Source organism: Embleya sp. NPDC059213 (assembly GCF_042754445.1).
Classification (GTDB): domain Bacteria; phylum Actinomycetota; class Actinomycetes; order Streptomycetales; family Streptomycetaceae; genus Embleya.
Genome location: NZ_JBHZAV010000004.1, coordinates 7,553 through 63,848 on the forward strand (window position 1 = coordinate 7,553; position 56,296 = coordinate 63,848).

The window sequence follows — 56,296 nt, forward strand, 5'->3', positions numbered from 1 at the left end:
CCGCCACGGTCCCGTGTTTTTGCCCCGGGCGGGCCCGGTTCGAGCTAAACCCCAACAACCCCGACGCCGCCTACCTCCTGGGGGCGGCTTGGTCCCGCCGCCCCACGTCGGTCCCCGCCGCTGCTCGCCGCCTGCCGGACGGGTCAGATCGTCCACGGCGGGAGCACGCGTTCGGCGTCCCTGGGGGCCAGGCCGCAGGCGTCCGGCGGGGTGATGTCGTCGGGGTTGTAGGCGCGGGCTCCGGCGGGGGCGGTGGCGATGGCGGTGAAGCCCGTTTCGGGGTCGGCGTGGACTTGGCGTGGGAGGTCGGCGGGGAAGACGACGGTGTCGCCCGTGGTGGCGGTGAGTTCGTCGCCGTCGATGACGGCGGTGAGGCCGCCGGTGATGACGGTCCAGATCTGTTCGGCTTCGAAGGAGTGGTAGGGGCCGGAGGCGGCCGGGGTCATGTCCACTCGCCACAGGGCCGTGCCGGTGGTGCGGCCCTGGGTGGGGGAGGCGAAGGTGGTCATGGTGCCGTTGGGGGTGGTGGTGATCCGAGCGTCGGTGCTGCGCACGACTGGCATGTGTGGTCTCCTGGTCTTGCGAGGAATTCGACAATGTTGTTGTCTAAATAGTGAACCAGGTTGTCTATTCATGTCAAGAAACCCGTCCGCAGTCGGATCGAACGCCGACGATGCCGACCCGGAGCCGCCGGGCTTCGAGCTGCCGCTGCGCCTGTTGATGGCCTTTCGGATCGTCATCGACGAGGTCCATGCGGAGCTGGCTCGGCAGGGCCACCCGGACGTGCGCCCCATGCATGGCTTCGTCTTCCAGGCCATCGGGCCGTCCGGTACCACCGCCGTGGAACTCGGGCGCCTGTTGGGGGTGTCGAAGCAGGCGGCGGGCAAGACGATCGACGGCCTGGAGCGACTGGGCTACGTCGAGCGCGGAGTGGATCCGAACGACGCGCGGCGCAGGGTGGTTCGGCTCACCGCACACGGGGTGGATTCGCTGGTGAAGTCGGCGGCGATCTTCGAGCAGGTGCGCGCGAAGTGGGCCGGGACGTTGGGCGCGGAACGGCTGCGCGCGCTGGAGGAGGACCTGCGGACGATGACGCCGGGGGACTCGTTCCACTTCGACATGCCGGCCTGGTTCGGCGGCGGCTGATCGCCGGGCCGATCCCGGCCGGACCGGGCCGGGCCGGACTGTGGGCCTTGAGGCGTCCGTTCCGGCCGCTCGACTCGCCACCCGTACTCCCGGGCGTTACTCCCGCAGGATCAGTCCGCGTCCTCGGACTTCGTGCGGAGTAACCCGGACATCGGTCTTCGGCCCGACGATCGCGGGTCGGTCGGCCGAAAGCCTTGGGGGCATGGAGACACTCGCGAAGGAAGAGGCCCCACCGGTGCCGCGGCGGGGACGGTGGTGGGCGGTGCCGTGGGCTGTCGTCGGTGGTTGGCTGCTGGTCGTGCTGGTGGCCGGGATGTTCGCCGCCAAGCTCGGCGACGTGCAGCGCAACGAGGCCGTCGACTATCTGCCGGCGAACGCCGAGTCGACCCAAGTGGCCAAGGTGCAGGCCGGGTTGCCCGGTGGCGACGCGATGGACGTGCAGCTCGTGTACCACCGCGACGGCGGCTTGACCGCCGCCGACCGGGAACTGGCGGCGGGGCAGGTGGCCGAGGTGGCCGGGCGGCATGCGCTGGTGGCCGGGCCGGCGCCGGTGGCGCAGGAGTCCGTCGACCACGCGACGTTGCGCTACGCGTTGTCCATCGATCGGCGTGGCGCGGAGCCGGACGAGATCGTGCCCGACATCCGCAAGGTGCTGGATCGCCATCCGGACGGACTCACCGTCCGGTTGGGCGGGCCCGGGGGCATCACCGCGGACATGCAGGAGGTGTTCGCGTCGATCGACGGGACGCTGCTGCTGGCCAGCGTTCTCGTGGTCGCGGTGTTGTTGATGCTGACCTACCGCAGTCCGTACCTGTGGGTCGTGCCGCTCGTGTGTGCCGGGGTCGCGGTGGCGGTTGCCTCGGCGACGGTGTACGGGCTGGTGAAGGTGTTCGGGATCACCGTCACCGGACAGAGTTCGGGCGTGCTGACGGTGCTGGTGTTCGGTGCCGGGACCGACTACGCGCTGCTTTTGGTGGCTCGGTATAGGGAGGAACTGCGGGTCCACGAGCGACCGTTGTCCGCGATGGTGGCGGCCTTGCGCGGGTGCGGGCCGGCCGTCGTGGCGTCGTGCGGGACGGTCGTGGTCGGGCTGTTGTGCCTGACCGCCGCGGATCTGAACAGCAGTCGGGGGATGGGGCCGGTCGGGGCGGTCGGCGTGGTGTGTGCGCTCGCGGTGATGACGACGTTGTTGCCGGCGGTGCTGGTGTTGCTCGGGCGGCGGGTGTTCTGGCCGTTCGTGCCCGCGTTCGGCAGTGTCCCCAAGCGGGGCCGCGGGGCGTACGCCCGGATCGGGGCCGGCGTGTCCCGGCGGCCGATCGCGGTGCTCGTGGCGGGCGTCGTGCTGCTCGGGGCGGGCGCGTTGACCGCGTTCGCGCTGCCGGGTCCGCTGCGGCAGAGCGACGGCTTCACCGCGAAGCCCGAGTCGATCGCCGCGCAGGAGACGCTGAGCGCGGCCTTTCCGGAGCAGTCGGGTGCGCCGATCTCGGTGCTCGCGCGCACCGAGCGGGCCTCGGCCGTGCTCGGGGCGGTCTCCGCGACGGCGGGTATCGAGCACGCCCGGCAGGCTCGAACCGGGGGCGGCTGGACGGAAATCCTGGCCTTCGCGAAGGATCGACCGGAGTCGACCGGTGAACATGCCACGATCGAGCGGTTGCGGGCCGTGCCGGACGCGCGGGTCGGCGGCCCCACCGCCCAGCAGATGGACACCTCGCACACTACGGCCCGCGATCGCCGGGTGGTCGTTCCGCTGGTCCTGCTGGCCGTACTGCTCGTGCTGATCGTGTTGTTGCGCAGCCTGGTCGCGCCGCTGATCCTGGTCCTGGCGGTCGGGTTGGTGTGGGCCGCCTCGCTCGGAGTCGGTGGGCTGATCTTCGAGCACGGCTTCGGATACGCGGGCGTGGACGCACAAACGCCGTTGCTGACCTTCGTGTTCCTGGTCGCGCTGGGGGTGGACTACGGCATCTTCCTGATGCACCGGGTGCGGGAGATGGCGCTGCGTGGCGAGTCGGTCAGGGTGGCCGCGCCGGCCGCGCTGGAGACCACCGGCGGGGTGATCGCGTCGGCCGGGTTCGTGCTGGCCGCGACCTTCTCGGTGCTGATGTTGCTGCCGCTGGTCTCCCTGGTGGAGCTCGGATTCGTGGTCGCGATGGGGGTGTTGATCGATACCTTCCTGGTCCGGACCTTCCTGGTCACCGCCGCGAGCGTGGCGCTGGATCGGCGGATCTGGTGGCCGGGCCCGCTGTCCCGACGGCCCGCGGTGGGCGCGGTGGGGACCCAGCCGGTGGAACCGCCCGTGCCGTCCCGGAAGATGGCGGTGTGACGAAGCGATCGACGTGGGGTGGGGCGTCCGTTGCGGACGCCCTGCTCGCTCTCGTCCTGGCCGCGGGTGCGATCTGGTTCGCGTGGATGTTGCCGGGGCAGCGGGCGTTGGACCCGCTCGGGGTCGCGCTGCTGGTCGGCGGGGCGATCCCGTTGGCCTGGCGGCGGGCCAGGCCGGGAACCGTGCTGGTGGCGACGTTCGTGCTGACCGTGCCGTATCACAGCCGGGAGTATCTGCACGAGAGCGCGGCCGTGTTGGCACTGGTGGCACTCGGGACGGTCGCGGCCTACATCCGCCGCGAGGAGGCGATCGCGCTGACCTTCGCCGTGTTGTTCGTGGTGATCGTGGCGATGAGCCATGGCGGACGGGACGAGCCGACCTGGCGGGACCGTTGCGGGATGGTCGGCTGGGTGATCGCGGCGGTGGTCGCGGGGCAGGCGTGGCGCAGCCACCGGGCGTACGTGTGCGCCATCATCGATCGGGCCGAGCGCGCCGAGCGCACCCGGGACGAGGTGGCCCGGCGGCGGGTGGCCGAGGAGCGCTTGCGGATCGCGCGCGACCTGCACGATCTGCTGGCGCACAGCATCACGCTGATCGGCGTGCAGGCGGGCGTGGCCGCGCACCTCGCCGCCCAGGAGCCGCCGGCCGAACGTGCGGTCATGGTGGGCGCGTTGGACACGATCGCCGAGACCTGTCGGGACGCCCGGCACGAACTGCGGGCCACCTTGTCGGTGTTGCGCGACGCTGAGGAGGCCGCGTCGTACGAGGCGGTGCCGGGCCTGGCCGGGTTCGACGGCCTGGTACCGCTCGCGGGCGCGGCCCGCTCCGCGGGCATCGAGGTTGTCCTGACCGGGCATCAGGGACCGCCGCCGGCGCCCGAGGTGGGCGTGGCGGTGTACCGGATCGTGCAGGAGGCGCTGACGAACGCGGTGAAGCACGCACAGGCCCGATCGGTGTGGATCGAACTGTCGGTCGTCGACGCGGAACTGCGGTTGACCGTGCGCGACGACGGACGGGGGATCGCGTCGGAGCCGGACGTCGGGCACGGGACCGGGCCGGAGGTCGGCCGGGGGACCGAGGTCGCGGCGGGGCACGAGGCCCGGAAGGAGGCCGGGTTCGGCATCGTCGGGATGGCCGAACGGGCGCGCAGTGTGGGCGGGACGCTGGTCGCCGGGCCCGGCCCGGAGGGCGGATTCCGGGTCGAGGCGGTGTTGCCGATGAGTCAGCGAGCCGGCGCCGGGTGACACTGGGTGGGCACGGCGGGGACGGCGAGGTACGTGGCGACGGGGAGTGGTTGCGGATGACGCGTGGCGAGCGGGGGAGCACGTGACGGTCGGCAGGCTGCGGGTGTTGCTGGCCGACGATCAGCACCTGGTGCGGTCGGCCTTCGCGATGCTGGTGGGTTCGGCGCCCGACATGGAGGTGGTCGGTGAGGCCGCCGACGGGCAGGCCGCCCTCGAACTCACCCGCGCCACCCGGCCGGACGTCGTGCTGATGGACATTCGCATGCCGATCCTGGACGGGATCGAGGCCACTCGGTCGATCGCGGCCGATCCGGACCTGCCGGGAGTTCGGGTGCTGGTCCTGACCACCTACGAGGACGACGAGAACGTGGTGGCCGCGTTGCGCGCGGGCGCCGGCGGATTCCTGGTCAAGGACACACGCCCGGCCGAACTCCTGGCCGCGATCCGCACGATCGGCGCGGGCGAGGCGTTGTTGTCGCCGGGTCCGACGGCGCGGTTGATCTCGCGCGTCCTGCGGATGCCGGCCGCGCGCACGGCGGGCGGGCCGGAATCGGTGCTGGTGGCCGACCTGTCCGGGCGCGAACGCGAGGTACTCACGCTGGTCGGACGGGGATTGACCAACGCGGAGATCGGCACGCTGCTCGGGTTGAGCCCGCTCACCGCCAAGACGCACGTGAGTCGCATCATGGCCAAGCTCGGTGCGCGCGATCGACCGCAACTGGTGGTGACGGCCTACGAGTCGGGGCTGGTCGTGCCGGGAGACGACCTGTCCTCGGCGTAGGCGGACCGAGTCCGGACCGGTGTCGGCGCGCTCAATCGCGATACACCGCGACCGGGGCCGTCACCGGTCCGGATTCCGGGATGTAGCGGGCCACATACGTCTCGTACAGCCGCGACCACGTCCCGTCCTGGCGGATGCGCTCCAGCGAGGCGTTGACGAAGCGGACCAGGTCGGGACGGGTCTTGGCGATTTCCAGGCCGTACGGTTCACGGGTGAGCTTGGGGCCGACCAACTGCACGAATCGGTCCTGGGCCTGGAGGCCGGCCATGATGGTGTCGTCGCCGACCGCCGCGTCCGCCTGGCCCTGTTGGATCCGGACCAGGCAGTCCGCCCAGGTCTCACCGGTGACCGGGGCCAGGCCCCGGGTCGCCCGCACCGCCTCGGCGGAGGTGGTGCCGGCCACCGTGCAGACACGGGTTCCGGAGGGCAGGCCGATCAGGCCCTTGGCATGGTCGGCGGCCGCGGCCGGGCTGTCGCGCACGACGAGTGTGCGCTGTCCCGACTCGTAGTAGACCGAGCTGAAGTCGACCAGCGCCCGGCGGTCGCAGTTCACCGTGACCGACTTCGCGACGATGTCCACGTCGCCGTTCGCGACGGACTGTTCGCGGATGTTGTTGGGCAGGACGCGAAAGTGCAGCCGGCCGGGGTCCGTACTGCCGAACAGGTCGGCGGCGATCTCCCGGACGAGGTCGATGTCGAAGCCCTTGAGCCGATTGTGGTCGGCGACGTCGGCATAGCTGAACGGGTAGCTGCTCTGGTCGATTCCGACGGTCAGGAAGCCCTGTCGCAGGATGTGTGCGAGCGAGCCGTCGCTCGCGTAGTCGGTGGCGCGCGGTGGCCCCGACCGGGGACGCAGGCTCGCGAGCGGGTCGCTGCACGAAGCGGCCGGCACACTCGCCGTTCCCGGTCCGGTCGGGCCGCCCGGAGCGACGGTGGTCGGCACGGCGCCGGTGGGCGCGGCTGCGGGGCGGGAGGCGGAGGTCGCGGAGGTACAGGACACCAGGAGCACCAGCACGGCCAGCAACGACAGGGGTGGCCCGACCACGACCCGGCGGCGCGCCGGAGGGCCGGCGGCGGGCCGGTTCGGCGGGTATCGGCCGGGCGCGGTTCGCAGGGACGTGCATCGGGACGAGTCGCGGAGCGGGCGGTGGACCGGGTGGTTCGGTCGGGCAACGTGCGCGGGCATGACGCGTCACCTCCGGTGGCGGCTCGCGGGACACCGCTCGGCTCGGCCGGTTCGGATCTGCTCGGGACGCTACCCGATCGCACCGGGCGACCACTGGGGGTAGTCCCCCGATTTCCGGGGGGACGGGCGACGGGCGACGGGCGGCAGCGCCGGGTCGACGGGCCGGCTGCGGTCGGCCTCCCGGCCCTCAGCCCTCGGCCCCGGACGGCCGACGACCCGGAACCCCCCGTCACCCGACCGGGTTTGCCCCGCCCCCGAGATCCCCGGTCAGGCAGCGCTGTAGCTGAGGCCCGAGCCAGGCGACGATCTCCGGCCGGGTCATGCCCACGATCGGCGGGAGGCGGAGGACATAGCGGCACAGGGCCAGACCGAGCACCTGGGTGGCGACCAGGCCGGCTCGGCGAGGGGCCTCGGTCGGGGTGGGGCAGACGCGGGCCACGAGCGGGCCGACTTGTTCCGCGAACACCGCGCGCATGCGTTCGGCGGCATCCTCGTTGGTGACGCCGGTGCGCAGCAGGATCATCATCGCCTCGTCGTCCTCCCAGCGGTCCAGGCTCCTGGACGAGCGCGGTCCCTCGACCGGTCGGGTGCTGGTCGAGGAGGTCGTGTGGGGCTCGCGCTTCCGGGTCCACCACCGCATCGCCGACACCTACCGCGCCGGGCGCATCCTGCCGGCCGGCGACGCCGCGCACGTGCACAGCCCGGCCGGGGGCCAGGGCATGAACGCCGGCATCCTCGACGCCGTGGCGCTGGCCCACGCGCTCGGCGCGGTCCTCGACGGCGGTTCCACCTCGGCGCTCGACGCGTACGGCGCCACGCGTCGCCCGATCGCCGAGCAGATCGTGAAGCTCGCCGACCGGATGACCCGGATCGCCACCGTCACCCCGGCGCTGCGCCCGCTGCGCAACACGGTCCTGCGCACGATCACCCGAATCCCCGCCGTGCGCCGCGACGTTGCCCGACGCCTCTCCGGCCTGCTCTACCGCTGACGATGGATCCTCTGCTGATCGGCCCGTCCGAATTGCCTCGGCAGGCCGTGGCGGCGAACACCCGAATCGCACGGGCGGCCCCGCGCAGCGAGATCGGGGCCGGGTGGTGGGCCGGCCTCGCGGCACACATCGAGGCCGTACCGGAGCGCGAGTACGAACGGCCGCGCCGGGTACGCGCGTTGCCCGGCCACTGCGTGGACGGCGCGCACCCGCCGCCCCGTTTCCGCCGGCGACGCGTGGTGAGCGACGAACAGTATCCGGGGTCCGTCGACCTCGATGCCGCCGGCAACGCCGCCATCGAGGCCGAACCGGCCGACGCACGGGCCCGCTTGGCCGGCGAGGTCATCCGCGACCACTTTCGCCGACCGACTCCGCGCGACCCGGCCGGGTGCCTTCCGCACCGCCCGGCCGGGCGTCGTCCGGCAAGCGTCGGCACGTCCGGCAGGGGCCGCACCGACGCACTCACGTCACACGTGTGCCCCCTGACGAAGCGTCACCATCGAAGGCGCCGCCTTGCCGTTCGTGGCCTCCCCCGACCCCGATGCCGACGTCCCGGGCCGCCCCGAAGCCTGCTCCAAGGCCGTCGACAGGTCGTGCCACAGGTCGTCCTCGTGCTCCAGCCCCACCGACAGGCGCAACAACTTCGGCCCGATGGCGCCCTCGTCGCGCGCCGCGTCGTCGATCACCCGGTGGGTCAACGAGGCCGGATGCTGGATCAGCGTGTCGGTACCGCCGAGGCTGACCGCGGGCGTGATCAGCCGCAGTGCGCCGACCAGCGCCATCGGGTCGCCCGTCGGCTCGAAGGCCACCAGCGCGCCACCGATGCTCGGGTAGTGCACCCGCTCGATCGCCGGGTGGGCGGCCAGCCGCCGGGCCAGGGCCGACGCCGACGCCGACGCCTTCGCGACCCGGATCGGCAGCGTCGCGAGGCCGCGCAGCAGCAGGTAGCCCGCGAGCGGGTGCAACAACGCCCCCGTCGCGAAGCGGATCTGCCGGAGCACCGCGGCCGTCTCCGGATCGCAGGCCACCACGCCGCCCATCACGTCGCCGTGTCCGCCGAGGAACTTGGTCGCGCTGTGCAGGACCATCCGCGCGCCGGACCGCGCGGGTTGTTGCAACACCGGGGTGGCGAACGTGTTGTCCACCAGCAGCGGTACGTCCCCGGCCTGCGCCGCCAGATCGGCCAGGTCCAGTTCGGCCAGCGTCGGATTGGCCGGTGTCTCGACCATGACCAGCCCGGTCTCCGGCCGCAACGCCCCGGCCACCCCGTCCGGGTCGACCCAGGTGACCTCGGTGCCGAGCAGCCCGCTGGTGAGCAGGTGGTCCGTGGTGCCGTACAACGGCCGTACCGCCACCACATGCCGTCGGCCGCGTGCGGCGGCGGCGAGCAGACACGCGGTGACCGCCGCCATGCCGGTGGCGAACGCGACCGCGTCGGCGCACCCCTCCAACTCCGCGAGCGCCGTCTCGAAGCGGCGCACCGTCGGATTGGTCAAGCGGCCGTAGATCGGCGAGCCGTCCGGGAGTTCACCCTCCGCGTAGGCGTCGAGCGCGAGCGCCGCGGCCGGCAGGTCCGGCAGCGGATAGGTGGTGGACAAATCGATCGGTACGGCGTGCGTACCCAGGGCGGCGAGGTCGTCCCGACCGGCGTGCACCGCCCGGGTCTCGAACATGTGCCGCACCCCCGCCGAGCCGTCCGCGGCCCCGGAAGCGCTCGCCCCGGCCACACCGCCCGGCACACCGGCCACGCCGCCCACGGCGGTCGTCCCCGCCCGCCCGTCAAGATCCACTCGGAGGTCATCCATGCCCGCCATGGTCCGCCAACCCCCGGAGAATGTGCCCGATCACCGAACTATCATCGCCCGATGAGCCAATCCATCGCCCTCGATCCGATCGATCTCGGAATTCTCCGAGCCCTCCAGAACGATGCCCGGATCAGCAACAAGGCGCTCGCCGCCGAGGTCGGCATCGCCCCCTCGACCTGCCTGGATCGAGTCGCCCGGCTGCGTTCGGCCGGGGTGGTCAAGGGCGCCACGGTGGAGGTGGACGCGGCGGCGCTGGGCCGCCCGCTGCAGGCGATGCTCGCGGTTCGGGTACGGCCGCACCACCGCGTGGTGCTCAACCCGTTCGTGGGGCACGTGCTCAAGCTGCCGGAGACCCGTGCGCTCTACCACCTGGCCGGACCCGACGACTTCCTCGTGCATGTCGCGGTCGCCGACGCGACCGGCCTGCAGCGGCTCGTGGTGGACGGCTTCACCTCGCGCACGGAGGTGACCCAGGTGCACACCATGCTGATATTCCAGCAATGGCAGGGCGGCCCGCTGCTCCCACCCGAGCCGCAGAGCCCGGCCCGCCGCCTGACGGCCGGGTAGCGCGGCCAGGCCCCACCAGGATCCACCGGACAGGGCCTAGCGCGGCCCGGCGGCCTCCACGTCCGTCGCCGCCCGCTCCTCCTGCCGCGCGGACAACACGGTGCCCACCGCGACCGCCAGCGCCGCCACCGCACCCGCGGTCGGCACCGCCGCCGCGCCCAGGAACGTGCACAGCAGGACCGCCACGCCGGCGGTCGGCAGCACCGCCTTCTGGGCGAGGCCGACCTTGTGGTGCCGTGCGTGCAGCACGAACGTGCTCAGCAGGAACAGCGCCGCCGGGATCGTCACACTCGCCGACGCGGCCGTCCGGGAGATGTGCGCCTCGCCCACGGCCTGCTCGATGGTGACCTCCAGACCCGCGCCGATCGCCGCCGCCGAGCCGAAGACCAGATAGTGGCCGTATCCCCACAGGAACGCCTGCCGACTGGACGCGAGGTAGTCGTGGATCGGTACCGCGAAGTAGATCCAGTACGCCGCGAACACGATCAACAGGCCGCCCCCGGCGATCGGCAACAGCTCGTCCAGCGCGGCCTCGTCGTCGAGCGCGGTCTGGATCGCGATGGTCGCGGCGGAGACGCTCTCGCCCAGCATGATGATGGTGAACAGCCCGTACCGCTCGGCGATGTGACGCGGGTGCCAGGTCGTGGCGTGGTCGCGCTCGGCGATCGCGGGCACTGCGAGTTCGGCGATCACCAGGAGTGCGAACCCCCACTTCCACGCGGCGTCCGGCAGGAGCAGCAGCACCACCCAGCCGATCTGCACCAGCACCAGCCCGGCCGCGTAGCGCAGCGCCGTGCGCCGGGCCGCGGCGTCGGTCTCGTCGTGCGCCGCCCGCAGCCACTGGAAGGTCAGCGCGAGCCGCATGATCAGGTAGCCCACGATGGCGACCGCGTAGTCGCTGTTCTCGAACGCGCGGGGCACCCCGGCGGCCAGGACCAACACGCCGGTGATCTGGACGAGGGTGGCGATCCGGTACAGCGGGTCGTCACAGTCGTACGCGGACGCGAACCAGGTGAAGTTGACCCACGCCCACCAGATCGCGAAGAACACCAACAGGTAGCCCGCGAGCCCGTGCCCGGGGTGTCCCTCCGCCAGCGAGTGCACCAGTCGGCTGCCGGCCTGGGCCACCGCGACCACGAAGGTCAGGTCGAAGAACAACTCCAGTGGGGTGGACGCGCGATGCTCCTCGGTGGTGTCGCGCGAGGTCATCCGGCGCAGAATGGCGTGCGAGGTGGCGGGGCGCGCGCGATCGCTCACGAGGCGGGACCTCTCGTTCCGGGCGTGATCATGCGCGGACAGTATCGGAATCGGCGCGGCAAATCGGGCCATTTTGAGCGGACATTCGGGCCTTCGCGCGGCCCGGTCAATCCGAGGTCAACACCGAGGCGTGCAACTCGTCCGGGCGGGTGTGCCCGGACAGGGCCATGGACAGGTCGAACTCGGCCAGCAGGCACCGCAGTACGTGCCGCACGCCGGCCTCGCCGCCCAACGCCAGTCCGTAGACGTACGGCCGGCCCAGCAACACCGCCCGGGCGCCCAGGGCCAGCGCCTTGAGCAGATCCGTTCCGGTGCGTACGCCGCTGTCGAAGAGCACCGTCAAGTCCTCGCCGACCGCCGCCACCACCGCCGGCAGCGCGTCCAACGCGGCCACCGCCCCGTCGAGTTGGCGCCCGCCGTGGTTGCTGACCACGACCCCGTCCAGACCGGCGTCGCGGGCCCGGCAGGCGTCGTCCGGATGCAGGACACCCTTGAGCACGATCGGCCCGATCCAGTTCTCGCGCAGGAACGCCAGGTCGGCCCACGTCTTGGTCGGATCGGAGAACATTCCCGCCCAGTGCACGATCGCCGCGGTCGGGTCCTCCGCGATCGGCTTGCTCAGCCCGGCCAGGAAGGCCGGATCGCTCAGATAGTTCGCGATGCCGACCTGGTGCAGGAAGGGCAGATAGGCGCGATCCAGGTCGTTCGGCCGCCAGCCCAGGAACCAGGTGTCCAGGGTGACCACGAGCGCGGTGTACCCGGCCGCCCGAGCCCGGGCGAGCAGGCTGATCGTCACGTCGTCGTCGCGCGGCCAGTAGAGCTGGAACCAGCGCGGACCCGACCCGGACGCGGCGGCGACCTCCTCCAACGTATGGGACGACGCCGTGCTCAACACCATCGGCAGCCCCAGTGCGGCCGCGGCGCGCGCGGTCGCCAACTCGCCCTCGGGATGCACGATGGACTGCACCCCGACCGGCCCGAGCAACACCGGCGCCGGTGTCGCGGTGCCCAGCACGGAGCAGGACAGGTCGCGCGTCCCCACGTCGCGCAACATGCGCGGGACGATCCGGCGCCGCTCGAACGCCGCCCGATTGGCCCGCATCGTCGCCCCGCCGCCCGCCCCGCCCAGCACGTAGCCGCGCGGACCCGGATCGAGCCGTTCGCCGGCGGCCACCTCCAGGGCGCCGGCGTCCGTGGGATACGCGGGCGTCTGCCCGGTCAGCAGGCCATCGAGGTAGATCGAGTCCTGGAACGCGGAATAGGGACCGGCAGCGTCGGCGCCATCGACCACGACTGCACACCTTTCGCCGAGTGGAATCGGAACCCCCGACCCTTGCGCACCCGTCGACGGCGCGGAAGGGCCGAACGAGTCGGCGCCGGTATATCGGGGCAGATTCGTTCGTGTGCCGTCCGCACCATCCGCACGCGAGACCCGAATACGGATACGGACACGGACACGGACACGAGCTTGGGGGGAAAGACGCATGACCCGCATCACCCGGATACCGGGGATGGCCCTGACCGATCACACCTTCACCGTTCCGCTCGACCACTCCCGTCCGGACGGGCCGACCATCGAGGTCTTCGCACGCGAGGTGGTCGATCCGCTCGCCGCGGACCGGAAGCGGCCGTGGTTGTGCTTCCTGCAGGGCGGCCCGGGCGGCAAGGCCGGGCGACCCAATCGCGCCACCGGCTGGCTTCAGCGCGCGCTGCGCACCCACCGCGTACTGCTCCTGGACCAACGCGGCACCGGTCGCAGCACGCCGATCACACCGAGCCTGGCGGCCCGTACCGCACCCGAGGAACTCGCCGCGCTGCTGCGGCACATGCGCGAGGACGCGATCGTCGCAGACGCCGAGTTCATCCGTCGACGGCTGTGCGGCGACGAGCCGTGGGAGACGCTCGGGCAGAGCTATGGCGGTTTCATCACGCTCGCCTACCTCTCCCAAGCGCCCGAGGGCCTGAAGTCCTGTTATGTCACCGGGGGCTTGATCGGCCTGGACTGCACGGCCGAGGACGTCTACCACCGCACGTATCCCCGGGTGCGGGCGAAGAACGCCGAGTACTACGCCCGCTATCCGGACGACGTGGCGGCGGTGCGGCGACTGGCCGACCATCTGGCCGCGCACGACGTGCGGTTGCCCGACGGCGACCGACTCACCCCGCGCCGGCTGCAGTTCCTGGGCCAGGTGTTCGGGATGGGCGACGGCTTCGAGCAGGTGCACTGGATGCTGGACGAGGCGTGGGACGGCGACCGGGTCTCGGACACCTTCCGGGCCGCCGCGATGCACGCCACCGCCCTCACCGACCAGCCGCTGTGGGCCGTGCTCCAGGAGCCGATCTACGCGCAGGGCAAGGTCGCCACCGGATGGGCCGCGGCGAAGGTGCACGCGGAGCTGCCGGAGTTCGCCGAGACCGCCGATCCGCTGCTGTTCACCGGCGAGATGATGTACCCCTGGATGTTCGAGGAGATCGCCGCCCTGCGCCCCTTCCGCGAAGCGGCCGACCAGCTCGCCCGGCACGACGACTGGCCCGTCCTGTACGACGTCGAGCGACTGCGGAACAACCGGGTCCCGGTCGCGGCGGCGGTCTTCTTCGACGACATGTACGTGGACGCGGACCTGTCCCTGGACACCGCGCGCCGGGTGGCCAACGTTCGGGCGTGGGTCACCAACGAATGGGAGCACAACGGCTCCAACGCCTCCGGCGGCGCGGTCCTGGACCGCCTGATGGACATGGTCGCCGGCCGACTGTGACCGGGAACGACACGCCGACCGAACCGGCCGCCCGAGTGCCTCGCGCTCGGGCCGCCGGTGTCGGCTTCAGCTCGGTTGCTCGGGACCCGCCCACAGGTGGCGGACGTGGCCGATGTGCCGGGCCATCACGTCCTCGGCCCGGGCGGGATCGCCGGTGGCGAGCGCGTCCAGGAGTTCGAGGTGCTCGGCGGCGGACGCGGCGAGGCGGCCGTTCTGCGCGAGCCGGGACAGGCCGTACAGGCGCGAGCGTTTGCGCAGATCGCCGACCACCCGAACCAGGTGTTCGTTGCCCGCCAACGCGAGCAACGACAGATGGAAGCGGCGATCCGCCTCCACGTACCTGATCAGGTCGCCCTCCTCCGCCGCCGCCACGATCTCCTCGGCGACCGGTCGCAGCGCGGCCAGTTGGGCCGGGGTGACCACGCCCGCGAGGCGGGCCACCACCGGAACCTCGATCAGCGCGCGGACCTCGGTGAACTCGTCCAACTCGCGGTCGGAGAGCTCGGTGACCCGAAAGCCCTTGTTGCGAACGGCCTCGACCAGTCCCTCGTTGGCGAGGTCGAGCATCGCCTCGCGGACCGGGGTCGGTGACACGCCGAACTGCGCGGCCAACGCGGGCGCGGAATAGACCACACCCGGCCGCATCTCGCCCGCGATCAACGCCGCGCGCAACTCCCGTGCCACCCGATCCCGCAGGATCGGCCGATCATCGAAGGACGGCAGCGCGAGCGCTCCGTGTCCCGTTTCCATGGTGCCTCCTCCCGCCATGCTACTGACGGTCAGTCACCCTGTGGGCGGGATCGGAGCTGTGCGTACGGGCGATCACCGAGCGTGAGCATATTTCGGCTGGTCGCGCCCCCGGTCGTGCCCCCGGTTCGGCCGCCCTCACAGGCGGAACCCGGCCGGGAAGGGATCCTCGGGATCGAGCAGATACTGCGCGGTGGCGGTGATCCAGGCCCGTCCGGTGACCAGCGGAACCACGGCCGGATGGCCGCCCACCTCGGTGCGTTCCACCAGCCGCCCGTGGAAGCGGGTCCCGATGAACGACTCGTTGACGAACGGTTGTCCGATCGCCAATTCGCCGCGTGCGGCCAACTGGGCCATCCGAGCGCTGGTTCCGGTGCCGCACGGCGAGCGGTCGAACCAACCCGGGTGGATCGCCATCGCGTTGCGCGACAGCGTGGCGTCCGAGCCGGGCGCCAGGAACTGCACGTGGTGGCAGCCCGCGATCTTCGGATCCTCCGGATGCACCGGCCGGGCCTGCTCGTTGATCGCCGTCATGATCGCCAGCCCGGCCTCCAGGATGCGTCCGCCCTCGGCCCGGTCGAACGGCAGGCCGATCTTGTCGATCGGCAGGATCGCGTAGAAGTTGCCGCCGTAGGCCAGGTCGTAGCCGACCGAACCCAGACCCGGCACGTCCACGGTCGCGTCCAGGGTGTGGGCGTACGAGGGGACGTTGCGCAGGGTCACCGAGCGGGCCGCGCCGTCGCGGACCTCGACCTCGGCGATCACCAGCCCGGCGGGCGTGTCCAGGCGGACCGTGGTGACCGGTTCGACCACCTCGACCATGCCGGTCTCCACCAGCACGGTGGCCACCCCGATCGTGCCGTGTCCGCACATCGGCAGGCAACCCGACACCTCGATGAACAACACGCCGTAGTCCGCGTCCGGGCGGGTCGGCGGTTGCAGGATCGCGCCGCTCATCGCGGCGTGTCCGCGCGGCTCGTGCATCAACAGCGTGCGCAGGTCGTCCCGGTGGGCCATGAAGTGCACCCGCCGCTCGGCCATGGTGGCACCGGGCAGCACGCCGACGCCGCCGGTGATCACCCGGGTCGGCATGCCCTCGGTGTGCGAGTCGACCGCGTGGAAAACGTGTCGTGAGCGCATCAGGCCAGTCCCTCCGCGAGCGCCTTCTCGGTGAACTCGCGCACCGACGCCTCCTGTTCGGGCAACAACGGGAGCCGCGGCGCGCGACACGGGCCGCCGCGGCGCCCGGCCAGGTCCATCGACAGCTTGATCGACTGTACGAACTCGGTGCGCGAATCCAGCCGGAGCAGTGGATGCAACAGGCGGTACAGCGGCAACACGGCGCGCACATCGCCGCCGATCGCGGCGCGGTACAACTCGACGGTGGCCCGCGGGAAGACGTTCGCGTAGCCGGCGATCCAGCCGACCGCACCGGCCAGCCCGAACTCCAGCGCGACGTCGTCGCTGCCGATCAACACGTCCAGTCCGGGCGCGAGTTCGGCGATCTCGTAGGCCCGGCGCACGTCCCCGGTGAACTCCTTGACGCCGACCACGAGACCTTCCTCGTACAGGTCCGCGAGCAGTCGGGGGGTCAGGTCGACCTTCGTGTCGAACGGGTTGTTGTACGCGACGATCGGCAGGCCCGCGCGGGCCGCGGTGCGGTAGTGGTCGAGCACCGTGCGGGTGTCCGCGCGGTAGCTGTTGGGCGGCAGCAGCATCACCGCGCGGGCGCCCGCCTCGGCGGCCTGCTCGGCCCAACGCAGCGACTCCGCCGCGCCGTAGGCCGCGATGCCGGGCAACACCCGGTCGCCGCCCACCGCTTCGACCGCGACGTCGACCACCCGGGCCCGCTCGTCGGGCGTGAGCGACTGGTACTCGCCGAGCGAGCCGTTCGGGCAGACGCCGTCACAGCCGGAATCCACCAGCCAGCGCACATGTTCGGCGTAGGCGTCGAAGTCCACGGACAGGTCCTCGCGCAGCGGCAGCGCGGTGGCCACCACGACTCCGTGCCACGGCTGCCGGGTGTCGGGTCGGTCCGGACCGGCAGGGGAGGAGGCGGGATGCGGGCTCATGAGGCTCCTTGGGCTAGGTCTCCGAGACGGATGGGCACACCGATCGGACGAGTGGGTGCCGGCGCGGCGATCGGTCTGTCCAGCACGTCGGACAACACGCACGCGGTGGCCTCGGCGCACATCCGGCCCTGGCACCAGCCCATGCCGGCGCGGGTGAGCAGCTTGATCGAGCGCACGTCGTCGGCGCCGAGCCGGGCCGCCTCCTCGATGCGATCGCGCGGCACCTCCTCGCAGCGGCAGATCAGGGTGTCGGCGTGCGGCCAGGACGACCACCCGGGGCGGACCGGGTAGAGCGCGCGCAACCCGGCGGCGAACCGGGTGAGCGCGGCCCGGCGGCGCAACAGCGCGCGCGGCGGCGTCCGGCCGGCGATCGCGTACCCGGCCAACTCGCCCTCGACCTCCGCCAGATGCACTCCGCCGATGCCGGTGCTCTCGCCGGCGGCGGACAGCCCGGGAAGATCGGTCGCCTGTCGGGCATCGACCGCGACGAAGCCGTCCGGGGTGGTCGCGCACCCGAGTTGGCCCGCCAGTTCGAGTTGCGGGGTGAATCCGAAGCCGACCGCGAGGGTGTCGCAGGCCACTTCGGTGGACGTCCCGGGACGAGGTCGCCAGTCGGCGTCCAGACGGGCCACGGTGACCGAGGTCAGGCCGGTGTCGTCGCCGTGCGCGGCGATCACGGCCCGGCCGGTTCGGTACGGGATGCGCCGACGGGCCAGGGCGAGCGCGTAGCGGCCCGCCTCGACCACGCGCGCGGGGCTGTGCGGCGCGAGCGCGGCGGCCCGCGGCGTGGGTCGGGACGCCTCCAGCACGGCGCTCACCTTGACGCCCGCGTCGGCCAGCGCCACCGCGACCGGCAGCAGGAACGGACCGGTGCCGGCCACCACCGCGCGTCGGCCCGGCGCCACGCCGTTGCCCTTGATCAGGGCCTGGGCACCGCCGGCGGTGAGCACTCCGGGCAGATCCCAGCCGGGGAAGGGCAGTTGCCGGTCGTAGGCGCCGGTGGCCAGCAGCAGGTTGCGGCCGGTCACGGTCACCGGGCCGCCGTCCCGCTCGCCGGCCACGGCGTGCACGGCGAAGCCGTCGGCCGTGCGTTCGACCGCCCAGACGCGGTGTTCGGCGAGGTGTTCGACGGTGTGCAGGCGGGCGAGCGGCGGCCAGGCGGGCGGCCGACCGGCGCGGTGCCGGTGGTACTGGCCGCCCGCGCGGGAGCCGGCGTCCAGGACGGCGACCCGCAGGCCGAAGCGGGCGGCGGTGACGGCGGCGGTGAGGCCGGCGGGGCCGGCGCCGACGACGACCAGGTCGTGGGTCATGTGGTGCTCACCTCGTCGTCGGGGCGGGCGGTGACCAGGCAGGCCCGCAGGGAGGGGGTGCCGTTCACCGTGACCAGACAGTCGAAGCACACCCCGATGCCGCAGAACAACCCCCGCGGCTTGCCGGCGAACCGGGTGGTGCGCCAGGACCGGATCCCGGCGGCGAGCATCGCGGCGCCGACGGTCTGCCCGGCCTCCACCGGGACGGGCCGACCGTCCACGCCGATCCGGAAGTGGTCCGCGCCGGGCGGGTGGACCGGAGTGGGTTCGGATGCGCCGGTCACGAGGACACCTCCGCGAAGCGGGTCGGGGCGAATGGGGTGGAGTCGAACTCGGGGTCCTTGCCGGTCAGTCCCCGGGCGACGAGGTGCCCGGTGGCGGGCGCCAGTCCGACGCCGGCGCCCTCGTGACCGCACGCGTGCCACAGGCCGGGCACGCGCGGATCCGGGCCGATCACCGGCAGGTGGTCCGGGGAGTACGGCCGGAACCCCCGATAGGCGCGCAACACCGAGACGCCGGCCAGGAACGGGAACAGCTCGATCGCCTGCGCCGCCAGCCGGCGCAGCACCGGGACCGGGAACGAACGGTCGAAACCGACCCGTTCGCGGCTCGCGCCGATCAGGATGGTGCCGGACGGGGTGCCCTCGACCACGGCCGACGAGGCCAGGTCCGCGTCGTCGCCGGCGACGTCGCCCGCGTAGCTCGCGGCATACACCTTGTGTCGCACCATCGCCGGCAGCGGCTCGGTGACCAGTACGAAGCCGCGGCGGGGGAGAATCGGCAGCGACGCCCCGGCGAGCGCGGCCACCGCACCGGACCAGGTGCCCGCCGCGTTGACCACCGCGCCGGTGGCGAGTTCGCCGTGCGAGGTGCGTACGCCGAGCACCCGCCCGTCCCGCCCGAGCCGGAAGCCGGTGACGCTGACCCCGGTGTGCAACCGCACCCCCGAGCTCAGCAGCGCGGCGGCGGCCAGCGCGGGCTGCACCTGCGCGTCCTGCGGATAGTGCGTCCCGCCGGCCAGCCCCGGGGCCAGGTGCGGTTCGTAGGAGGCCAGGTCCGCAGCGTCCACGGCGTGCGCGGTGACCCCGCAGGGGCGCTGCGTGGCGGCGGTGGCGGCCATCGCGCCCGCCTCGGCCCCGGTCCGGGCGACGATCAGGCCGCCCTTGCGCTGGTACTCGAAATCGGGCCCGTCCTCGGCGAGTTCGGCCCACAGGCGGAGCGAGAGCAGGGCCAGGGCCAGCTCGGGTCCGGGCTCCTTGTCGGAGACCAGCAGGTTTCCCTCGCCGGCACCGGTGGTCCCGCCCGCGACCGGACCACGATCGAGCACGGTGACGGACAGGCCGGCACGGGCGGCGTAGTGGGCGCACGCGGCGCCGACGACGCCCGCGCCGATGACGACGACATCACTGGGACGGAGTTCGCTCACATCTGTAAAATGTCACATTGCCCTCACGAGGTAAAGGGTTTGCCGACGCCGGTCCGTGGACAGTCGGCCCGGCCGGCCGGGCCGAACCTCCGAGAAGAAGGCCCGCGGCCGGTTCCGGGAGGGTTACCCGGAATCGGCCGCGGGCCTCATGGTGCGTCGATTCAGGGTTTGCCGGTGCCCTTCGCGTGGTGCGTGGTGAGCCACGAGACCAGGTCGGCGGTCCGGTTCGTGATGATGCCGTCCACCCCCGCCTCGTCGAGCGCCGCCCACTCCTTGGGGTCGTCCGGCGTCCAGGCCAGTACCGCGATGCCGGCGGCGTGCAACTGCTGCACCAGTTGCGGGCGTTGCCGCAGGGCCTGGTAGGACGGGTTGTACGAGGCGAGGCGCAACTCCTTGGCCAGCGCCACCGGATCGGGGTCCAGCCGATCCCGGAGCAGTCCGAGCGGCAACTCGGGGGCGACGTCACGGGTGATCCGCAGCGAATCCACGTCGAAACTCTGCACGAACACCCGGCCGGACATGCCGGCGGTCCGTACCTCCTGGACGATCCGGGAGATCTCCTCCCGGGTGTGCGGGGTCTTGATCTCCAGGAGCAGCCGGCCGCCGTGCGTGCGCAGGTCGGCGAGTTGCTCGCGCAGGGTCAGTACATGGGTGCCGGCGAAGGACGGCTTGAACCACTTGCCGGCGTCCAGCGTGGCCAGGTGAGCAGCCGTCAGTTCGCGCAGGCGGCCCTTGCCGTTGGTGGTTCGATTCACGGTGGCGTCGTGCATGATGTGCGGGACGCCGTCGACGCTGGGCTGCACGTCGTTCTCGATCCAGTCCGCGCCCGAGCGCCGGGCCGCCTCGTCCGAGGGCAGCGTGTTCTCCGGGGCCAGGGTCGGCGCACCCCGATGTCCGAACACCATCGGCCGGGCGCCGGGTACGCGGATGTAGCTGCGGCCCTCGATCGCGGAGCCGCCCCGAGGGGTGTCCGGAATCCCCGCGGGCGGATGCGCGGCGGCGGCCGGCGGCGGCTTGGAGGGCGTGAGAGTGGCACCGGCCAAGGACGATTTCGCACCGTCGTGCAGGTAGGCGGGCACCAGGCATTGCACGCAACCGAATGCGAGGCCCAGGCCGGTCAGGGAGCCGACGATCCCTCGTTTGCTGCGGTGGAATCGCGTCCGGGGCCGGGGAGCGCGCCCGGGTGGGTCAAGGAGCATCCAGGCATCGTAGAAGCAATTTCGGGCTGCCATTCGCATTCGATCAACACGTTCGGTAGCTCTCGACATGCACCGCGTGACGATCGATGTGAGAGTGGATGACGACCGACCATCGGTTCTCCGTAGGAGGAAAACGGCCATGGCCAAGCAGAAGTCGAAACCTCACCTGCAGAACAAGAATTCGCTGTTCGTCGAAGCCGAGCGTGCCGACTCCGCACCGGCACCGGCAGCGGAGGCGACGGACACCCTCGAATCCCACAAGGCGGCCAGGCGCGGCAAGAGCGACCGGCCCAAGGGTCGCCCGAAGCGCTGACGGCCCGGCGTCCGCGGCCGGCGCCCCCGGGCACCGGCCCCGGACGATCCCCCCGAACCTCGCGGATGCCCGGGGGAGGGGCGTGAAGTCCCCACCGCCCCGCCCGGTACGCGCCCGCAGGCCCCGCCGACTTCGCGTCGGCGGGGCCTGTGGCGTGCCCGGGCCGGTGGCCGGATGTGCGCTACGGGCGGGTCGGTCCGTAGACCCGACCGGTCCTGGTGGATACGCTGCCGAACAGGCCGCGGGGGGTGAGTTTGGCCAACCCGACCACCGCCTTGTAGCGCAGGTCCGGCACGCTGACCGTGCGGCCCACCGCGAGGTCGCGGATCGCGGCGGCGACCACCCGATCGGCGTCCAACCACATCCAGTTGGGGATGTTGGAGGTGCCCATCCCGGCCCGCAGGTGGAACTCGGTGCGCACGAAGCCCGGACACAGCGCCATCAACCGCACACCGCTGCCCGCGAGTTCGCGGGCCGCGCCCTCGGTGAAGCTGACCACCCACGCCTTGCTCGCGCCGTAGGTGCCGCGCGGCAGGAAGGCCGCGACGGAGGCCACGTTGATCACCCAGCCGCGACCACGCTCGCGCATCGCGGCACTCGCGGCGGTGGTCAGCCGCAGCACCGCCTCGCAGTGCACCTTGAGCATGCGCACCTCGTCGGCCGTGGACGCGTCCAGGAAACCGCCCTTGTTGCCGAAGCCGGCGTTGTTGACCAACACGTCCACCGGTGCGACGCGATCGGCGAGCCGGGCCTCGACCGCCGCGATTCCCTCGTCCGTGGCCAGGTCCGCGGCCAGCACCTCCACCGGCACCCCGTGCTCCTCGCTCAGGTCGCGGGCGGATTCGGCCAGGCGTTCCCGGTCGCGCGCGACCAGGACGAGGGCGTGCCCCTCGTGGGCGAGTCGTCGGGCGAACGCGGCGCCGAGGCCCGAGGTGGCACCGGTGATCAGTGAGGTCGTCATGTCGCCCAGGGTAGTAACCGAACGCCCGAGGGCCCGATTCGCGCGTCGGCGGCGGGCGCGGCCGGCTGAAACAATGGCGCCGGGGCGGATCCCGGAAGGAAGTACGCGATGGCGGCTGCGGTGCGCAAGGTCGGTGGACACGTGCCACCGGCCCGGGGGACCCGACCACGCAATCGGCGCGCGCTGATCCTGGCCGCGGCAGCCGAACTGTTCCACCGCCGCGGGTACGCGGACGTGGGTATGAGCGACATCGCCGAGGCGGTGGGCATGGGACCGTCGGCGCTGTACCGGCACTTCCGGAGCAAGCAGCACCTGCTCATGCAGGTCGTGCTCGACGGGGTCGCGCCGGTGCGCGACGCACTGGCGCGCAGCGCGGTCGAGGATCCGGACACCGTGCTGCGTGCGGTGGTCGCGGTCACCCTCGACCATCGCGAGGTCGGCGTGTTGTGGCAGCGCGAGGGCCGGTTGTTGCCGGCGGCGGAGCGGGCCGAGGTCCGGCGCGAGATCCGCGCGGTGACCGCCGTGGTCGCCGGGCTGATCCGGACCGCCCGGCCGGAGTTGTCGCCCGAACAGGCCGAGTTGCTCGCGTGGTGCGGCCTGGGCGTGCTGCTCAGCCCGTCCTTCCATCACATCGAACTCCCGCGTCCGGAATATCTGCGGCTGCTGGTGGAGTTGGGCCGGGCGGCGGTGGCCGCGCCGCCCGCCGAACTGGTGCCGATGGCCCGTCCGCCGGCCGGGCTGGTGCTGCGCTCGCGCCGCGAGGCGTTGCTGACCGCGGCCGTACGGATGTTCGCCGAGCAGGGGTACGCGGGCGTGGCCATCGAGGACATCGGCGCGGCGGCCGGAATCGCGGGCCCGAGTGTGTACAACCACTTCGAGAGCAAGGGGGACCTGCTCTCGGCGGCGGTGACCCGGGGCATCGAGTGGTTGGCGATGGACATGACGCGCGCGCTCGCCGGCGCCGCGGATCCCGAGACGGCGCTGCGCGTCCTGCTGGCGGCCTACATCCGATTCGCGGCCGAACACAGCGACCTGGTCACGTTGTTGCTCACGGAGGTCTCGCACCTGCCGACGCCGGCTCGGCATCGGGCCCGGCAGGCGCAGTCCGACTACCTGATGGAGTGGGTGCACCTGTTGTGCGCGGTGCGCCCGGAGTACGCGACGGCGCCCGCCCGGATCCGGGTGTACGCCGCGCTGACCGCGATCAACGACGTGGCGCGCACCCGCCATCTGCGGGACACCGCGGGGGTGGCCGCGACGCTTGCCACGGTGGCCGGTGCGGTGCTCGGGCTGGATCCGGTCGGGCCGCCGGCGCTCAGTGCTCGCAGTTGACCCGGCCCCGGGCGCCGTCGAGGTAGGTCTGCCGCTTCCAGATCGGCACCTCGTGCTTGATCCGGTCGACCGGTTCGTGGCAGGCCGTGAAGGCCGCCGCGCGATGTGCGGTGGCGACCGCCACGACGATCGCGCTGTCGCCGACGAGCAGGTCGCCCACTCGGTCGGGTCGAGGCGATCTCGTCGTCGTCCGCGCCCGAGCGCAGCAGGCCGCGCAGGTCGGACTCCTCGCGGGCGAACAGGCAGGTGCGCAACTGTCCGTCGGAGGTGAGGCGGACCCGGTCGCACGCACCGCAGAACGGCCGGGTCACACTCGCGATCACGCCGACCGCGGCGTCGGTGCCGGCCAGGTGCCACTCCTCGGCGGGTGACGAGTCGTCCCGGGGCACGGCGGAGAGGGTGAAGCGTGCGGCCAGTCGGTCCAGTACCTCGGCCGCGGTGATCGTCAGGTCGCGATCCCACGCGCCGTGCGGATCCAGCGGCATCTGTTCGATGAAGCGCAGTCGGTAGCCGTGCTCGATCGCCCCTTCGACCATCGGCACGATGTCGTCGTCGTTGAGCCCGCGTACCGGCACCGTGTTGACCTTGACCGGTGCGAGGCCGACCGCGCGTGCCGCGCGCAGCCCGGCGAACACGTCCTCGATCCGGTCCCGGCGGGTGAGCCGGGCGAACCGCTCGGGCCGCAGCGTGTCCAGGCTGACGTTGACCCGCCGCAGACCCGCCGCGTGCGCAGTGCGGGGGCCAGGGCCGCCGGCCGGACTCCGTTGGTGGTCAGCGACGGTTCGGGAGCCCGGGGCAGGCCGGCCAGATCCGCGATCAGCGCGGGCAGATCCGGCCGCAACAGCGGTTCGCCGCCGGTGAGTCGCACCGTGCGGATGCCCGAGGTGGTCCACCGCGATCCGGACCAGGCGGGTGGTCTCCGCACGGGTGAGCAGGTCGTCGGCGGGCAACCAGGGCAGGCCCTCGGCGGGCATGCAGTACGTACAGCGCAGATTGCACCGGCCGGTCAGGGACACGCGCAGGTCGGTGTGCACACGAGCGAACCGGTCGAGCAGCGGAGCGGGTGGCGCGAAGGGGTGGGACATGCCCGCCAGTAGAGCCGCCGGGCCGGCGAGGGTCCACGGGCGGAACGTACGAGAGCCGGTCGGCGCGGGTGCGGGCGGTGTGGTGGATTCATCCGAAGGCGCGGACCGGGCGCGGGTGTCAGTTCGTGGGCATCGACTCCGGGGCCGGTTCGGTGCCGCCCAGGCGCGCGCCCAGCCGGACCGCGATCTCCTGCATCCTGGTGGTCATCCAGCGCTCCTCCATCGCCCGGATCCGGCCCTCGGGGCCGGACACGGACAGCGCGGTCGCGGTGGGCGCTCCCGGCACCACGACCGCGACGCAGCGCACGCCGAGTTCCTGTTCCTGGTCGTCGATCGCATAGCCCTGGGCCCTGATCCGCGGGAACTGGGCGAGCAGCTCGGCCGGATCGGTGACGGTGTGTTCGGTGTGCGAGGTCAGTGGTCGACCGCCGAGCACGCGGGCGGCGTCCGCCTCCGGGAGTTGGGCGAGCAGGATCTTGCCCACCGCGGTGCAGTGCGGCTGTACGCGCCGGCCGACCTCGGTGAACATCCGCATCGAATGCCTGCTGGGCACCTGGCCGACATAGACCACCTCGCCGGCCTCCAGCACCGCGAGATTGGCGGTCTCGCCGGTGGCCTCCATCAGTTCGGCCAGGTACGGCCGGGCCCAGCCGCCGAGCAGGCGACCTGCGGTCTCGCCCAACCGGATCAGCCGCGGGCCCAGGGTGTAGCGGCGAGAGGCGTCCTGGCGCAGATATCCCAGCGACACGAGCGTGCGTACCAGGCGGTGGATGGTGGGCATGGGCAATCCTGAACGCGCGGCGAGTTCGCTGAGCGTCAGCACTCCGCCCGCGTCGGCGAGCAGTTCGAGGAGGTCGAACGCGCGTTCCAGGGACTGGACGCCACCGCTCGTGCCGTTGCTACGTGAGTCGAGTGCGGCCACGGCATGATCCTTCGTCGAGAATATTTCAACAAGTTGTTGAACTTCCGTTTCCCGGAAACTAATGTCCACTCTACAAAAGAGCGTCGACGGCGAGGGAGAGCCACCCATGAGTGCACCGGCCATCGTGGTCAAGCACGGCACGGCGACCGGCGGCTCCGTGCCGCGAGCGGACGAGGTGCTCACCACCGAGGCGCTGCGTTTCGTGGCGAGCCTGCAACGCAGGTTCGGCGGCCGTCGCGACGCGTTGCTCGACCTGCGCCGGGCCCGACGCGAGGAGATCGCCCGCACCGGCCGGCTCGACTTCCTGCCGGAGACCGCCGAGGTGCGGGCCGCCGACTGGCGTGTCGCCGAGGCGCCGCCCGCGCTGCGGGACCGACGGGTGGAGATCACCGGCCCGGCGGATCGCAAGATGACCATCAACGCGCTCAACTCCGGCGCCCGGATCTGGCTCGCCGACTTCGAGGACGCGTCGGCGCCGACCTGGCACAACGTCGTCGCGCATCAGCTCAACCTGATCGACGCCTACGACCGGCGGATCGACTTCTCCACCGCCGAGGGCAAGAGCTACCGGCTGCGCCCGGACGACGAGTTGGCCACCGTGGTGATGCGCCCGCGCGGCTGGCATCTGGACGAGCGGCACGTCCTGGTCGACGGAGTGCCGGCCGCCGGCGCGCTGGTCGACTTCGGGCTGTACTTCTTCCACAACGCGGCCCGCCTGCTCGACCGGGGCCTGGGCCCGTACTTCTACCTGCCCAAGATCGAGAGCCACCTCGAAGCCCGGTTGTGGAACGACGTGTTCCGGCACGCACAGGACCTGCTGGACATCCCGCGCGGTACGATCCGCGCCACCGTGCTGATCGAGACGGTCACGGCCGCGTTCGAGATGGACGAGATCCTGTACGAACTGCGCGAGCACGCGTCGGGTCTGAACGCGGGCCGCTGGGACTACCTGTTCAGCATCGTCAAGAACTTCCGCGACGCGGGCGACGCGTTCGTCCTGCCGGACCGCAACGCGGTCACCATGACCGCGCCGTTCATGCGGGCGTACACCGAACTGCTCGTGCGCACCTGCCACCGGCGCGGGGCGCACGCGATCGGCGGGATGGCGGCGGTGATCCCCTCCCGACGCGACGCGGCGGCCAACGCGGCGGCGCTGACCAAGGTGCGCGACGACAAGGACCGCGAGGCCGGCGACGGCTTCGACGGCTCGTGGGTGGCGCACCCCGACCTGGTGCCGGTCTGCCGCGAGGCGTTCGACGCGGTGCTCGGCGATCGACCCAACCAGATCGAACGCACCCGGGACGACGTCGAGGTGACGGCGGATCAGCTCCTGGATGTGGCGTCGGCCGAGGGGTCGCCGACCGGGGCCGGGCTGCACGCGGCGGTCGGGGTCGGGCTGCGCTACCTGGAGGCGTGGCTGCGCGGATACGGGGCGGTCGGCGTCTTCGGCCTGATGGAGGACGTGGCGACCGCGGAGATCTCCCGGTCCCAGGTCTGGCAGTGGATCAACAACGGCGTGGTGCTCGCGGACACCGGCGAGAAGGTGACCGCGGACCTGGTCCGGCGCCTGGTCGTCGAGGAACTGGGCGCACTGCGCGAGGACATCGGTGACGACCGGTTCGAGGCGGGCCGCTGGACGGCCGCCCGGGACCTGTTCCTCAAGGTGGCCCTGGCTGCGGACTTCGTCGACTTCCTCACCCTGCCGGGATACGAACTGCTCGACTGAGGCGGGCTGTTCGCCGATCCCCCCAATGCCGGGACGGCCGGGTCCACCCCGGCGGTCGTGGGGCGCGTCCAATCGGGCGGGCCCGGTCGTTCCGCAGCTTGGCACCGTGTTTTCGGGCGCGGGCGACGTCGCGCCGGTACCGCCGGTGCCGAGATCGCTCGCGTCGACACCGCTCGCGCCGACGCTGTTCGTGCGGGCATCGCTCATGCCGACACTGCTCGCGCCGACGTTGTCCGTGCGGGCATCGAACAGGAGGCAGCACAATGGCACGGATGTTCCTCAACGGCCAGGCGATGGAGGGTGGTCCGTTCCACCATCACCTGGCGGGTGCGCCGCTGGTGGCCAAGACCCGTACCGCGCCCGGCTATCGCTTCTTCTCCATCGGCGACCGTTGTCCTGGTCTGTTGCCCGATCCGGCGAGCGAGGTGCAGATCGCGGGCGAGGTGTACGAGGTTCCGGACGAGGTGCTGCGCGACAACCTCCTGCCGACCGAGCCGGCCGAGCTGGAGTTCGGGATCATCAAGCTGGAGGACGGCTCGGCCTGCTTCTCGATGATCCTGCGGCGCGGCGAATTGCAGTCGGGCCGGCACAAGGAGATCACCGAGTTCGGTGGCTGGCGCGCCTATTTGCGGACGCTGGGGCGTGAGGCGTAGTCCGGCTTCGAGCACGCGGGGCGGGTCCGACCCGGGTCGGCGTGGGTTGCGCCGGGTCGGTGCTGCCCAATCCCGACAATCGGGGCCCATATGATCTTGGCATGACTGCCGCGAACCCGGCCCTGGCCGCCATCCTCGACCGCGCCGACGACTCCGAGATCGACCCTGCCGACCTGCTCGCGGAGATCGTGGCCGGCGGGGTGGTCGTCGCGATCGACGACACCGAGTCGGTGGTCTTCATTCGCGGCCGGGACGGGCAGCCGTGGTTGCCGGCGTTCGTAGACGCGGATACGTGTGCCCGGGACGTGCCGCATGGCCGGCCGTACTCGTGCGACGCGGCGCGACTGGTCGACATCGCCGGGCGGACCGGGGTGCGGACGATGACGGTGGCGTCCGCGACGCAGTGTGCGACGGTGCCGCTGGCGCTGGTGGCCAAGGCGGTTGCGGCGCGGGACTGAGGTGCCGGCGCGGGCCGACGCGCGGCCGAAGTCCCGGGGGCCTCGGCCGCGTGACGGCAGGTCAGGGGATGACGGTGGTGTGTCGGGGCGCCGGCGCTCGGGCCTGCCGGTCCGCCGGTCCGCCGGCTCGGCGGTTCGGCCGTTTACGCGGCGCGCAGCCGGGCCGCCGCGTGGGCGACGTTGCGGGCGATCTCCTCCTCGTCGACCCGGGAGAGGTGCCCCTGTTCGACCACCTCGCGGCCGTTCACCAGCAGCAGGGTCAGCGGTGCCGCCGCACCCAGGACCAGGGCCGCGACCGGGTCGACGATCCCCGAGTGCAGTACGCCGTCCACCCGCCACATGGCCAGGTCGGCGAGCTTGCCGGGCTCCAACGAGCCGATCTCGCGCTCGCGACCGAGCACCTTCGCGCCGCCCATCGTGCCCAGTCGCAGTGACTGACGGACCGTCATCGCCGCCGGGCCGCCCCGCAGCCGGGCGATCAGCAGGGCGTTGCGCAGTTCCGTACCCAGCTCGCCCGACTCGTTGGAGGCGGTGCCGTCGACGCCCAGGCCGACCGGCACGCCGGCGGCCACCATCTCCGGCACCCGGGCGATGCCCGCGGCGATTCGGGCGTTGGAGGACGGGCAGTGCGCCACGCCGGTGCCGGTGGCGGCGAACTTGGTGATGTCCGAGTCGTTCATGTGCACGCAGTGCGCCATCCACACGTCCTCGCCCAGCCAGCCCACGCTCTCCAGGTAGTCGGTGGGACCCATGCCGAACCTCTCCCGGCAAAACGCCTCCTCCTCCACCGTCTCCGACCCGTGGGTGTGCAGTCGCACGCCCTTGGCTCGGGCCAACTCGGCTGCTCCGCGCAGGAGTTCCGGAGTGACGGAGAACGGAGAGCAGGGCGCGGCGGTGACTCGCACCATCGAGTCGAAGGACGCGTCGTGCCATCTGTCGATCGCCCCGGCGGTCGCGGCGAGTGCCGCGTCGGTGTCCTCGACGCACGCGTCCGGGGGCAGCCCGCCCTGCGACCGGCCCAGGTCCATCGAGCCGCGGGTGGGCTGGAAGCGCATGCCAAGTTCGGCCAGCGCGCGGATCTCCGCCCCCAGGATGTCGCCGCCGTCCTTGGGGAAGACGTACGCGTGATCCGTGGAGGTGGTGCAGCCCGAGCGCAACAGCGCGGCGGCCGAGCCCTGTGCGGCGGCGTAACACATCTCGTCGTCGATCTTCGCCCAGGTGGGGTACAGCGTCACCAGCCAGTCGAAGAGGTTGCACTCCTGGGCGAGGCCGCGGGTGATCCACTGGTAGAAGTGGTGGTGGGTGTTGACCAGGCCCGGGGTGACCAGGTGGCCGGTTCCGTCGACCCGGCGCACCACGTTCTCCAGGCCGGCCGGGGCGGCTCCGGCGCCGACCGACTCGATGCGGTTGCCGGCGGTCACGATGTGGCCGAAGGCGTATTCGGTGTCGCGTGCGTCGACGGTGGCGATCGCGCAGTTCTCGATGACGACGCGCCCGGTGGCGGCGGACGTCGCGGCGGAGTTCCCTGCGGCGTTCCCGGCGGAGGTCCCTACAGACATGGGCAGTCCCTTTGCGGCAGCGGTCCGATGTGCGAACGTACCGCCGTCTGGTCCTGCCTGCTGCGGGCCCCGGAGGCGGGACGGCGGATGAGAATCCTCCGGGGTAATGCCCGAGCAGTGTGTGTTCAGTCCACCGGAATCAGCGGAGTGACGCCCTCGCGGTGCACCGTGCCCTCGATCAGACCGTAGGGTCGGTCGGCGGCGTAGTACACCTCCTTGTCGTTCTTGACGCCGATCTGCTCCATGTCGACGAGGAAGTTGTGCTTGTTCGGCAGGGACAGCCGAACCTCGTCCACCTCGTGCCGCCCGGTCAGGACCCGGTTGGCCATCGCGTACAGGGTCTGCTGGAGCGAGTAGGAGTAGGTCTCGGCGAACGCCTCCAGCAGGTGTCGGCGCACCTGGGCGTACGAGCGCTCCCAGTTCGGCTCGACCGCGTCGTCGCCCGCGTCGAAGGAGAACCGCCAGCGGGCGGTGACCTGGGTCGCCAGGATCCGGTCGTACGCCTCCCGGAGCGTGGTGTATCGGTCCTTGATGTAGCCCCAGAACTCGGAGGACGTCGTGTTCATCACGATCAGGTCCTTGAGCCCGGATATCACCCGGACCCGCCCGTGTTCCCAGACGATCTCGGTGGTCCGGGTCTCGCCGCCGTCGCGGACGAACGAGTGTTGGATCTCGTCCGCGCCGATGAAGCGGTTGCGCGAGGGAGCGGCGGGGATCCGGTTCCACGGGTACTCCTCGATCCGTACCCGGGCCCGGGTGATCGAGGGCTGCGACTCGACGAAGTGCCGGGCCAGGCGCACGCCGTAGCCCTCGGCCGAGTCGATGCCGTGTTCCCGTGCGAAGGCGAACACGGTGTTCTTCATGGTGTCGGTCGGCAGCACGTTGTCGTTGCCGCCGGTGAAGTGGGTGTCGGACAACTCGCCCGACAGTGCGACGCTGACGTTGAGGTCCTTGACCTCGTGCCGTTCGGTGTCGCGGCGGACCCGCACCACGCGGGTCTCCGCCTTTCCGTACTGATTCTGGCCGAGCACCATCGGCATGCCTGTCAGCTCCCTCGATAAACGGAGTATCCGTACGGGTTGAGCAAGAGCGGTACGTGGTAGCGCGTGCCGGGGTCAGCGGTGAAGACCACCTGGACCTCCGGGAAGAACGGCGTCTCGCCGCGGGCACGGCGGTACGCGGCGACGTCGAAGACCAGCCGGACGTCGACCGGTCCGGCGTCGGGTCGAACACCCAGCGGAGGCAGGTCCGGGCAGCGGCCGTCGGCGTCGGTGGCGGACGTGCCGAGCACGGTCCACGTTCCGTCGGCCGCGCGCCGGGACAACTCGACCGGGACGTCGGTCGCCGGTCGGCCCTCGCTGGTGTCCAGGATGTGGGTGGAGATCACGTGGAGATCAGCCCTTCCAGACGCAGGCGGTTGATCTTCCGCAACTCCTCGCGGGTGACCTCCCACTCGAACGCCGGTTCGTTGTCGAGTCGGTGCCGCAGTTCGGCGAGCATCTCCGCGGCGCTGCGACCACTCGCGCAGATCAGGAAGACCCGGCCGAACCGGTTCTCGTACGCGATGTTCCCGGCCCGCAGTTCGGCCAACACCGCGTCACCCGCCCGGTGGACGCCCGACTGTTCGCGCGCCGACTGCGGATCGTCGTGGCGCGGGCGGCCGATCACGGCATGGCCGTCGATCGCCTCCTGGAGATCGGCGGCGGTCAGTGCGGCGACCGCCTCGTCGGAACTCGTGTACAGCTTGTCCGGCTCCCCGTACGGCCGGCCCGCGAGCACTGCGCCGATCCAGGCGCCGCTCGCACAGACCTCGCCGAGCAGCCGAATCGCCTCGTCGGTGGACGCCTCGTCGAGCCTGTCGAGTCCTGGCGCAGATGACATCTCGGGAACCTCCCCACTGGGCGGGCACCCCACCCGGAGTCGAACGCCGCACCGGAGCGGGCACCCCGATGCGACGATGGCCGGAACGCTAGGCGCTCCGAATCACCCCCGTCAACAGTTTGTTGAAGCCGATCACCCACCCGACCGAACGTCGGCCGCGCGCAAACGGATCAAACGGAATCACCGACTCCGTAAGCCGACGGACCGGGACACACTCGGAGTAATCCACGCTCATTCCTCACGCGCTGTGCTAGCTTCGTCGCGATTCATGCGACAGGCGTTCGAAGTGGGCGGGGGAGCTCATGCCTGATGGGCATTTCGGGGTCGATTTCGGCTGGCTCGATCGACTCGCGGGCGACTTGCGGCAGGGCACGAACGTGCTCGAACAGTCGCTGGACGCACTCAAGGAGACCGGCCCGATTCGCACCGGGCACAAGGATCTGGACCACGCGTGCGGCAAGTTCCACGACAACTGGAACCACGGCCTGAAGTTCATGCGAGAGGACCTCGGGCACGTCGCGGACGCGATCCGGATCGCACGGGCGAACTACACGCAGACCGAGGGCGCGGTGCAGTCGGTGTTCAGGTTGCCCGGCGCGCCCGGTGCGTCGCAGGTGGGCCCCGACGGGTCGAGTGCGGGTTCGGTGCCACAGGCCGCTACCGCAGCGCCTGCCGCTCCTGCGCGCAGCACGATTCGGTCAGTGCTCAATCCCGAGTCATGAGTTCGGACGAGGACTACCTCTGGGCGGTCCAGCGCGCCGGTGGCGGGCTGGGCGGTCTCGGTGGGGTCGTGGTCGCGGATCCGAACTTCCCTGGTCTGCTGGTGAATCCGACTCCGGGCATTCCTGCGGCGGTCAGCGCATTGGCGTCGAACGTGCAGCGTGCGGTGGATCAGTCCGCGACCATTCTGAACGCCATCGATCAGGCCGTGGGGGCCACCGCCGCATGGACCGGCCCGGCGGCCGACGGCATGCGGGCTCGACTGTCGGTGCTGCGGCCGAAGTTCGTCGGCATGGATGCCGCCTTCACGTCGACACGAGCCGTCCTGCAGGCATGGGCCGACCAGTTGAGCCACCTGCAACAGCGCGCCGCCGGCCTGGAGTCGGAGGCACGCGCCGCCAGGGCGCGGATCGCCCAGGCCAAGGACGCGGGGGACGTCCCGTTCTTTGTCTACGAGCGCATGTCCGACGCGGATCGACAACGGGTGGTGGCGGCCAAGGCCGAGAAGGACGCTGCGAAGGCGGCGCTGAACGAGGTCCTCGGTCGGGCGGCCCGACTGCACCGTGAGCACGAGATCGAGGCGAAGGCCGCCGCGGTGGTGATCAAGGCTGCCGCCGAGAAGGGGCCGAAGGCGCCGGAGCACAAGGGCGCCCTCGAACAGGTCGGGGATGTGCTCAACGATGTGGGTGACATCACCGGAGTGGCCGGAACCTCCCTCGGACTGTTGAGCCTTGGTCTCGAGTTCACGGCGGGTCCGGGTGCGGCGCTTCCCGTTGCCTTTGTGGCGGCGGGCTTTGCCGGGTTGTCCCTGGTACTGCACGGTTCCGCGGACCTGATGGGGGCATCGGTCCCCGGATACACCTACTTCACGGATGCATTCGGAGCCTTGCCGCTCATTGCGCTCAGCAGTGCAAGCCCGGTGTTGCTGGCGGGCGCCGTCATCTCGGTTCCCGTCGGCCTCGCCACAGGTGTCATCGACGTTTCCACTGCGGCCGGCTGGATCACCGGAGGCGATCCGATCGAGCAGGCGTGGAATCGCGTGTTCGGCGAAGGCGGAGGCGGGAAGAAGGCGGAGCCGGTGCCGGTGTTGACTCAACAGGATCGCGCCTTCGTCGAATCGCTCCAACGTGAACAACAGCGGCTTGCCCTGACTCCGAAATTCGCGAAGTGAGAGCGGAGCAACGTGACCGAACGGATGCATCCATCCGAGTACCGGCTCGAATTCGCATTGCCGGCGCCGTTCGGGGCGGTACCCGTGACCGCCGGACATTTTCTGGCTGCCCATGCTCTGGCTCGGGTCGAGGGGCGTGTCGGGATCACCGCTGCCTACCTGACCGGTCGGTTTCGGTCGGGTCCGGCTCCGGTTGCGGATGCGAACGATGCGAAAGCAAGGTTTCACACCTTCGAGGTTCCGGTTGGCAGATGCGTGGTTCGCCTCGGTGCCTGGGAGGGAGATCCCAATCCCGTCTCGGGAATTCCCGCGGAGGTTCCCGGACTTCGGGTGCGGACGGCTTGTGCGGTCGTCGAGGTCGGGGCGGATTCCGGGCTGTCGGTCGAACTTCTGCTCGGTGTGTTGAGCTTCGACGACTGGGAGTATTACTGCGACGCGCTGATGCGCCTGTTGTTCGGTATGCGCTTCGTGCACGGTATCGACCGGGAGGAATGACCGCCGTGTTGTTGGTGGTGCTGGTCGCAGAGGTCGGGGCCGGGATCGCGGGTGGGGTCTGGCTGTGGATGCGCTGTCGTCGGCCGAGTGCCCGGATCTCCGGGGGACTTCGCGAGCGTTGGAAGTTGGCCGATGCACTCGGCTCGACGGATCGGGCGAGCAGGCGTGTCGACCCGCGGCTGATGTCGCATCAGGAAGTGCTGGAGAGTGCCGGCGCACAGGGCTACGCGGTCGAGCGGTGGGAGGCCGATGGCTCCGGGGGCGTTACGTATCACTTCGTCCGAGCGGTGGCGTTTCCGATCCCATGCAGTATCCAGCGCATGCGGTTTCGCCAGGATCAGGCGCGGAGGCATCGGCGATGACGAAAGTTGTCGTGGATGTCGGGGTCGTCGTGGTGGCGGTTTTCTGGGTCGCGTACTGGCAGCTCCGTCGGCGCGGGTGGCCTCGGGAGCGGCTGCTGCGTGCGGTGAGGGGGCGTTTTCATGGTGCCGGATGTGTGCATATCGCCATGCGGGCCTATCCCGTCCCGCCGGAGGAGATCATCCGCATCGGTGCCGAGCGAGGCTACGTGTATGCGGGAACGTCCGCCCAGATGATGGCGTTTCGGCGGCGCGACCGAGTGAATTCGAGTGCGGTGCCCCGGTGGCGGGGGGTCCTGGTGATGCACGGGTGGTCGCGGAGGAGGCGGGGCCCTCGGCCCTGAGAGGTCAGGGGCGGGTTTCGCGGTTGAGGTAGTTGTAGACGGTGAAGCGGCTTACGCCCAGGGCGGCGGCTACGGTTTCGACGCCGTGGCGGATGGTGAAGGCGCCGCGTTGTTCGAGGGTGCGGACGACGCGTTGTTTGGCTTCGCGGTCGAGGTCGGCCAGGGGGCCGTATTGGCGGGCCGCGTCGCCGAGGAGGCGGTCGAGGGCGCTGTCCAGGCCGGGGAGGCGGACGGCGACGACCGGTTCGCCCTCCCAGTCCAGGATCACGTCCTCGGGGCCGGCCTCCTCCGGGGCGACGAGGCGGGCGCCGATCGCGGTCACCAGGGGCTTGATCGCGGCGGACAGCGGGTGGTCGGCGGGGGTCACGCGTGGCCTCCCGGTGCTTCCGGCACGGTGGTGACCTGTACCGAGATCCGGCTCGCGCCGACGCCGAGCGCGCCTCGCAACACCCGGTCGAGTGCGGCGAGGACGGCGTCCGCCTCGCCCTCGGCGGTCGTGCCGAACGGGCCGACCTCCACGTCGAGGCCCGCCTCGTCGATGACCCGTCGGGCCTCCAGGGCATGGGCCGGCATGCCGTCCAGGTCGAACGGTTCGGTCGAGAACTCAATCCGCAATCGCACGCCCGAACCCTAGCGCCCGCTCCCGGATCGGCGCCCGGCGTGCGGCGGCGAGCTCCGGCGAGTGGACCGCGCCGGGACCGGACTGCCACGGTCGACCTTGACAAACTGTTGAAGGCGCATGGCATGATTCCGATGAGCAGAATCTTACTTCCGCATTGTGGAACCGACGTGGAAGGGGTGATCCCGTGAGCGCTCGTGGACTGCGCTTCGACATCAATCTCTCGATCCTCTTCACCGAGCTCCCGCTCCTCGAACGGCCCGCTGCCGCCGCGTCGGCCGGCTTCACCGAGATCGAGCTGTGGTGGCCCTTCGCCGGCCCGACCCCCGCCGACGCCGAACTGGACGCGCTCTCCCGGGCGATCCGCGACGCCGGCGTCGATCTGGTCGGACTCAACTTCGACGCCGGCGACATGCCCGCCGGCGACCGGGGCCTGCTGTCCCGGCCCTCCGGGTCGGCGCGCTTCCGGGACAACATCGAGGTCGCGACCGGCTTCGCCGAGAGCCTGGGCTGCCGCGCGCTCAACGCGCTGTACGGCAACCGCGAGGACGGCGTGGACCCGCAGGCCCAGGACGAACTGGCCCTGGAGAACCTGGCCTCGGCCGCCCGGGCCGCCCATCGCATCGGCGCGGTCGTACTGATCGAGTCGATCAGCGCGCCGGAGAACCCGCGATACCCGCTGGTCACCGCCGCCGACGCGGTGGCCGTCGTGGACAAGGTCAACGCCGAGACCGGGCTGGGCAACACCACCTTCCTGTGCGACCTGTACCACCTGGCCCGCAACGGCGAGGACCTCGCCGCCGTGATCGACACGCACGTCGACCGGTTCGGCCACGTGCAGATCGCCGACACCCCCGGGCGGGGCCAACCCGGCACCGGCGAGCTGGATTTCGAAGACCTGTTCCGCCGACTCGTCGCCGCCGGGTACACCGGGCGCGTCGGCCTCGAATACAAGCCCGTCGGCCCGAGCGCGGACAGCTTCGGCTGGCTCCCGCGCGAGCTGCGCGGCACCGAGGGAGGGGCCGGATGACCGGCACGAGCAAGAGCGTCGCGTTCATCGGACTGGGCATCATGGGCGGCCCGATGGCCGCTCACCTGGTCCGGGCCGGCCATCGGGTGACCGGCGTCAACCTGGAACAGGACGCGGTGGACCGGCTGATCGCGGCCGGCGGCCGGGGCGCGGCGAACATCGCCGAGGCGGTGCGCGACGCGGACGTGGTGATCACCATGGTCCCGGCCGACCCGCACGTCGAGCAGGTGATGTTCGGCGCCGACGGCGTGTTGGCCGCGGCCCGGCCCGGCACCCTGGTGATCGACATGAGTTCGATCAAGCCCGGCACCTCGATCGCGGTGGCCGAGGCCGGCGCCGAGCGGCGACTGCGGGTGCTGGACGCGCCGGTCAGCGGGGGCGAGGCGGGCGCGATCGAGGCGGTGCTCTCCATCATGGTCGGCGGCGAGGCGGCGGACTTCGCCGCCGCACTGCCCCTGTTCGAGGTGCTCGGCAAGACCGTCGTACACGTCGGGCCGCACGGTGCCGGTCAGACGGTCAAGGCGGCGAACCAACTGATCGTCGCCGGCAACATCCAACTCGTCGCCGAGGCACTGCTGTTCCTCGAACGCGCGGGAGTGGACACCGAGGCCGGCCTGCGGGTGCTCGCCGGCGGCCTGGCCGGCAGCACCGTCCTGGACCGCAAGGCCCGGGTGATGCGCGAGCGCGACTTCAGACCCGGATTCCGCATCGACCTGCACCACAAGGACATGGGCATCGTCACCGAGTCGGCCCGCGAGTTCGATCTCGTGCTGCCGCTCGCCGGCCTCACCGCGCAACTGGTCGCGTCGCTGCGCGCCCAGGGCGGCGGCGGCCTGGACCACTCCGGTCTGCTGCTCGGCCTGGAACGGCTCAACGGCGGCTCCGACGACAGTAGTTCGAAGCAGGGAGACAACTGATGGCACCCCGTCGTGTTCCGGTCATGAACGCCGTCGTGGAGGTGCTCGCGTCCGAAGGCGTGGACACCGCGTTCGGCTGCCCGGGTGCGGCGATCCTGCCGCTCTACGCGGCCCTGGAAGCGGTCGGCGGCATCGAGCACCTGATCGTCCGGCACGAAGAGGGCGCGACCCACATGGCCGACGGCTGGGCCCGCACCAACGGCGGGGTCGGCGTGGCGATCGGCACCTCCGGCCCGGCCGGCACCAACATGATCACCGGCCTGTACACCGCGCTCGCCGACTCCATCCCGATCGTGTGCATCACCGGCCAGGCCGTCTCGAGCAAGCTGCACCAGGAGGCGTTCCAGGCGGTCGACATCGTGGAGATCGCCAAGCCGGTGACCAAGTGGGCGGTGCAGGTCAAGGAGGCCGCACAGGCGCCCTGGATCTTCCGCGAGGCGTTCCGGCTGGCCCGCTCCGGCCGACCCGGCCCGGTGCTCATCGACCTGCCGCTGGACGTGCAGAAGCAGGAGATCTGGTGGGACTCGGAGGTGGACGCGCCGCTGCCGGTCACCGAGGTGCTGCCGCACCAGCCGCGTGTGGAGGCCGCCCTGGACCTGCTGCTCGCCGCCGAGCGCCCGCTACTGCTCTCCGGCGGCGGCGTGATTACCGGCGAGGCGCACGAGGAACTGGTCGAACTGGCCGAACTGCTCCAGATCCCGGTCCAGGTCACCCTGATGGGCAAGGGCTCGATCGACGAGAACCACCCGCTCTACAGCGGGATGACCGGCGTGCAGACCTCGCAGCGCTACGGCAACGCCTCGTTCCTGGAGTCCGACCTGGTGCTCGCGCTCGGCGCGCGCTTCGGCGACCGGCACACCGGCACCCTGGACGTCTACCGAGGCACCCGCACGTTCATCCACGTCGACATCGAGCCGACCCAGCTCGGCAAGGTCTTCGAGCCGGACCTGGGCATCGTCTCGGACACCCGGCACTTCCTCCAGGCGATCCTGGCCACCGCGAAGGAGCGCCGCATCCGCCGCGAGGCCGGCGCGTGGGTCGCCCGGATCCGGGAGCTGCGCGCGACGCTGACCCGGCGCGAGGACTTCGACAGCGTGCCGATCAAGGCGCCGCGCGTGTACAAGGAGATCAACGAGATCTTCGACGAGGACACCTACTTCGTCACCGCGATCGGCCTCTACCAGATCTGGGGCGGCCAGCACCAGAAGGCGTACAAGCCGCGCCACTACCAGGTCTGCGGCCAGGCGGGCCCGCTCGGCTGGGAGATCCCGGCGGCGATCGGCGTCAAGAAGGCGCTCAAGCACAGCGACCCGGACGCCGAGGTGGTCGGCATCGTCGGCGACTACGGCTTCCAGTATCTGGTCGAGGAACTCGCGGTCGCGGCGCAGTACAACGTGCCGTTCGTGATCATCATGATCAACAACGAGTACCTGGGCCTGATCCGGCAGGCGTCCATCCCGTACGAGATGAACTACCAGGTCGACATCCACTACGACGAGGTCGGCACCGACAACGTCAAGTTGATGGAGGCGTACGGCTGTTCGGGCCGGCGGGTGGTCGAGCCGGACGAGATCGCCCCGACCGTCGAATGGGCCCGCAAGGAGGCGCGCCGCACCTCGCGCCCGGTCCTGGTCGAGATCATGATCGAGCGCGAGGCGAACACGCCGCACGGGCCCGCGATCGACGCGGTCAAGGAGTTCGAGCCGGTTCCGTAGTCGGACCCGGCGCGACCGAACCGGAGCGGGGCGGGCCGAATCGGCCGGACCGTCTCCCGGGGTTCGTCCCGCTCCCCATCGATTCCGCCCGGTGACGTCGACCCATTCCAGGTGTCGTGCCCGCGTCGCCGGGCGGTTTCCCGGCCCTGTCCTCTCCCCGGTCGCGGCAGCCACGTAGTTGACTGTTGCCTCTGCCGGCACACCCGAAGGAGCAGCGCATGGGACCGGTCGTCGTCCTGGCCCCCGACAAGTTCAAGGGGACCCTGACCGCGGTACAGGCCGCGACCAGGATCGGTGCCGGGATCCGGCGGGGTCGCCCGGACGCGCAGGTGCGGATGTTGCCGATCGCCGACGGCGGGGAGGGCACCGTGGACGCGGCGGTGGCGGCCGGCTTCGCGCGCGTCCCGGCGCGGGTCGCCGGTCCCACCGGGCGGCCGGTCGCGGCGGCGCTGGCGGTGCGCGGTCGCACGGCCGTGGTCGAGTTGGCCCAGTCCTCGGGGCTCGCGCTGCTTCCGGACGGGCCCGCGCCGCTGACGGCGGACACCGCCGGGGTGGGCGAGCTGATCGCCCGGGCGCTGGAGCTGGGTTGCACCCGGATCGTGCTCGGGCTGGGCGGCTCGGCCTCCACCGACGGCGGGTCGGGGTTGGCTCGCGCGCTGGGGGTGCGCCTGTTGGACGCGGCGGGCGCGGAGTTGCCGCCCGGCGGGGCCGCGCTGCTGCGCCTGGACCGGATCGAGCGGGGCGACCTGGCGGCCCGGCTGGCCGGCGTCGAGGTGGTGATCGCCTCGGACGTGGACAATCCGCTGCTCGGCCCGAAGGGTGCCGCAGCGGTGTACGGGCCGCAGAAGGGCGCCACGCCGGAGGACGTACGGGTACTGGACGCCGCGCTCGCGCGCTGGGCCGAGGTGGTCGCGCCCGAACTGACCGAGGTGCCCGGCGCGGGAGCCGCGGGCGGGGCGGGCTACGGCGCGCTGGCGTTTCTCGGCGCACGGGTGCGGCCCGGCATCGCCGTGCTGCTCGAACTCCTCGGTTTCGACGAACTGCTCGACGGAGCACGGCTCGTGGTCACCGGGGAGGGCAGCCTGGATCGGCAGACCCTGCACGGCAAGGCGCCGGCGGGGGTGGCCGCCGCCGCCCGGGCACGGGGTGTACCCGTGGCGGTGGTGTGCGGCCGCGTCGAGTTGAGCGGGGTCCAACTCGACGCGGCCGGCATCGTGGCGGCCTACGCGCTGGCCGACCTCGGCCCGGACAGTATGGCCAATGCCGACGAACTCGCGGAGCACGCAGGCGAGTTGCTCGCCAAGGACCTGCTGGGAGAGCAGCCCGCCCACCCGCGCACGGCGGACTCGGAGGACGCGTCGTGACCCACACCCCCACGCTCGTATTGCGCTCGCGCCGAGTCTTCACGCCGGCCGGTGAGCGGCCGGCCGACGTGGTCGTGGCCGGCGATCGGATCGTGGACGTGCTGCCGCACCGCACCGCGACCGGCGCACCGGTCGAGGAGCTGGGCGAACTCGCCCTGCTGCCGGGCCTGGTGGACACCCACGTGCACATCAACGAGCCGGGCCGCACCGCGTGGGAGGGCTTCACCAGTGCGACCCGGGCCGCGGCCGCCGGCGGCGTCACCACGCTGATCGACATGCCGCTGAACTCGATCCCGGCCACCGTCACGGTCGACGCGCTGCGGGTCAAGCAGGAGGTCGCCCGCGGCCGGGTCTACGTGGACGTGGGCTTCTGGGGCGGCGCGATCCCGGGCAACACCGACCAATTGGAGCCGCTGCATCGGGCCGGCGTGTACGGCTTCAAGAGTTTCCTCGCGCCGTCCGGCGTCGACGAGTTCCCGCACGTGAACGCGGCCGAACTGGACCGGGCGCTGACCGAACAGGCCCGACTGGGCGCGCTGGCCATCATCCACGCCGAGGCGCCGCACGTGCTGGACGCCGCTCCACAGGTACCCGGCCGGGCGTACGCCGACTTTCTGGCCTCCCGACCGGACGCGGCGGAGACCGTCGCGGTGGAGCAACTGCTCGACACCGCCGGGCGCACCGGTGCCCGCGTACACATCCTGCACGTGTCCTCGGCCGAGGTGCTGCCGCTCCTGGACGCCGCCCGCGCGGCCGGGATCGCGGTCACCGCCGAGACCTGCCCGCACTATCTGACCCTGGTCGCCGAGGGTGTCCCGGCCGGTGACACCGCGTTCAAGTGTTGCCCGCCGATCCGCTCCCGGGACAACCGGGACCGGCTGTGGCGCGGGATCGAGGCGGGTTCGTTCGCCGCCGTGGTCTCCGACCACTCGCCGTGCACCGCCGATCTCAAGCGGCTGGACGTGGGCGACTTCGCCGCGGCGTGGGGCGGGATCGCGTCGCTGCAACTGGGTCTGCCCACGGTGTGGACCCAGGCCCGGGCCCGCGGTATCGCGCTGGCCGACGTGGTCGCGCTGATGTCCGCCGGTCCGGCCCGGCTGGTGGGCCTGGCCCGCAAGGGCGCGATCGCACCCGGGTACGACGCCGACCTGGTCGCCTTCGATCCGGACGCGGTGTTCACCGTGGACCCGGCCGGGCTGCACCACCGCAACCCGGTCACCCCGTACGCGGGCCGCGCGCTCACCGGCGTGGTCCGCACCACCTGGCTCGCGGGCGCGCCCGTGGACGTGCACGGCAGCCCGCGCGGGCGGCTCCTGGACCGGACGGAGACCGCCTCGTGAGCACCGCCGGGACGCGCCACCGACGCGGCCACGGCCCGCCCCCTCCCGGTCCCGAGTCCGCATCGAGGTTCGCCAACTCCCGCCCAGGCCAAGGAGATCGACCGTGAGCACCGATTTCACCGAACACGTCAACCTGGCTGCCCGCGCCCTCGGAGCCGGCGTGGTGGCCGCCAACGACGAGTGGTTCGCCGAGAAGGAGAACCTGCTCCGGGCCGAACCGCCGGTCTTCGCCCCGCATACGTTCGGGCCCAAGGGTCAGATCATGGACGGCTGGGAGACCCGCCGCCGGCGCGGCACCTCGGCCGAACATCCGCATCCCGGGCCGGACGCGCACGATTGGGCGATCGTTCGGCTCGGCGTGCCGGGCGTGTTGCGCGGGATCGTGGTGGACACCGCGTTCTTCACCGGCAACTACCCGCCGAGCGCCTCGGTGGAGGCCGCGGCCGTGCCCGGCACCCCCTCCCCGGCGGAACTGCTCGACCCGGCCGTGCGGTGGACCACGGTGGTCGCGCGCACCGACCTCAAGGGGGACACCGCGCACCCGTTCGCGGTCACCGCCGAGCAGCGGTTCACCCACGTGCGGCTGAACATCTTCCCGGACGGCGGGGTGGCCCGGCTGCGTGTGTACGGCGACGCGGTACCGGACCCGGCCTGGCTGGACGGGCTCACCGTGGACCTGGCCGCGCAGGAGTACGGCGCGGTGGCCGAGGCGGCCAGTGACCGATACTTCTCCTCGCCGCACAACCTCAACGCGCCGGGCCGCTCGCGGGTGATGGGCGAGGGCTGGGAGACCCGGCGCCGACGCGACGACGGGCACGACTGGGTACGGGTGCGCCTGGTCGGGCAGGCCGAGATCCTGGCCGCCGAAATCGACATCGACAACTACCTGGGCAACGCGCCGGGTTGGATCGCGCTCGTCGGCAGCGACGCGGGTGTGGACCCGGACGCGTGGTTCGAACTGTTGCCCCGCACCCGGGTCCAGCCGGACACCCGGCACCGCTTCCGACTCGCCGACGCGCGACCCGTCACGCACGTGCGCATCGAGGTCTTCCCGGATGGCGGGGTGGCCCGACTGCGGCTGCCGGGTCGGTTGACCGAGGCCGGCCTGACCGCCCTTCGGAACCGTTTCCACACCTCCGACGCCGGCATCTCTCCGAATAGCTGACAGGGAGTCAACTCCGTTATGGGAAAGCCGATACTGACGACGGAGGCCGGTGCCCCGGTCTCCGACAACCAGAACAGCGCGGCGGCCGGGGCCGGCGGCCCGCTGCTGCTCCAGGACCAGTACCTGATCGAGAAGTTGGCCCGGTTCAATCGCGAGCGCATCCCGGAGCGGGTGGTGCACGCGCGCGGCTCGGGCGCGTACGGCGTGTTCGAGGTGACCGAGGACGTCAGCCGCTACACCCGCGCGCACTTCCTGGGCGCGGTGGGTCGACGCACCGAGGTGTTCCAGCGCTTCTCCACCGTGGCGGGCAACCTGGGTGCGGGCGACGCGGTTCGCGATCCGCGCGGCTTCGCGCTGAAGTTCTATACCGAGGAGGGCAATTACGACCTCGTCGGCAACAACACCCCGGTGTTCTTCATCAAGGATCCGCTGAAATTCCCGGACTTCATCCACTCGCAGAAGCGCGACCCGTACACCGGCAGCACCGAACCGGAGAACGTATGGGACTTCTGGTCGCACTCGCCGGAGGCCACCCACCAGATCACCTGGCTGTTCGGCGACCGCGGCATCCCGGCGTCCTACCGGCACATGAACGGCTTCGGCTCGCACACCTACCAGTGGGTCGATGCCGCCGGCGAGGTGTTCTGGGTCAAGTATCACTTCCTGACCAACCAGGGCGTACGCAGTCTGACCAGCGCCGAAGGCGCGGAACTCGCGGGCGAGGACCCGGACTCGCATCAGCGGGACCTGCATCAGGCCATCGAGCGCGGGGTGTTCCCGTCCTGGACGCTGTTCGTCCAGGTGATGCCGGCCGCCGACGCGCCGCGCTACCGATTCAACCCGTTCGACCTGACCAAGGTGTGGCCGCACGCCGACCACCCGCTGCTCAAGGTCGGCACGCTGACCCTGAACCGTAATCCGGAGAACGTGTTCGCCGAGGTCGAGCAGGCCGCGTTCAGCCCGAACAACTTCGTGCCGGGGATCGGACCCAGTCCGGACAAGATGCTCCAGGGGCGGCTGTTCGCCTACGCGGACGCGCACCGCTACCGCCTGGGCGTCAACCACACGCAACTCGCGGTGAACGCGCCCAAGGCGACCACGGCCGTCAACCACGGCCGGGACGGCGCGCACGCGAGCAACGTGGCCGGGCGAGCCCGGAATTACGAGCCGAACAGCTTCGGCGGGCCGTACCAGAGCGACGCGGCGTTGTCCGCACCGCTCGCGGTCACCGGCCATACCGGCACCCACCCGGCGCCGACGCACGCCAGGGACGACGACTTCTTCCAGGCGGGCGAGTTGTATCGGCTGATGTCCGAGGCGGAACGGGCCCGACTGGTCGAGAACATCGCGGGCAGCCTGGGGCAGGTCACCCGGGACGACATCGTGGACCGAGTGCTCCGGCACTTCCACACGGCGGATCCGGAGTACGGGGAACGGGTGGCCAAGGCGGTCTCGGCGGTCCGGGACGCCTGAGGCGGCAGGCGACGGACGGCACACGGCAGACGGTCCGCGGCACACCACCGACCGCGGATCGCGCACCGCGGCGAGGAACCTCGCGAAGCCCGATCGGGTCGGGTCGGCGCGCGCTCGGACGTCCTCGGACGCCGGGCGCGCGCTCGGCCGTTCGCCCGACGGCCGAACGGGTGGGCGCGGGCCGACGAGTACGGCCGAACCCAGTTACCTAGCCACTTCCACGCCCCTCCAGTCTCACCCGTTCGGGTAATGGCCGGCCGCGGTCACACCGGCAACGATGGACCGCGAAATCTGGTTCATCCAGGGGAGGCGGAATCGTTGTCGATCGATGCTGGGGCCGGCACGGAAGGTGCAGCCCAGGACACGCAGGCTCGTTCGAGTCTTGCGACGGCGGCGGCGCGGAATCTCGCGACCACCACCAAGACGGTCCCGCAGATGCAGGACATCACGTCGCGGTGGCTGCTGAAGATGTTGCCGTGGGTCCAAGTGTCGGGTGGTACGTACCGGGTCAACCGCCGGTTGAGTTACCGGGTGGGCGACGGACGTGTGCAGTTCGTCCAGACCGGGTCCGAAGTCCGGGTCATCCCGGGCGAGTTGGGCGAGCTGGCACCGCTGCGCGGATTCGCGGACGACGAGGTGCTGCGCGCGTTGGCCGACCGCTTCGTGCGGCGCGAGTACGCGGCCGGGGAGACGCTCGCGACGATCGGCGAGCCGAACGACCGGGTGGTGCTGGTCGTGCACGGCAAGGTGGCCAGGTCGGGGGAGGGCCCGTACGGCGATCGCACCTCGCTCGGTCTGCACGGCGACGGTGACCACTTCGGCGAGAAGATGCTCGTCGACCCGGAATCGTCGTGGGAATACACGGCGACCGCGGCGACCTCGGTGATCGTGCTGGAACTGCCCAGGGACGCGTTCGAGGGGGTGCGCGCCGACAGTCTGCGCGAGCATCTTGCCGAATACGCGGCGGGCAGCAGCCGTCCGCAGAACGCCAAGGGTGAGGCGGAGATCCCGATGTCCGCCGGCCACCACGGCGAGGCGGTGCTGCCGGGCAGCTTCGTGGACTACGAACTCAACCCGCGCGAATACGAGTTGAGCGCGGCGCAGACCGTGCTGCGGGTGCACAGCCGGGTGGCCGACCTGTACAACCAGCCGATGGATCAGATCGAGCAGCAGCTTCGACTGACCATCGAGGCGTTGCGCGAGCGGCAGGAACACGAGCTGATCAACAACCCCGAATTCGGTCTGCTGCACAACGCGGACTACGAGCAGCGCATCCAGGCCCAGGCCGGCCCGCCGACGCCGGACGACATGGACGAACTGCTCAGTCGCCGGCGCGGCTCCCGGCTGTTCCTGGCCCACCCGCGCACCATCGCCGCGTTCGGCCGCGAGTGCAGCCGGCTCGGCCTGTACCCGACCACGGTCGACGTGGGCGGCAACCAGATCCCGGCCTGGCGCGGCGTGCCGATCTTCCCGTGCAACAAGATCCCGATCTCCGAGGCGCGCACCAGTTCGATCCTGGTGCTGCGTACGGGTGAGGACGACCAGGGTGTGGTGGGTCTGCACCAGACCGGTCTGCCGGACGAATACCAGCCCGGCCTGTCGGTGCGTTTCATGGGTATCAACGAGCAGGCGCTGATCTCCTACCTGGTCACGGCCTACTACTCGGCGGCGGTACTGGTGCCCGACGCGCTGGGTGTGCTGGAGAACGTGGAGATCTCCCAGGCTCGGTGACAAAGGTCATGAATGCTACGAAGGTGTGTCGGATGGGTTGTTTGCGGTTATAGGTCGGGCTGGACGTTGCGCGATCAACGGACGCGCACGGTGGACCGCGACAGGAGACCCGAGACATGGGCATCGACGACAACATCCGCAACAAGGCCCGGAACGCCGGCGGCCAGGCCAAGGAGAAGCTCGGCGAGGCCACCGGCAACGAGGATCTCCGCGACGAGGGCCAACAGGACCAGGGCGAGGCGAAGGCCAAGGAGGCCGTCGCCGGCGCCAAGGACAAGGCCAACGAGGCGATCAACAAGATCAAGGGCTCCCTCAAGCGCGATTGAGCCCACCCGACCCCCACCGCGAGGCCCCTTCGAGGGCCTCGCGGCGCTTTGGGGTCGGGTCGGGTTTCAGGGGGTGGGGCGGTAGGGGCGGTGGTTGGCGTGCCGCAGGGTGAGGGCGGGGACGATGAGGAGGGCGGCCCAGAGCCGGTGGACGTGGGACCAGTCGTCGGCGTCGGCGTCGGGCCATGGCCACAGGGAGGCGGGGAGGGCGAGGGTGCCGGCCAGGAGGGTCGGCAGGGCCCCGACCGCGAGGGCGGTGGCGGGCTTGCCGGGGACGCGGTGCACCGCCGACGCGGCGGCGGCCAGGGCGGTGCAGGTCGGTACGGCGGCTTCGAGGGTGAGGCCGGCCCAGGGCAGTGCCCGGTCGGAGCGCACCGTGCCGACGGCCACCACGGCGGCCCAGGCGAGCCCGACCGGGAGCAGCGCGAGGAGCGTACGCAGGCCCTGTCGCAGCCCGCGGGACACGGGCAGCGCGGCGGTGCTCGCCTTTATCGGGTCGATCAGGGCGAACGCGGAGGCGGCGCCCGACAGCACGGCCGCGACGCGGACACAGGTCACGACGCGCGGTCGACGGTGCGTCCGGTCATGCCGCCCGGTGGATCGGGCCGGCGGCCGTGCGCAGGGGCAGGCCGGTGCCGCCGTTGTGGGTGGCCACCACCTCGGCGAAGACGGACAGCGCCGTCTCCTCGGGGGTGCGGGCGCCCAGGTCCAGGCCGATCGGGGAGTGCAGTGCCGCCAACTGCTGTTCGCCCAGGCCGGTTTCGCGGAGCCGGGCGTGGCGCGCCGCATGGGTGCGGCGGGAGCCCATCGCGCCGACATAGGCCAGGTCCAGCCGTAGCGCGAGCTCCAGCAGCGGGATGTCGAACTTCGGGTCGTGGGTGAGCACCGTGACCACCGTGCGGCGGTCCAGCGTGTCCGCGATCGAGGCCAGGTGCCGGTGCGGCCAGTCGACCACCACCTCGTCCGCCTCCGGGAACCGGCGCCGCGTCGCGAACACCTCCCGGGCGTCGCACACGCTCACGTGATAGCCGAGCAACTTGCCCACCCGGGTCACCGCCGCCGCGAAGTCGATCGCGCCGTAGACCAACAGCCGCGGCGGCGGCGTGCGACTCTCGACGAAGATCGTCAGGTCGTCCGGACCCGCCTCCGGGCACGGCCGACCGTCCGGGCGCAGCGTGGTCGATCCGGTCCGGCCCGCGTGCAGCATGGCCCGGGCCGTTGCGACCACCGCCGCGTCCAGTGCGGGATCGGCGCCGTACGTCCCGGTCGCACCCGCGTCGGCGACCACCGCGATCACCCGGCCCAACAGCCCGGCCGGCCCGGCGACGACCCGGGCCGCGGCCACGGGGACGCCCCGCTCGGCCGCGGCCAACGCCACCTCGACGGCGACGTCGCCGCCGGGCTGCACGAACACGTCCAGCACTCCGCCGCAGGTCAACCCGACGGCGAAGGCGTCCTCGTCGCTGTAGCCGAAGCGCTGGAGCACCGGGATACCGCTCTCCAGCGCCTCGCGGCACAGCTCGTACACCGCGCCCTCCACACACCCGCCCGAGACGCTGCCCACGACCGTGCCGTCGGCGGCCACCGCGAGCGCCGCACCCGGGGGGCGGGGTGCGCTCCCGCTGACGCCGACGACGGTGGCCAGGGCGTATGGCGTTCCCGCACGGCGCCAGGCCGCGAGTTCGGTCCCGAGGTCGAGCATCGACGTCTCCTTGGGGGTGGTGGCGCGGTCGGTGGGCCTAGCTGACGCCCAACCACTCCTTGATCGGATGCAGCGCGAAGAACACCAGGAACGCCAGGGTGAGCACCCACATCAGTGGACCGATGTCGCGGAACCTGCCCTGGGCGGCCTTGATCAGGGTGTAGACGATCACACCGGCGGCGACGCCCGCGGTGATCGAGTAGGTGAACGGCATCAGCACGATGGTCAGGAACGCCGGGATCGCCGCCGCCCTGTCGTCCCAGTCGATGTGCTTGACCTGGGTGATCATCATCGAGCCGATCACCACGAGCGCGGCGGCCGCGACCTGGTCCGGGACCACGCCCGCGATCGGCGTGAAGAACAACATCAGACCGAAGATGCCGCCGGTGACCACGCTGGACAGCCCCGTGCGTGCGCCGTCGCCGACCCCGGTGGCCGATTCGATGAACACCGTCTGACCGGACGAACCGGTCACCCCACCGACGATGCCCCCCGCACCGTCGATGGCCAGCGCCTTGGACAGGCCGGGCATCCGGCCCTTGTCGTCCACCAGCTTGGCCTCGTTGCCGATCCCGATGATGGTCGCCATCGCGTCGAAGAAGCCCGCGAACACCAGGGTGAACACCAGCACCGAGGCGGTGATGCCGCCGGCTTCGGAGAAGCCGCCGAACACGCTCACCTCACCGAACAGCCCGAAGTCCGGTGAGTCGACCACCTTGTCCGGCAGGTTCGGGACGCCACCGCCCCAGGTCTTGTCGGATATGTCGACGATCGCGTTGATCACCATGGCCAGCAGCGTGCCGAAGACCAGGCCGATCAGGATCGCGCCGCGGATGTTGCGCGCCATCAGCAGGAAGATGGCGAGCACGGTGACCGCGAAGATCAGTACCGGCCAGCCGGCCAGCTCACCGGCCGGGCCCAGGGTGACCGGCGGCCCGCCCGGCGCGGCGTTCTCGGTCACCACGCCGGCCTTGTTCAGGCCGATCATCGCGATGAACAGCCCGATGCCGATGGTGATCGCGTGCTTGAGCGCCATCGGGATGGCGTTCATGATCCGCTCGCGCAGCCCGGAGACCACCATCAGCATGATGATCAGGCCGTAGATGACACACAGACCCATCGCCTGCGGCCAGGTCATCTCGGCGGCGACCTGATTGCCCACCACGCCCGCCACGGACAGACCCGCGGCGAGGGCGAGCGGCACGTTGCCGATCAGACCCATCGCGACCGTGGTGATGAACGCCGCCAGCGCGGTCATCGTGGTGACCTGCGCCGGATCGAGCCGATTCCCGTCGACGTCCTTGCCGCCGAGCAGGATCGGATTGAGCAGCAGGATGTACGCCATCGCCATGAACGTGGTGAGGCCGCCGCGCAGTTCGCGGCCCACCGAGCTGCCGCGGGCGCTGATCCTGAAGTACCTGTCCAACGCGCCCGAGTCGGCCGAGCCCGCCGGCGGCGGGTCCTGGGCGAGTCCGGCCCCGGATCCGTGTGGCGGATGCGGGGGATTTTCGCCGGGTTCCGTCGGAACCGAGGTCTGAGCCACTTCCCACTCCCAAGTGTCTTAGGTGTTGTTGGGGTGGAGCCAATCGCCGCCTCGAAACCACCCGAATCCTTCTCCGGGCAGGCGAGGACGACGACCTTCCTGCGTGGGGGCGCGTCCGTTCGACGACACGGCGATCGGCCGTGCGGAGTCGGGCCGGTCCGGCCCCGAGGGCGACGTCTGCGCCGCCGCCGGGACCGTACTACGGTCGGGAAACCGGATCTGACGGTGTCTCAGGTTCCGGTGAGGTGCTCCGGCCGAACCGGTACCCGGTTCAGGGCCAGACCGGTCGCCGCGCGGATCGCCGCGACGATGGCCGGAGTGGAGGAGAGCGTGGGTGCCTCGCCGGCCCCGCGCAGCCCGTACGGCGCGTGGGGATCGGCCAGTTCGAGCACGTCCACCGGCATCGGCGGAGTGTCGAGGATGGTGGGGATCAGGTAGTCCGTGAAGGAGGGATTGCGGACCTTGCCGTCCCGGACGACGATCTCCTCCATCACGGCCAGGCCCAACCCCTGGGTGCTGCCGCCGTGGATCTGGCCGAGCACGGCGAGCGGATTGATCGCCTTGCCGACGTCCTGCGCCGCGGCCAGCTCGATCACCTTGACCAGGCCCAGGTCCACGTCCACGTCCACGACCGCGCGGTGCGCGCAGAACGTGTACTGCACGTGCCCGAAGCCCTGCCCGGTGACCTTGTCGAACGGCTCGGTCGGGCGGTGGCGGAACTCGGTGGTCTCGTCCACCGGTTCGTCGCCGAGCAGGTCCACCAGGTCGGCGAGCACCTCGCCCGCGGCGGTGAGCACCTTGCCGCCGGACAGCCGCAGGCCCACCATCGCCGCGGGCGCCCAGCCGTAGCGCTCCCGACCGCGGGCGAGCACCGCGGTGCGCGCCGCCTCGGCCGCCTGCTTCACCGCGCCGCCGGTCATGTACGTCTGCCGGGACGCGGACGTCGAACCGGCCGATCCCACCCGGGTGTCCGCCGGCGCGATGGTCACCTGGTCCACGCCCAGCTCGGTGCGCACGATCTGCGCCTGCACGGTGACCCCGCCCTGTCCGACCTCGGCCATCGCGGTGTGCACCAGTGCGACCGCCGCGCCGTTGATCACCTCCAGCCGGACCCGGGCCGTCGAATAGTCGTCGAAACCCTCGGAGAAGCCGACGTTCTTGATGCCCACCGCGTAGCCGATCCCGCGCACCACACCCTCACCGTGCGTGGTGTTGGACAACCCGCCGGGCAGCTCGCGCAGGTCCGGGCCGTTGGCCGTACGCCAGTTCTCCGTCGGCGGCAGCGGCCTCGCCTTGACCCGCCGAAGCAGCTCGGCGACCGGGGCCGGCGCGTCCACGACCTGCCCGGTGGGCAGGACCGAACCCTGCTCCATCGCGTTCATCCGGCGCAACTCGACCGGATCCAGGCCCAGTTCGGCGGCCAGTCGGTCCATCTGCGTCTCGTAGCCGAAGCACATCTGCACCGCGCCGAAACCGCGCATCGCGCCGCACGGCGGGTTGTTGGTGTACACCGCCATCGAGTCGACCACCGCATGCGGCACCACATACGGACCGATGCCCAACGAGGCCGCGTTGCCGACCACCGCGGGCGACGCCGACGCGTAGGCGCCGCCGTCCAGCACGATCTCGGCCTTGACGAAGACCAGCCTGCCGTCCCGGGTGGCACCGTGCTCGAACACCATCGTCGCGGGATGACGGTGCACATGGCCGAAGAACGACTCCTCGCGGTTGTAGACGATCTTGACCGGTTTGCCGGTGTGCTGCGCCAGCAGGCACGCGTGCACCTGCATCGAGATGTCCTCGCGCCCGCCGAACGCACCGCCGACGCCGGCCAGGGTCAGCCGTACCTTCTCCGGTGGCAGACCCAGCACCGGGCACATCTGCTGCCGATCCACGTGCAGCCACTGGGTGGCGACGTACAGATCGATGCCGCCGTCCTCGGCGGGCACCGCGAGGCCGGACTCCGGGCCCAGGAACGCCTGATCCTGCATGCCGACCTCGTACTCGCCGCGCACGATCACGTCCGCGAGCGCCCGGACCTCGGCCGAGTCCCCGTCGCCGTGCCGGATGTGCTGGCTGTGCACGATGTTGCCGGACGCGTGTGCCTTGTAGTCGGCGGGCAGGTGCACGTAGCCGTACCGCTCCGGGTCCAACGCCTGGGCGGGCCCGATCGAGGGCAGCACGTCGTACTCGACCACGATCTTGGCGACCGCGCGCCGCGCGGTCTCGGGGTGGTCGGCCGCGACGATCACGATCGGCTCGCCGTGGAAACGCACCTCGTCGATGGCCAGTACCGGCTGGTCCGCGATCTCCAGGCCGTAGAACTTGCTGCCCGGGATGTCCTCGTGGGTGAGCACCGCGTACACACCCGGCTGGGCCAGGGCCCCGGACACGTCCACGGACAGGATGCGGGCCCGGGCGTGCGGGCTGCGCAGCGCCATGCCCCACAACATGTCCTCGTGCCACAGATCCGAGGAATAGGCGAAATCGCCCTTGACCTTGAGGATGCCGTCCGGGCGCAGCGGCGAGGCGCCGATGCCGTCCCGGCCGGGCGCGAGCACGTCCTGCAGGTTCTTCGGCCTGGTCAGACCGGCCATGGTTCAGCCCTCCGACCCGAGGGCCGCCGTGTCGCGGGCGTCCGCCTTGCGGGCGGCGGCCAGGCGGACCGCGTCCATGATCTTCTCGTAGCCCGTACAACGGCACAGGTTGCCGGAGAGCGCTTCGCGGATCTCCGCGTCGGAGGGGTGGTGCGCCCGGTTGAGCAGATCGTGCGTCTGGACCAACAGGCCCGGCGTGCAGAAGCCGCACTGCACGGCGCCCGCGTCCACGAACGCCTGCTGCACCGCGTCCAGCGTGTCGCCGTCGGCCAGACCCTCGACGGTGCCGACCTCGCGGTCCTGCACCTGGCCGGCCGCGACCAGACACGCACAGACCGGGGCGCCGTCCAGGTAGACCGTGCAGGAGCCGCACTCGCCCTGTTCGCACGCGTTCTTGGAACCGGGCAGCCCGACCCGCTCGCGCAGTACGTAGAGCAGGCTCTCGCCCTCCCAGACGTCGTCCGCCTCGGTCCGGCGGCCGTTCACGGTGAATGTGACCCTCATGCGGCGGCCCTCCCGGTGGCTCGGTGGTCGTTCCAGGTCCAGAGCAGCGTGCGGCGTGCCATCACGGCCAGCGCGTGCCGCCGGTACGCGGCCGAGCCGCGCACGTCGTCGATCGGCGCGGCAGCTTGGGCGACCAGTTCGCCGAAGCGCACGGCGGTGGCCACCGGCAACTCGCCGCCGGAGGTCCACAGATCGGTGTCCGCCAACTCGCCACGGATGAACGCCTCGGCCTCGCTCGCCCGACGCGGGGTGGGCGCGGCGGAGCCGATCCCGGTGCGCACGTCCCGGGTACGCGGGTGCAGCGCGACCGCGAACGAGCAGACCGCGATCACCATCGCGTTGCGGGTGCCGATCTTGGCGAACTGTTGTGGCCCGGTCGCCGAAGGGATGTGGATCGCCCGGATCAGTTCGTCCGGCTCCAGCGCGTTGCGTTTGACGCCGAGATAGAAGTCGTCGATCGGGATCAGCCGGGTGCCGCGCACCGAGGCGACCTCGACCGTGGCACCGGACGCGAGCAGTGGCGGGTGCGCGTCGCCGGCGGGCGAGGCGCCGCCCAGGTTGCCGCCGACCGATCCCCGGTTGCGGATCTGCGGCGATCCGACCGTGCGCGCGCCCAGTGCCAGGCCCGGGAGTCGATCGTGCAGTGCGTCGATGATCTCGACGTACGGCACGCAGGCACCGAGACGCACCATGTCGTCGTCCTCGATCTGCCATGTGTGCAGTTCGTGGATCCGGTTGAGATCGAGCAGTGCATCCGGACGATGCCGGTCGAAGTTCAGTTCGACCATTACGTCGGTGCCACCGGCGATCGGGACCGCGGACGGGTGCTGCGCCTTGACGGCGAGCGCCTCCTCCCACGTCGCGGGCCGCAGGAATTCCATGACGGGTGTCTCCTTCTGCCTTGCGTATGGCCCTACCGTCCTTGTACCCGTCGCGGGGGCGCTTCGTTTCGGGTCCGTCCGGATCGGAGGGTGCGCACCAGTACACCGAGACGAGGGTCACTGTGAGTACCCACCAAAGACATGACCCAGGCGTGTCATGTGGGGGTGGTTCCCGTACTTTTCTCCAAGTGTTCGTCCGGTCGTCGAACCGGTATGACGGATCCGCCGTGTGCGCGCAGGCCGCGCCGGCACGATCGAGAGGGGGCCGTCGATGCGATTGCGCGCGCTTCTCGGCGATGGCACGGCCGGTGTCGGCATACCCGGGATCCGGTTGTTGGTGGGCGAGGAGGAACTGGATCGGTCGGTGCGCGCGGTGATGACCACCGACCTGCACGACCCCAGTCGATACCTGACCGCCGGTGCACTGGTGTTGACCGGCATGGGCTGGCGGGCGGGGCCGGCGGACTCGGAGCGTTTCGTCCGGGTGCTGACCGGGGGCGGGGCCACCGCGTTGGCGGCCGGGCAGGCCGAGATCGGCGACATCCCGGTCGATCTGGTGCGGGCGTGCGAGCGGCACCATCTACCGCTGTTCGCGGTCGAGGAGGAACTCTCCTTCGCGCATCTGACCGAATTCGTGGTCCGTCGAATATCCGCCGAACGGGCGACCGACCTGACCGCGGTGGTCGACCGGCATCGACGGCTGGTGCAGGCCGCCGCCGGCGGGGCGGGCCTGGACGGGGTGCTCGGGCTGATCGCGGCCGACATCGACATCCACTGCTGGGTGCTCTCGCTGACCGGGCGTCAGGCCGCCGCCGGCGGGCCCGATCTGGCGTCGGGGCTGCGGGTGAAGATGGCTCGCGCGCACTTCGCGGCGCGGGAGCGCAAGGCCCGGGTGCCGTTTCGCTATCGGGTCGACGGACGCGCGTTCTCGCTGCTCCCGGTGCCCGAGGCGGGCGGTTCGGTCGATTTGGACACGTGGGGCGACTGGTTCCTCGCGGTCGAGGACGACGTCACCGACTGGCCGGAGCGGCACCAGGCGCTGCTGGGCGAGCTGGTGCGGCTGGTGTCGGTGGGGCGGGACCGGGTCGAGGACCAGCGTCGGCGCACCCGGCGGTTGTCCGAGGACGTGCTGAACCTGCTCGCGGCCGGCGCCGACCCGGTCGAGGTGGCCGCACGACTGCGGGCCGCCGAGCCGGACGGCGCGGGCGCCACGCACTGGCAGTTCGCCACCGCCACCATCCCGGACCTGCCCTCGCGCGAGGCCCGGCGGCTGGCCCGGGTGCTTCTGGAGGAGGCGTTGGCGGATCGACCGAGCGCGGCCCTGGTGTCGGCGACCGGGCCGGGCGCGGTGGCGCTGATCCCGGGCGAGGCGCTGCCGGATCGGGACGGCAGCGAGCCGGACCCCACCACCGGGCTGCTGCGCGAGCGGTTGGCGGCGTTGGCGGGGCCCGCGGCGGGCGGTGTGCGGGTGCGGATCGGGGTGAGTGCGCGGGTGGGTCGCGCGGACGGGCTGCGCGGCGCACTGGAGGAGGCCTGGCACGCGGGCCGGATCGCGGGCACCAGGTCCGGTCGGGTCGAGGTGGTCGGGCATGCCGAACTCGCTTCGCACGTCGCGCTGTTGGCGGCGGTGCCGGAGGACGTGCGGCGGGCGTTCCGGGGCCGGTTGCTGGAGCCGCTGCGGGCCTACGACGCGAGCCACCAGGCCGATCTGGTGGGCACGCTGGAGGTGTTCCTGGACTGCGACGGGTCGTGGACCCGGTGCGCGGCACGGTTGCACGTCCATGTGAACACGTTGCGCTACCGGATCGGCCGGATCGAGGAGTTGACCGGGCGTCGGCTGTCCCGGTTGGAGGACAAGGTGGACTTCTTCCTGGCGCTCAGGCTGCGCTGAGCGCGCGCTCGCGGCGGACGGGGTGGGGCGCCACGAGCGGTGTGCGGGCATTGCGGGCAGGGCCGGCGGCGCCGGCGGTCGGGCATCCGGGGTCAGCCGAAGGAGACGCCCGAGGTGACCGGGGTGATCGTGCCGGTGATGGCCCGGGCTCCGGGCGAGGCCAGGAACGCCACGGTGTCGGCGATGTCCTCCGGCTGGGTGATCCGGCGCAGCGCCGACGACTTCGTCATCTCGGCGCGCACCTCCGCCTCGGGCACGTCCCGGCGCGCGGCGATGTCGGCGATGTAGCCGGCCAGTTTGGCGTTCTCGGTGTAGCCCGCGACGACCACGTTGACCCGCACCCCGTCCGGGCCGACCTCCTTGGCCAGCACCCCGGAGGCGACCTCCATCGCGGCCTTGGTCGCCGCGTACGCGCCCAGGTTCACCAGCTTCGCGCGTGGCGCCTCCGAGCTGATCTGCACGATCGACCCACCGCCGACCGCGCGCATGTGCGGCAGCGCGGCCCGCGAGACGGCCAGCACGCCGAGCACGTTGATCTCGAACGCCCGCCGAAACTCTTCCGGATCCAACTCCTCCAGCCGCCCCGCCGGGTTGTACGTGGCGACGTTGACCACCACGTCCACCCGGCCGAGTTCGCGCGCGGCGGTGTCCACCAGCGCCCGGCAACCGGCCTGGTCGGCCAGGTCGGTGGGTACCGCGATCACCCGACGGCCC

General features: G+C 71.5%; 54 protein-coding genes and 1 pseudogene (1 of these 55 only partly in view). 25 read left to right on the top strand and 30 right to left on the bottom strand.

Annotated elements, in window-relative coordinates:
* Positions 1-143: 143 nt before the first annotated feature.
* The gene (locus tag ACFXMF_RS02575; RefSeq protein ID WP_360317653.1) at positions 144-563 is read right to left on the bottom strand and encodes a cupin domain-containing protein; all 420 of its coding nucleotides are present in this window, start codon (positions 561-563) and stop codon (positions 144-146) included.
* Positions 564-633: 70 nt separating this feature from the next.
* Between ACFXMF_RS02575 and ACFXMF_RS02580 the strand changes: the two genes are divergently transcribed.
* The 4 genes from ACFXMF_RS02580 to ACFXMF_RS02595 all read left to right on the top strand — a co-directional run bounded on the left by ACFXMF_RS02580 (position 634) and on the right by ACFXMF_RS02595 (position 5,491).
* Positions 634-1,146, top strand: a complete 513-nt coding sequence (locus ACFXMF_RS02580; RefSeq protein WP_360317651.1) for a MarR family winged helix-turn-helix transcriptional regulator — start codon at positions 634-636, stop codon at positions 1,144-1,146.
* Positions 1,147-1,348: 202 nt separating this feature from the next.
* Positions 1,349-3,466 (top strand): MMPL family transporter, encoded by a 2,118-nt coding sequence (locus ACFXMF_RS02585; protein ID WP_379990574.1) that lies wholly within the window; start codon positions 1,349-1,351, stop codon positions 3,464-3,466.
* Complete coding sequence (locus ACFXMF_RS02590) at positions 3,463-4,710, top strand: sensor histidine kinase (protein ID WP_379990575.1); 1,248 nt, start codon at positions 3,463-3,465, stop codon at positions 4,708-4,710. The genes ACFXMF_RS02585 and ACFXMF_RS02590 overlap by 4 nt, the downstream gene beginning before the upstream one ends.
* Before the next feature lie 82 nt (positions 4,711-4,792).
* Positions 4,793-5,491 (top strand): response regulator transcription factor, encoded by a 699-nt coding sequence (locus ACFXMF_RS02595; RefSeq protein WP_360317645.1) that lies wholly within the window; start codon positions 4,793-4,795, stop codon positions 5,489-5,491.
* 31 nt (positions 5,492-5,522) lie between these two features.
* Here ACFXMF_RS02595 and ACFXMF_RS02600 read toward each other — a convergent pair whose 3' ends face one another.
* Together ACFXMF_RS02600 and ACFXMF_RS02605 are read right to left on the bottom strand one after the other, a co-directional pair.
* On the bottom strand, positions 5,523-6,677 hold the full coding sequence (locus ACFXMF_RS02600; protein ID WP_379990576.1) for a transporter substrate-binding domain-containing protein: 1,155 nt from the start codon (positions 6,675-6,677) through the stop codon (positions 5,523-5,525).
* A 229-nt stretch (positions 6,678-6,906) separates the two neighbouring features.
* Complete coding sequence (locus ACFXMF_RS02605; RefSeq protein WP_379990577.1) at positions 6,907-7,203, bottom strand: hypothetical protein; 297 nt, start codon at positions 7,201-7,203, stop codon at positions 6,907-6,909.
* Here ACFXMF_RS02605 and ACFXMF_RS02610 point away from each other — a divergent pair.
* Entirely contained in the window at positions 7,184-7,666 is a 483-nt protein-coding gene (locus tag ACFXMF_RS02610; RefSeq protein WP_379990578.1) for an FAD-dependent oxidoreductase, read from the top strand. The genes ACFXMF_RS02605 and ACFXMF_RS02610 overlap by 20 nt on opposite strands.
* Before the next feature lie 467 nt (positions 7,667-8,133).
* On the opposite strand, the gene ACFXMF_RS02615 is transcribed toward ACFXMF_RS02610, so the two are convergent.
* Positions 8,134-9,339: a trans-sulfuration enzyme family protein gene (locus ACFXMF_RS02615; RefSeq protein WP_379990583.1), complete on the bottom strand. Its 1,206-nt coding sequence runs from the start codon at positions 9,337-9,339 to the stop codon at positions 8,134-8,136.
* Between the two features lie 192 nt (positions 9,340-9,531).
* Here ACFXMF_RS02615 and ACFXMF_RS02620 point away from each other — a divergent pair, with 192 nt between their 5' ends.
* Positions 9,532-10,038, top strand: coding sequence for an Lrp/AsnC family transcriptional regulator (locus ACFXMF_RS02620; protein ID WP_360317636.1), 507 nt, complete (start codon positions 9,532-9,534; stop codon positions 10,036-10,038).
* 36 nt (positions 10,039-10,074) lie between these two features.
* Here ACFXMF_RS02620 and ACFXMF_RS02625 read toward each other — a convergent pair whose 3' ends face one another.
* Together ACFXMF_RS02625 and ACFXMF_RS02630 are read right to left on the bottom strand one after the other, a co-directional pair.
* Positions 10,075-11,247 carry a low temperature requirement protein A gene (locus tag ACFXMF_RS02625; RefSeq protein ID WP_360317665.1) on the bottom strand — a complete coding sequence of 391 codons (1,173 nt, stop codon included), beginning with the start codon at positions 11,245-11,247 and terminating at the stop codon, positions 10,075-10,077.
* Positions 11,248-11,401: 154 nt separating this feature from the next.
* Positions 11,402-12,586 carry an alpha-hydroxy-acid oxidizing protein gene (locus ACFXMF_RS02630; protein WP_360317633.1) on the bottom strand — a complete coding sequence of 395 codons (1,185 nt, stop codon included), beginning with the start codon at positions 12,584-12,586 and terminating at the stop codon, positions 11,402-11,404.
* Positions 12,587-12,779: 193 nt separating this feature from the next.
* Here ACFXMF_RS02630 and ACFXMF_RS02635 point away from each other — a divergent pair, with 193 nt between their 5' ends.
* On the top strand, positions 12,780-14,051 hold the full coding sequence (locus tag ACFXMF_RS02635) for an alpha/beta fold hydrolase (protein WP_379990579.1): 1,272 nt from the start codon (positions 12,780-12,782) through the stop codon (positions 14,049-14,051).
* 66 nt (positions 14,052-14,117) lie between these two features.
* Here the strand turns inward: ACFXMF_RS02635 and ACFXMF_RS02640 are convergent, their stop codons facing one another.
* From ACFXMF_RS02640 to ACFXMF_RS02670, 7 genes are all read right to left on the bottom strand, one after another.
* Entirely contained in the window at positions 14,118-14,801 is a 684-nt protein-coding gene (locus ACFXMF_RS02640) for a GntR family transcriptional regulator (RefSeq protein WP_360317628.1), read from the bottom strand.
* A gap of 135 nt (positions 14,802-14,936) precedes the next feature.
* Positions 14,937-15,938, bottom strand: coding sequence for a proline racemase family protein (locus ACFXMF_RS02645; RefSeq protein WP_379990580.1), 1,002 nt, complete (start codon positions 15,936-15,938; stop codon positions 14,937-14,939).
* Positions 15,938-16,870 carry a dihydrodipicolinate synthase family protein gene (locus ACFXMF_RS02650; protein ID WP_360317623.1) on the bottom strand — a complete coding sequence of 311 codons (933 nt, stop codon included), beginning with the start codon at positions 16,868-16,870 and terminating at the stop codon, positions 15,938-15,940. Before ACFXMF_RS02650 ends, ACFXMF_RS02645 begins: the two co-directional genes overlap by 1 nt.
* Positions 16,867-18,180: an FAD-dependent oxidoreductase gene (locus ACFXMF_RS02655; protein WP_379990581.1), complete on the bottom strand. Its 1,314-nt coding sequence runs from the start codon at positions 18,178-18,180 to the stop codon at positions 16,867-16,869. Before ACFXMF_RS02655 ends, ACFXMF_RS02650 begins: the two co-directional genes overlap by 4 nt.
* Positions 18,177-18,464 carry a (2Fe-2S)-binding protein gene (locus ACFXMF_RS02660; RefSeq protein ID WP_360317618.1) on the bottom strand — a complete coding sequence of 96 codons (288 nt, stop codon included), beginning with the start codon at positions 18,462-18,464 and terminating at the stop codon, positions 18,177-18,179. The genes ACFXMF_RS02655 and ACFXMF_RS02660 overlap by 4 nt, the downstream gene beginning before the upstream one ends.
* Complete coding sequence (locus ACFXMF_RS02665; protein ID WP_360317615.1) at positions 18,461-19,606, bottom strand: FAD-binding oxidoreductase; 1,146 nt, start codon at positions 19,604-19,606, stop codon at positions 18,461-18,463. Before ACFXMF_RS02665 ends, ACFXMF_RS02660 begins: the two co-directional genes overlap by 4 nt.
* A gap of 161 nt (positions 19,607-19,767) precedes the next feature.
* Entirely contained in the window at positions 19,768-20,805 is a 1,038-nt protein-coding gene (locus tag ACFXMF_RS02670) for a glycerophosphodiester phosphodiesterase (protein ID WP_379992893.1), read from the bottom strand.
* 139 nt (positions 20,806-20,944) lie between these two features.
* Here ACFXMF_RS02670 and ACFXMF_RS02675 point away from each other — a divergent pair, with 139 nt between their 5' ends.
* Positions 20,945-21,118 (top strand): hypothetical protein, encoded by a 174-nt coding sequence (locus tag ACFXMF_RS02675; protein ID WP_360317609.1) that lies wholly within the window; start codon positions 20,945-20,947, stop codon positions 21,116-21,118.
* A 181-nt stretch (positions 21,119-21,299) separates the two neighbouring features.
* Here ACFXMF_RS02675 and ACFXMF_RS02680 read toward each other — a convergent pair whose 3' ends face one another.
* A complete protein-coding gene (locus tag ACFXMF_RS02680; RefSeq protein WP_379990687.1) occupies positions 21,300-22,079 on the bottom strand; it encodes an SDR family NAD(P)-dependent oxidoreductase in 780 nt (259 codons plus the stop codon).
* A gap of 108 nt (positions 22,080-22,187) precedes the next feature.
* On the opposite strand from ACFXMF_RS02680, the gene ACFXMF_RS02685 reads away from it, so the two are divergent.
* Positions 22,188-23,411: a TetR/AcrR family transcriptional regulator gene (locus ACFXMF_RS02685; RefSeq protein ID WP_379990686.1), complete on the top strand. Its 1,224-nt coding sequence runs from the start codon at positions 22,188-22,190 to the stop codon at positions 23,409-23,411.
* On the opposite strand, the gene ACFXMF_RS02690 is transcribed toward ACFXMF_RS02685, so the two are convergent.
* From ACFXMF_RS02690 to ACFXMF_RS02700, 3 genes and pseudogenes are all read right to left on the bottom strand, one after another.
* Positions 23,395-23,703 carry a molybdenum cofactor biosynthesis protein MoaE gene (locus ACFXMF_RS02690; RefSeq protein WP_380020501.1) on the bottom strand — a complete coding sequence of 103 codons (309 nt, stop codon included), beginning with the start codon at positions 23,701-23,703 and terminating at the stop codon, positions 23,395-23,397. The genes ACFXMF_RS02685 and ACFXMF_RS02690 overlap by 17 nt on opposite strands.
* A pseudogene (gene moaA / locus ACFXMF_RS02695) lies at positions 23,585-24,496 on the bottom strand (GTP 3',8-cyclase MoaA); the annotation flags it as partial. The pseudogene moaA and the gene ACFXMF_RS02690, both read right to left, overlap by 119 nt.
* 118 nt (positions 24,497-24,614) lie before the next feature.
* A complete protein-coding gene (locus ACFXMF_RS02700; RefSeq protein WP_360317601.1) occupies positions 24,615-25,418 on the bottom strand; it encodes an IclR family transcriptional regulator in 804 nt (267 codons plus the stop codon).
* A 106-nt stretch (positions 25,419-25,524) separates the two neighbouring features.
* On the opposite strand from ACFXMF_RS02700, the gene aceB reads away from it, so the two are divergent.
* From aceB to ACFXMF_RS02715, 3 genes are all read left to right on the top strand, one after another.
* Positions 25,525-27,144 carry a malate synthase A gene (gene aceB, locus ACFXMF_RS02705; RefSeq protein ID WP_360317599.1) on the top strand — a complete coding sequence of 540 codons (1,620 nt, stop codon included), beginning with the start codon at positions 25,525-25,527 and terminating at the stop codon, positions 27,142-27,144.
* A gap of 263 nt (positions 27,145-27,407) precedes the next feature.
* On the top strand, positions 27,408-27,797 hold the full coding sequence (locus ACFXMF_RS02710; RefSeq protein WP_360317597.1) for a gamma-glutamylcyclotransferase: 390 nt from the start codon (positions 27,408-27,410) through the stop codon (positions 27,795-27,797).
* Between the two features lie 101 nt (positions 27,798-27,898).
* Positions 27,899-28,255, top strand: a complete 357-nt coding sequence (locus tag ACFXMF_RS02715; protein ID WP_360317595.1) for a hypothetical protein — start codon at positions 27,899-27,901, stop codon at positions 28,253-28,255.
* Positions 28,256-28,398: 143 nt separating this feature from the next.
* Here the strand turns inward: ACFXMF_RS02715 and ACFXMF_RS02720 are convergent, their stop codons facing one another.
* From ACFXMF_RS02720 to uraD, 4 genes are all read right to left on the bottom strand, one after another.
* Positions 28,399-29,814 carry an 8-oxoguanine deaminase gene (locus tag ACFXMF_RS02720; protein ID WP_379990685.1) on the bottom strand — a complete coding sequence of 472 codons (1,416 nt, stop codon included), beginning with the start codon at positions 29,812-29,814 and terminating at the stop codon, positions 28,399-28,401.
* Positions 29,815-29,939: 125 nt separating this feature from the next.
* The gene (pucL, locus tag ACFXMF_RS02725) at positions 29,940-30,854 is read right to left on the bottom strand and encodes a factor-independent urate hydroxylase (protein ID WP_360317591.1); all 915 of its coding nucleotides are present in this window, start codon (positions 30,852-30,854) and stop codon (positions 29,940-29,942) included.
* Between the two features lie 5 nt (positions 30,855-30,859).
* Positions 30,860-31,201: a hydroxyisourate hydrolase gene (uraH, locus tag ACFXMF_RS02730; RefSeq protein WP_360317589.1), complete on the bottom strand. Its 342-nt coding sequence runs from the start codon at positions 31,199-31,201 to the stop codon at positions 30,860-30,862.
* Entirely contained in the window at positions 31,198-31,695 is a 498-nt protein-coding gene (uraD, locus tag ACFXMF_RS02735; protein ID WP_360317587.1) for a 2-oxo-4-hydroxy-4-carboxy-5-ureidoimidazoline decarboxylase, read from the bottom strand. The genes uraH and uraD overlap by 4 nt, the downstream gene beginning before the upstream one ends.
* A 302-nt stretch (positions 31,696-31,997) precedes the next feature.
* On the opposite strand from uraD, the gene ACFXMF_RS02740 reads away from it, so the two are divergent.
* The 3 genes from ACFXMF_RS02740 to ACFXMF_RS02750 are packed head-to-tail and all read left to right on the top strand — an operon-like array spanning position 31,998 to position 34,081.
* Entirely contained in the window at positions 31,998-32,417 is a 420-nt protein-coding gene (locus tag ACFXMF_RS02740; protein WP_379990684.1) for a WXG100 family type VII secretion target, read from the top strand.
* Positions 32,414-33,586: a WXG100 family type VII secretion target gene (locus tag ACFXMF_RS02745; RefSeq protein ID WP_379990683.1), complete on the top strand. Its 1,173-nt coding sequence runs from the start codon at positions 32,414-32,416 to the stop codon at positions 33,584-33,586. Before ACFXMF_RS02740 ends, ACFXMF_RS02745 begins: the two co-directional genes overlap by 4 nt.
* A gap of 12 nt (positions 33,587-33,598) precedes the next feature.
* Positions 33,599-34,081 (top strand): hypothetical protein, encoded by a 483-nt coding sequence (locus tag ACFXMF_RS02750; RefSeq protein ID WP_379990682.1) that lies wholly within the window; start codon positions 33,599-33,601, stop codon positions 34,079-34,081.
* A gap of 707 nt (positions 34,082-34,788) precedes the next feature.
* Here the strand turns inward: ACFXMF_RS02750 and ACFXMF_RS02755 are convergent.
* Positions 34,789-35,151: a helix-turn-helix domain-containing protein gene (locus ACFXMF_RS02755; RefSeq protein ID WP_360317584.1), complete on the bottom strand. Its 363-nt coding sequence runs from the start codon at positions 35,149-35,151 to the stop codon at positions 34,789-34,791.
* A complete protein-coding gene (locus ACFXMF_RS02760) occupies positions 35,148-35,405 on the bottom strand; it encodes a thiamine-binding protein (RefSeq protein WP_379990680.1) in 258 nt (85 codons plus the stop codon). Before ACFXMF_RS02760 ends, ACFXMF_RS02755 begins: the two co-directional genes overlap by 4 nt.
* Positions 35,406-35,590: 185 nt before the next feature.
* Here ACFXMF_RS02760 and ACFXMF_RS02765 point away from each other — a divergent pair, with 185 nt between their 5' ends.
* The 9 genes from ACFXMF_RS02765 to ACFXMF_RS02805 all read left to right on the top strand — a co-directional run bounded on the left by ACFXMF_RS02765 (position 35,591) and on the right by ACFXMF_RS02805 (position 46,464).
* Positions 35,591-36,433 (top strand): hydroxypyruvate isomerase family protein, encoded by an 843-nt coding sequence (locus tag ACFXMF_RS02765; RefSeq protein ID WP_379990679.1) that lies wholly within the window; start codon positions 35,591-35,593, stop codon positions 36,431-36,433.
* Entirely contained in the window at positions 36,430-37,350 is a 921-nt protein-coding gene (locus tag ACFXMF_RS02770; protein ID WP_379990678.1) for a 2-hydroxy-3-oxopropionate reductase, read from the top strand. The genes ACFXMF_RS02765 and ACFXMF_RS02770 overlap by 4 nt, the downstream gene beginning before the upstream one ends.
* Before the next feature lie 23 nt (positions 37,351-37,373).
* The gene (gene gcl, locus ACFXMF_RS02775) at positions 37,374-39,065 is read left to right on the top strand and encodes a glyoxylate carboligase (RefSeq protein WP_379990677.1); all 1,692 of its coding nucleotides are present in this window, start codon (positions 37,374-37,376) and stop codon (positions 39,063-39,065) included.
* A gap of 218 nt (positions 39,066-39,283) precedes the next feature.
* Positions 39,284-40,429, top strand: a complete 1,146-nt coding sequence (locus tag ACFXMF_RS02780; protein WP_380020494.1) for a glycerate kinase — start codon at positions 39,284-39,286, stop codon at positions 40,427-40,429.
* Positions 40,426-41,769, top strand: a complete 1,344-nt coding sequence (gene allB / locus ACFXMF_RS02785) for an allantoinase AllB (protein WP_360317568.1) — start codon at positions 40,426-40,428, stop codon at positions 41,767-41,769. The genes ACFXMF_RS02780 and allB overlap by 4 nt, the downstream gene beginning before the upstream one ends.
* Positions 41,770-41,872: 103 nt before the next feature.
* The gene (gene alc / locus ACFXMF_RS02790) at positions 41,873-42,934 is read left to right on the top strand and encodes an allantoicase (RefSeq protein WP_379992671.1); all 1,062 of its coding nucleotides are present in this window, start codon (positions 41,873-41,875) and stop codon (positions 42,932-42,934) included.
* An 18-nt stretch (positions 42,935-42,952) separates the two neighbouring features.
* Complete coding sequence (locus tag ACFXMF_RS02795; RefSeq protein ID WP_379992670.1) at positions 42,953-44,407, top strand: catalase; 1,455 nt, start codon at positions 42,953-42,955, stop codon at positions 44,405-44,407.
* A gap of 318 nt (positions 44,408-44,725) precedes the next feature.
* Positions 44,726-46,138, top strand: coding sequence for a family 2B encapsulin nanocompartment shell protein (locus ACFXMF_RS02800; RefSeq protein WP_360317560.1), 1,413 nt, complete (start codon positions 44,726-44,728; stop codon positions 46,136-46,138).
* A 116-nt stretch (positions 46,139-46,254) separates the two neighbouring features.
* Positions 46,255-46,464: a CsbD family protein gene (locus ACFXMF_RS02805; RefSeq protein WP_360317557.1), complete on the top strand. Its 210-nt coding sequence runs from the start codon at positions 46,255-46,257 to the stop codon at positions 46,462-46,464.
* A gap of 66 nt (positions 46,465-46,530) precedes the next feature.
* On the opposite strand, the gene ACFXMF_RS02810 is transcribed toward ACFXMF_RS02805, so the two are convergent.
* The 6 genes from ACFXMF_RS02810 to ACFXMF_RS02835 form a co-directional block, all read right to left on the bottom strand.
* The gene (locus ACFXMF_RS02810; RefSeq protein WP_379991516.1) at positions 46,531-47,022 is read right to left on the bottom strand and encodes a hypothetical protein; all 492 of its coding nucleotides are present in this window, start codon (positions 47,020-47,022) and stop codon (positions 46,531-46,533) included.
* Between the two features lie 25 nt (positions 47,023-47,047).
* Positions 47,048-48,166, bottom strand: a complete 1,119-nt coding sequence (locus ACFXMF_RS02815; protein ID WP_379991517.1) for an XdhC family protein — start codon at positions 48,164-48,166, stop codon at positions 47,048-47,050.
* A gap of 37 nt (positions 48,167-48,203) precedes the next feature.
* Entirely contained in the window at positions 48,204-49,709 is a 1,506-nt protein-coding gene (locus tag ACFXMF_RS02820) for an NCS2 family permease (protein WP_379991518.1), read from the bottom strand.
* A gap of 230 nt (positions 49,710-49,939) precedes the next feature.
* Positions 49,940-52,306, bottom strand: coding sequence for a xanthine dehydrogenase subunit D (gene pucD, locus ACFXMF_RS02825; RefSeq protein WP_379991519.1), 2,367 nt, complete (start codon positions 52,304-52,306; stop codon positions 49,940-49,942).
* Positions 52,307-52,309: 3 nt separating this feature from the next.
* Positions 52,310-52,810, bottom strand: a complete 501-nt coding sequence (locus ACFXMF_RS02830) for a (2Fe-2S)-binding protein (protein ID WP_360317543.1) — start codon at positions 52,808-52,810, stop codon at positions 52,310-52,312.
* Positions 52,807-53,691, bottom strand: a complete 885-nt coding sequence (locus ACFXMF_RS02835) for a xanthine dehydrogenase family protein subunit M (RefSeq protein ID WP_360317541.1) — start codon at positions 53,689-53,691, stop codon at positions 52,807-52,809. Before ACFXMF_RS02835 ends, ACFXMF_RS02830 begins: the two co-directional genes overlap by 4 nt.
* A 271-nt stretch (positions 53,692-53,962) precedes the next feature.
* On the opposite strand from ACFXMF_RS02835, the gene ACFXMF_RS02840 reads away from it, so the two are divergent.
* The gene (locus ACFXMF_RS02840) at positions 53,963-55,582 is read left to right on the top strand and encodes a helix-turn-helix domain-containing protein (RefSeq protein WP_360317539.1); all 1,620 of its coding nucleotides are present in this window, start codon (positions 53,963-53,965) and stop codon (positions 55,580-55,582) included.
* A 92-nt stretch (positions 55,583-55,674) separates the two neighbouring features.
* On the opposite strand, the gene ACFXMF_RS02845 is transcribed toward ACFXMF_RS02840, so the two are convergent.
* A protein-coding gene (locus tag ACFXMF_RS02845; RefSeq protein ID WP_360317537.1) for an SDR family oxidoreductase crosses the window boundary here: on the bottom strand, positions 55,675-56,296 show its 3' portion. The gene runs 164 nt beyond the window's last position; only the last 622 of its 786 coding nucleotides appear in the window; its start codon lies off the right edge, out of view; the stop codon is at positions 55,675-55,677.

Bases quoted from the DNA above. Each gene is read 5' to 3' on its own strand.
- ACFXMF_RS02575 (WP_360317653.1), bottom strand. From the start codon at position 563: ATGCCAGTCGTGCGCAGCACCGACGCTCGGATCACCACCACCCCCAAC.
- ACFXMF_RS02580 (WP_360317651.1), top strand. From the start codon at position 634: ATGTCAAGAAACCCGTCCGCAGTCGGATCGAACGCCGACGATGCCGAC.
- ACFXMF_RS02585 (WP_379990574.1), top strand. From the start codon at position 1,349: ATGGAGACACTCGCGAAGGAAGAGGCCCCACCGGTGCCGCGGCGGGGA.
- ACFXMF_RS02600 (WP_379990576.1), bottom strand. From the start codon at position 6,677: ATGCCCGCGCACGTTGCCCGACCGAACCACCCGGTCCACCGCCCGCTC.
- ACFXMF_RS02605 (WP_379990577.1), bottom strand. From the start codon at position 7,203: ATGATGATCCTGCTGCGCACCGGCGTCACCAACGAGGATGCCGCCGAA.
- ACFXMF_RS02615 (WP_379990583.1), bottom strand. From the start codon at position 9,339: ATGTTCGAGACCCGGGCGGTGCACGCCGGTCGGGACGACCTCGCCGCC.
- ACFXMF_RS02620 (WP_360317636.1), top strand. From the start codon at position 9,532: ATGAGCCAATCCATCGCCCTCGATCCGATCGATCTCGGAATTCTCCGA.
- ACFXMF_RS02625 (WP_360317665.1), bottom strand. From the start codon at position 11,247: ATGACCTCGCGCGACACCACCGAGGAGCATCGCGCGTCCACCCCACTG.
- ACFXMF_RS02635 (WP_379990579.1), top strand. From the start codon at position 12,780: ATGACCCGCATCACCCGGATACCGGGGATGGCCCTGACCGATCACACC.
- ACFXMF_RS02640 (WP_360317628.1), bottom strand. From the start codon at position 14,801: ATGGAAACGGGACACGGAGCGCTCGCGCTGCCGTCCTTCGATGATCGG.
- ACFXMF_RS02645 (WP_379990580.1), bottom strand. From the start codon at position 15,938: ATGCGCTCACGACACGTTTTCCACGCGGTCGACTCGCACACCGAGGGC.
- ACFXMF_RS02650 (WP_360317623.1), bottom strand. From the start codon at position 16,870: ATGAGCCCGCATCCCGCCTCCTCCCCTGCCGGTCCGGACCGACCCGAC.
- ACFXMF_RS02655 (WP_379990581.1), bottom strand. From the start codon at position 18,180: ATGACCCACGACCTGGTCGTCGTCGGCGCCGGCCCCGCCGGCCTCACC.
- ACFXMF_RS02670 (WP_379992893.1), bottom strand. From the start codon at position 20,805: ATGCTCCTTGACCCACCCGGGCGCGCTCCCCGGCCCCGGACGCGATTC.
- ACFXMF_RS02675 (WP_360317609.1), top strand. From the start codon at position 20,945: ATGGCCAAGCAGAAGTCGAAACCTCACCTGCAGAACAAGAATTCGCTG.
- ACFXMF_RS02680 (WP_379990687.1), bottom strand. From the start codon at position 22,079: ATGACGACCTCACTGATCACCGGTGCCACCTCGGGCCTCGGCGCCGCG.
- ACFXMF_RS02685 (WP_379990686.1), top strand. From the start codon at position 22,188: ATGGCGGCTGCGGTGCGCAAGGTCGGTGGACACGTGCCACCGGCCCGG.
- aceB (WP_360317599.1), top strand. From the start codon at position 25,525: ATGAGTGCACCGGCCATCGTGGTCAAGCACGGCACGGCGACCGGCGGC.
- ACFXMF_RS02710 (WP_360317597.1), top strand. From the start codon at position 27,408: ATGGCACGGATGTTCCTCAACGGCCAGGCGATGGAGGGTGGTCCGTTC.
- ACFXMF_RS02715 (WP_360317595.1), top strand. From the start codon at position 27,899: ATGACTGCCGCGAACCCGGCCCTGGCCGCCATCCTCGACCGCGCCGAC.
- ACFXMF_RS02720 (WP_379990685.1), bottom strand. From the start codon at position 29,814: ATGTCTGTAGGGACCTCCGCCGGGAACGCCGCAGGGAACTCCGCCGCG.
- pucL (WP_360317591.1), bottom strand. From the start codon at position 30,854: ATGCCGATGGTGCTCGGCCAGAATCAGTACGGAAAGGCGGAGACCCGC.
- uraD (WP_360317587.1), bottom strand. From the start codon at position 31,695: ATGTCATCTGCGCCAGGACTCGACAGGCTCGACGAGGCGTCCACCGAC.
- ACFXMF_RS02740 (WP_379990684.1), top strand. From the start codon at position 31,998: ATGCCTGATGGGCATTTCGGGGTCGATTTCGGCTGGCTCGATCGACTC.
- ACFXMF_RS02745 (WP_379990683.1), top strand. From the start codon at position 32,414: ATGAGTTCGGACGAGGACTACCTCTGGGCGGTCCAGCGCGCCGGTGGC.
- ACFXMF_RS02770 (WP_379990678.1), top strand. From the start codon at position 36,430: ATGACCGGCACGAGCAAGAGCGTCGCGTTCATCGGACTGGGCATCATG.
- gcl (WP_379990677.1), top strand. From the start codon at position 37,374: ATGAACGCCGTCGTGGAGGTGCTCGCGTCCGAAGGCGTGGACACCGCG.
- ACFXMF_RS02780 (WP_380020494.1), top strand. From the start codon at position 39,284: ATGGGACCGGTCGTCGTCCTGGCCCCCGACAAGTTCAAGGGGACCCTG.
- ACFXMF_RS02795 (WP_379992670.1), top strand. From the start codon at position 42,953: ATGGGAAAGCCGATACTGACGACGGAGGCCGGTGCCCCGGTCTCCGAC.
- ACFXMF_RS02805 (WP_360317557.1), top strand. From the start codon at position 46,255: ATGGGCATCGACGACAACATCCGCAACAAGGCCCGGAACGCCGGCGGC.
- ACFXMF_RS02815 (WP_379991517.1), bottom strand. From the start codon at position 48,166: ATGCTCGACCTCGGGACCGAACTCGCGGCCTGGCGCCGTGCGGGAACG.
- pucD (WP_379991519.1), bottom strand. From the start codon at position 52,306: ATGGCCGGTCTGACCAGGCCGAAGAACCTGCAGGACGTGCTCGCGCCC.
- ACFXMF_RS02830 (WP_360317543.1), bottom strand. From the start codon at position 52,810: ATGAGGGTCACATTCACCGTGAACGGCCGCCGGACCGAGGCGGACGAC.
- ACFXMF_RS02835 (WP_360317541.1), bottom strand. From the start codon at position 53,691: ATGGAATTCCTGCGGCCCGCGACGTGGGAGGAGGCGCTCGCCGTCAAG.
- ACFXMF_RS02840 (WP_360317539.1), top strand. From the start codon at position 53,963: ATGCGATTGCGCGCGCTTCTCGGCGATGGCACGGCCGGTGTCGGCATA.